The 57,671-nt window shown below is 53.0% G+C and carries 50 protein-coding genes, 4 tRNA genes, 3 rRNA genes and 1 riboswitch (2 of these 58 running past the window's edge); of the genes, 25 read left to right on the forward strand and 32 right to left on the reverse strand.

Going from position 1 to position 57,671, the window contains the following annotated elements; genetic code table 11:
• Positions 1–1,252, forward strand: the 3' portion of a protein-coding gene (locus EIP93_RS21145; protein WP_103862736.1) for a YifB family Mg chelatase-like AAA ATPase. The gene continues 275 nt to the left of window position 1, outside the view; the window shows 1,252 of its 1,527 coding nt (coding positions 276–1,527); its start codon lies off the left edge, out of view; its stop codon occupies positions 1,250–1,252.
• 70 nt (positions 1,253–1,322) lie between these two features.
• Here the strand turns inward: EIP93_RS21145 and EIP93_RS21150 are convergent, their stop codons facing one another.
• On the reverse strand, positions 1,323–2,498 hold the full coding sequence (locus tag EIP93_RS21150; RefSeq protein WP_125233232.1) for an IS4 family transposase: 1,176 nt from the start codon (positions 2,496–2,498) through the stop codon (positions 1,323–1,325).
• A 102-nt stretch (positions 2,499–2,600) separates the two neighbouring features.
• On the reverse strand, positions 2,601–2,939 hold the full coding sequence (locus EIP93_RS21155; protein ID WP_010283921.1) for a MaoP family protein: 339 nt from the start codon (positions 2,937–2,939) through the stop codon (positions 2,601–2,603).
• A 120-nt stretch (positions 2,940–3,059) separates the two neighbouring features.
• Between EIP93_RS21155 and hdfR the strand changes: the two genes are divergently transcribed.
• A complete protein-coding gene (hdfR, locus tag EIP93_RS21160) occupies positions 3,060–3,887 on the forward strand; it encodes an HTH-type transcriptional regulator HdfR (RefSeq protein ID WP_039487968.1) in 828 nt (275 codons plus the stop codon).
• Between the two features lie 21 nt (positions 3,888–3,908).
• On the opposite strand, the gene yjfF is transcribed toward hdfR, so the two are convergent.
• The 13 genes from yjfF to btuB all read right to left on the reverse strand — a co-directional run bounded on the left by yjfF (position 3,909) and on the right by btuB (position 17,466).
• Positions 3,909–4,871: a galactofuranose ABC transporter, permease protein YjfF gene (gene yjfF / locus EIP93_RS21165; RefSeq protein ID WP_095700899.1), complete on the reverse strand. Its 963-nt coding sequence runs from the start codon at positions 4,869–4,871 to the stop codon at positions 3,909–3,911.
• Positions 4,871–5,881, reverse strand: coding sequence for a galactofuranose ABC transporter, ATP-binding protein YtfT (gene ytfT / locus EIP93_RS21170; RefSeq protein ID WP_103971734.1), 1,011 nt, complete (start codon positions 5,879–5,881; stop codon positions 4,871–4,873). The genes yjfF and ytfT overlap by 1 nt, the downstream gene beginning before the upstream one ends.
• Positions 5,868–7,388, reverse strand: coding sequence for a galactofuranose ABC transporter, ATP-binding protein YtfR (gene ytfR / locus EIP93_RS21175; RefSeq protein ID WP_125233233.1), 1,521 nt, complete (start codon positions 7,386–7,388; stop codon positions 5,868–5,870). Before ytfR ends, ytfT begins: the two co-directional genes overlap by 14 nt.
• Before the next feature lie 190 nt (positions 7,389–7,578).
• Entirely contained in the window at positions 7,579–8,535 is a 957-nt protein-coding gene (ytfQ, locus tag EIP93_RS21180) for a galactofuranose ABC transporter, galactofuranose-binding protein YtfQ (protein ID WP_116586405.1), read from the reverse strand.
• A gap of 440 nt (positions 8,536–8,975) precedes the next feature.
• A tRNA-Trp gene (locus tag EIP93_RS21185) sits at positions 8,976–9,051 on the reverse strand.
• Positions 9,052–9,105: 54 nt separating this feature from the next.
• Positions 9,106–9,182: transfer RNA gene (locus EIP93_RS21190), tRNA-Asp, on the reverse strand.
• 52 nt (positions 9,183–9,234) lie between these two features.
• Positions 9,235–9,350: ribosomal RNA gene (gene rrf, locus EIP93_RS21195) — 5S ribosomal RNA — on the reverse strand.
• Positions 9,351–9,475: 125 nt separating this feature from the next.
• Positions 9,476–12,385: ribosomal RNA gene (locus EIP93_RS21200) — 23S ribosomal RNA — on the reverse strand.
• A 211-nt stretch (positions 12,386–12,596) separates the two neighbouring features.
• Positions 12,597–12,672: transfer RNA gene (locus EIP93_RS21205), tRNA-Ala, on the reverse strand.
• Positions 12,673–12,714: 42 nt separating this feature from the next.
• Positions 12,715–12,791 (reverse strand) — tRNA-Ile (locus EIP93_RS21210).
• 73 nt (positions 12,792–12,864) lie between these two features.
• A 16S ribosomal RNA gene (locus EIP93_RS21215) occupies positions 12,865–14,406 on the reverse strand.
• The 16S, 23S and 5S rRNA genes sit together here with 4 tRNA genes alongside, the layout of an rRNA operon.
• 377 nt (positions 14,407–14,783) lie before the next feature.
• A complete protein-coding gene (murI, locus tag EIP93_RS21220; protein ID WP_103862281.1) occupies positions 14,784–15,644 on the reverse strand; it encodes a glutamate racemase in 861 nt (286 codons plus the stop codon).
• Complete coding sequence (btuB, locus tag EIP93_RS21225; protein ID WP_125233234.1) at positions 15,589–17,466, reverse strand: TonB-dependent vitamin B12 receptor BtuB; 1,878 nt, start codon at positions 17,464–17,466, stop codon at positions 15,589–15,591. The genes murI and btuB overlap by 56 nt, the downstream gene beginning before the upstream one ends.
• A 66-nt stretch (positions 17,467–17,532) precedes the next feature.
• A riboswitch (cobalamin riboswitch) is annotated at positions 17,533–17,757 on the reverse strand.
• A gap of 133 nt (positions 17,758–17,890) precedes the next feature.
• On the opposite strand from btuB, the gene trmA reads away from it, so the two are divergent.
• Positions 17,891–18,994 (forward strand): tRNA (uridine(54)-C5)-methyltransferase TrmA, encoded by a 1,104-nt coding sequence (trmA, locus tag EIP93_RS21230; RefSeq protein ID WP_125233235.1) that lies wholly within the window; start codon positions 17,891–17,893, stop codon positions 18,992–18,994.
• Between the two features lie 40 nt (positions 18,995–19,034).
• Here the strand turns inward: trmA and EIP93_RS21235 are convergent, their stop codons facing one another.
• Together EIP93_RS21235 and fabR are read right to left on the reverse strand one after the other, a co-directional pair.
• On the reverse strand, positions 19,035–19,421 hold the full coding sequence (locus EIP93_RS21235) for a YijD family membrane protein (RefSeq protein ID WP_125233236.1): 387 nt from the start codon (positions 19,419–19,421) through the stop codon (positions 19,035–19,037).
• Between the two features lie 35 nt (positions 19,422–19,456).
• A complete protein-coding gene (gene fabR / locus EIP93_RS21240) occupies positions 19,457–20,086 on the reverse strand; it encodes an HTH-type transcriptional repressor FabR (RefSeq protein WP_010308157.1) in 630 nt (209 codons plus the stop codon).
• Positions 20,087–20,298: 212 nt separating this feature from the next.
• On the opposite strand from fabR, the gene sthA reads away from it, so the two are divergent.
• Positions 20,299–21,705, forward strand: coding sequence for a Si-specific NAD(P)(+) transhydrogenase (sthA, locus tag EIP93_RS21245; protein WP_103862284.1), 1,407 nt, complete (start codon positions 20,299–20,301; stop codon positions 21,703–21,705).
• Here the strand turns inward: sthA and oxyR are convergent.
• The 10 genes from oxyR to metB all read right to left on the reverse strand — a co-directional run bounded on the left by oxyR (position 21,697) and on the right by metB (position 34,411).
• Complete coding sequence (oxyR, locus tag EIP93_RS21250; RefSeq protein WP_010308165.1) at positions 21,697–22,605, reverse strand: DNA-binding transcriptional regulator OxyR; 909 nt, start codon at positions 22,603–22,605, stop codon at positions 21,697–21,699. The two genes, sthA and oxyR, sit on opposite strands and share 9 nt — an antisense overlap.
• Positions 22,606–23,360: 755 nt before the next feature.
• Entirely contained in the window at positions 23,361–24,257 is an 897-nt protein-coding gene (gene metF, locus EIP93_RS21255; protein ID WP_103943600.1) for a methylenetetrahydrofolate reductase, read from the reverse strand.
• Between the two features lie 490 nt (positions 24,258–24,747).
• Entirely contained in the window at positions 24,748–25,509 is a 762-nt protein-coding gene (locus EIP93_RS21260) for a phosphodiesterase (protein ID WP_109226203.1), read from the reverse strand.
• 47 nt (positions 25,510–25,556) lie between these two features.
• Positions 25,557–26,561 (reverse strand): LacI family DNA-binding transcriptional regulator, encoded by a 1,005-nt coding sequence (locus EIP93_RS21265; RefSeq protein ID WP_109226202.1) that lies wholly within the window; start codon positions 26,559–26,561, stop codon positions 25,557–25,559.
• The gene (locus tag EIP93_RS21270) at positions 26,558–27,364 is read right to left on the reverse strand and encodes an ABC transporter permease (protein WP_039281140.1); all 807 of its coding nucleotides are present in this window, start codon (positions 27,362–27,364) and stop codon (positions 26,558–26,560) included. Before EIP93_RS21270 ends, EIP93_RS21265 begins: the two co-directional genes overlap by 4 nt.
• On the reverse strand, positions 27,361–28,200 hold the full coding sequence (locus EIP93_RS21275) for an ABC transporter permease (protein ID WP_125233237.1): 840 nt from the start codon (positions 28,198–28,200) through the stop codon (positions 27,361–27,363). The genes EIP93_RS21270 and EIP93_RS21275 overlap by 4 nt, the downstream gene beginning before the upstream one ends.
• Before the next feature lie 71 nt (positions 28,201–28,271).
• On the reverse strand, positions 28,272–29,405 hold the full coding sequence (locus tag EIP93_RS21280) for an extracellular solute-binding protein (protein WP_109226201.1): 1,134 nt from the start codon (positions 29,403–29,405) through the stop codon (positions 28,272–28,274).
• A 22-nt stretch (positions 29,406–29,427) separates the two neighbouring features.
• Positions 29,428–30,594 carry an ABC transporter ATP-binding protein gene (locus tag EIP93_RS21285; protein WP_103971391.1) on the reverse strand — a complete coding sequence of 389 codons (1,167 nt, stop codon included), beginning with the start codon at positions 30,592–30,594 and terminating at the stop codon, positions 29,428–29,430.
• A 218-nt stretch (positions 30,595–30,812) separates the two neighbouring features.
• Complete coding sequence (locus tag EIP93_RS21290) at positions 30,813–33,248, reverse strand: bifunctional aspartate kinase/homoserine dehydrogenase II (RefSeq protein WP_125233238.1); 2,436 nt, start codon at positions 33,246–33,248, stop codon at positions 30,813–30,815.
• A 2-nt stretch (positions 33,249–33,250) separates the two neighbouring features.
• Positions 33,251–34,411 carry a cystathionine gamma-synthase gene (gene metB / locus EIP93_RS21295; RefSeq protein ID WP_010299271.1) on the reverse strand — a complete coding sequence of 387 codons (1,161 nt, stop codon included), beginning with the start codon at positions 34,409–34,411 and terminating at the stop codon, positions 33,251–33,253.
• 187 nt (positions 34,412–34,598) lie between these two features.
• Here metB and metJ point away from each other — a divergent pair, with 187 nt between their 5' ends.
• The 6 genes from metJ to EIP93_RS21325 all read left to right on the forward strand — a co-directional run bounded on the left by metJ (position 34,599) and on the right by EIP93_RS21325 (position 38,633).
• Positions 34,599–34,916 (forward strand): met regulon transcriptional regulator MetJ, encoded by a 318-nt coding sequence (metJ, locus tag EIP93_RS21300; RefSeq protein ID WP_005973355.1) that lies wholly within the window; start codon positions 34,599–34,601, stop codon positions 34,914–34,916.
• A gap of 223 nt (positions 34,917–35,139) precedes the next feature.
• Positions 35,140–35,937 carry an ABC transporter ATP-binding protein gene (locus tag EIP93_RS21305; protein ID WP_125233239.1) on the forward strand — a complete coding sequence of 266 codons (798 nt, stop codon included), beginning with the start codon at positions 35,140–35,142 and terminating at the stop codon, positions 35,935–35,937.
• 9 nt (positions 35,938–35,946) lie between these two features.
• Positions 35,947–36,909: an ABC transporter substrate-binding protein gene (locus tag EIP93_RS21310; RefSeq protein WP_103862290.1), complete on the forward strand. Its 963-nt coding sequence runs from the start codon at positions 35,947–35,949 to the stop codon at positions 36,907–36,909.
• A complete protein-coding gene (locus EIP93_RS21315; protein ID WP_107333586.1) occupies positions 36,906–37,916 on the forward strand; it encodes a FecCD family ABC transporter permease in 1,011 nt (336 codons plus the stop codon). Before EIP93_RS21310 ends, EIP93_RS21315 begins: the two co-directional genes overlap by 4 nt.
• Before the next feature lie 99 nt (positions 37,917–38,015).
• A complete protein-coding gene (locus EIP93_RS21320) occupies positions 38,016–38,195 on the forward strand; it encodes a type II toxin-antitoxin system HicA family toxin (protein ID WP_103862292.1) in 180 nt (59 codons plus the stop codon).
• A gap of 27 nt (positions 38,196–38,222) precedes the next feature.
• On the forward strand, positions 38,223–38,633 hold the full coding sequence (locus tag EIP93_RS21325; protein WP_103862293.1) for a type II toxin-antitoxin system HicB family antitoxin: 411 nt from the start codon (positions 38,223–38,225) through the stop codon (positions 38,631–38,633).
• An 82-nt stretch (positions 38,634–38,715) separates the two neighbouring features.
• Here EIP93_RS21325 and rpmE read toward each other — a convergent pair whose 3' ends face one another.
• Positions 38,716–38,931: a 50S ribosomal protein L31 gene (gene rpmE, locus EIP93_RS21330; RefSeq protein ID WP_010281510.1), complete on the reverse strand. Its 216-nt coding sequence runs from the start codon at positions 38,929–38,931 to the stop codon at positions 38,716–38,718.
• Positions 38,932–39,202: 271 nt separating this feature from the next.
• On the opposite strand from rpmE, the gene priA reads away from it, so the two are divergent.
• The 7 genes from priA (at position 39,203) to rraA (ending at position 47,340) form a co-directional block, all read left to right on the forward strand.
• Complete coding sequence (priA, locus tag EIP93_RS21335) at positions 39,203–41,401, forward strand: primosomal protein N' (protein WP_103943585.1); 2,199 nt, start codon at positions 39,203–39,205, stop codon at positions 41,399–41,401.
• Positions 41,402–41,695: 294 nt separating this feature from the next.
• Positions 41,696–42,739, forward strand: a complete 1,044-nt coding sequence (gene cytR / locus EIP93_RS21340) for a DNA-binding transcriptional regulator CytR (RefSeq protein WP_103862295.1) — start codon at positions 41,696–41,698, stop codon at positions 42,737–42,739.
• Positions 42,740–42,827: 88 nt separating this feature from the next.
• Positions 42,828–43,703, forward strand: coding sequence for a cell division protein FtsN (gene ftsN, locus EIP93_RS21345; RefSeq protein WP_103943583.1), 876 nt, complete (start codon positions 42,828–42,830; stop codon positions 43,701–43,703).
• An 83-nt stretch (positions 43,704–43,786) separates the two neighbouring features.
• A complete protein-coding gene (gene hslV, locus EIP93_RS21350) occupies positions 43,787–44,317 on the forward strand; it encodes an ATP-dependent protease subunit HslV (protein ID WP_039486803.1) in 531 nt (176 codons plus the stop codon).
• 9 nt (positions 44,318–44,326) lie between these two features.
• Entirely contained in the window at positions 44,327–45,658 is a 1,332-nt protein-coding gene (gene hslU, locus EIP93_RS21355; protein WP_039486802.1) for an HslU--HslV peptidase ATPase subunit, read from the forward strand.
• Positions 45,659–45,802: 144 nt separating this feature from the next.
• Complete coding sequence (locus tag EIP93_RS21360) at positions 45,803–46,720, forward strand: 1,4-dihydroxy-2-naphthoate polyprenyltransferase (protein ID WP_039486800.1); 918 nt, start codon at positions 45,803–45,805, stop codon at positions 46,718–46,720.
• 134 nt (positions 46,721–46,854) lie between these two features.
• A complete protein-coding gene (gene rraA, locus EIP93_RS21365; protein WP_039486799.1) occupies positions 46,855–47,340 on the forward strand; it encodes a ribonuclease E activity regulator RraA in 486 nt (161 codons plus the stop codon).
• Between the two features lie 183 nt (positions 47,341–47,523).
• Here rraA and zapB read toward each other — a convergent pair whose 3' ends face one another.
• On the reverse strand, positions 47,524–47,763 hold the full coding sequence (gene zapB, locus EIP93_RS21370) for a septal ring assembly protein ZapB (protein WP_010281529.1): 240 nt from the start codon (positions 47,761–47,763) through the stop codon (positions 47,524–47,526).
• A 788-nt stretch (positions 47,764–48,551) separates the two neighbouring features.
• Here zapB and EIP93_RS21375 point away from each other — a divergent pair.
• From EIP93_RS21375 to fpr, 4 genes are all read left to right on the forward strand, one after another.
• A complete protein-coding gene (locus tag EIP93_RS21375; RefSeq protein ID WP_103862297.1) occupies positions 48,552–49,391 on the forward strand; it encodes an MIP/aquaporin family protein in 840 nt (279 codons plus the stop codon).
• Positions 49,392–49,444: 53 nt separating this feature from the next.
• Positions 49,445–50,956, forward strand: a complete 1,512-nt coding sequence (gene glpK, locus EIP93_RS21380; protein WP_125233240.1) for a glycerol kinase GlpK — start codon at positions 49,445–49,447, stop codon at positions 50,954–50,956.
• Between the two features lie 135 nt (positions 50,957–51,091).
• Positions 51,092–52,102 carry a class II fructose-bisphosphatase gene (gene glpX, locus EIP93_RS21385; protein ID WP_040032700.1) on the forward strand — a complete coding sequence of 337 codons (1,011 nt, stop codon included), beginning with the start codon at positions 51,092–51,094 and terminating at the stop codon, positions 52,100–52,102.
• 374 nt (positions 52,103–52,476) lie between these two features.
• Complete coding sequence (gene fpr / locus EIP93_RS21390) at positions 52,477–53,223, forward strand: ferredoxin--NADP(+) reductase (protein ID WP_103862298.1); 747 nt, start codon at positions 52,477–52,479, stop codon at positions 53,221–53,223.
• Positions 53,224–53,240: 17 nt separating this feature from the next.
• On the opposite strand, the gene EIP93_RS21395 is transcribed toward fpr, so the two are convergent.
• Positions 53,241–53,663 (reverse strand): DUF805 domain-containing protein, encoded by a 423-nt coding sequence (locus tag EIP93_RS21395; protein ID WP_095700925.1) that lies wholly within the window; start codon positions 53,661–53,663, stop codon positions 53,241–53,243.
• 237 nt (positions 53,664–53,900) lie between these two features.
• Between EIP93_RS21395 and EIP93_RS21400 the strand changes: the two genes are divergently transcribed.
• The 4 genes from EIP93_RS21400 to EIP93_RS21415 all read left to right on the forward strand — a co-directional run bounded on the left by EIP93_RS21400 (position 53,901) and on the right by EIP93_RS21415 (position 56,182).
• A complete protein-coding gene (locus EIP93_RS21400; protein WP_103862299.1) occupies positions 53,901–54,500 on the forward strand; it encodes a YiiQ family protein in 600 nt (199 codons plus the stop codon).
• A 148-nt stretch (positions 54,501–54,648) separates the two neighbouring features.
• Positions 54,649–55,416 (forward strand): triose-phosphate isomerase, encoded by a 768-nt coding sequence (gene tpiA / locus EIP93_RS21405; protein WP_012822001.1) that lies wholly within the window; start codon positions 54,649–54,651, stop codon positions 55,414–55,416.
• 174 nt (positions 55,417–55,590) lie between these two features.
• Positions 55,591–55,881 carry a BrnT family toxin gene (locus tag EIP93_RS21410; protein ID WP_039474897.1) on the forward strand — a complete coding sequence of 97 codons (291 nt, stop codon included), beginning with the start codon at positions 55,591–55,593 and terminating at the stop codon, positions 55,879–55,881.
• The gene (locus EIP93_RS21415) at positions 55,868–56,182 is read left to right on the forward strand and encodes a BrnA antitoxin family protein (protein ID WP_010299332.1); all 315 of its coding nucleotides are present in this window, start codon (positions 55,868–55,870) and stop codon (positions 56,180–56,182) included. Before EIP93_RS21410 ends, EIP93_RS21415 begins: the two co-directional genes overlap by 14 nt.
• Before the next feature lie 122 nt (positions 56,183–56,304).
• On the opposite strand, the gene aguA is transcribed toward EIP93_RS21415, so the two are convergent.
• Positions 56,305–57,408 (reverse strand): agmatine deiminase, encoded by a 1,104-nt coding sequence (aguA, locus tag EIP93_RS21420; protein WP_125233241.1) that lies wholly within the window; start codon positions 57,406–57,408, stop codon positions 56,305–56,307.
• 3 nt (positions 57,409–57,411) lie between these two features.
• Positions 57,412–57,671, reverse strand: partial view of an N-carbamoylputrescine amidase gene (gene aguB / locus EIP93_RS21425; protein ID WP_039474891.1) — the final stretch only. 625 nt of this gene lie beyond the right edge of the window; only the last 260 of its 885 coding nucleotides appear in the window; its start codon lies beyond the right edge, outside the window; the stop codon is at positions 57,412–57,414.

Genomic DNA, 57,671 nt, shown 5'->3' on the forward strand with positions numbered 1-57,671 from the left:
CTCAGAACAAATCGATGGTGAAAAGCTAAGCCGCTACGAGTTTCTTGGCGAACTCGGTCTGTCTGGCACCTTACGTGGCGTCAATGGCGCGATTCCCGCCGCATTAGAAGCCATCAAGTCAGGCCGCCAGCTTATCCTGCCAGATGACAATAAACGGGAGATGACGCTGATACCGCAGGGTGAAGCGCTAATGGCCGGGCATTTGTTGGACGTGTGTGCTTTTCTCAGCGGAGAAGAGGAATTGCTCAGTTGTTCCGACATGACGCCCGTTCCACAGATAGGGGAAGATACGCTCGATCTGAAAGATATCATCGGTCAGGAGCAAGCTAAACGCGCGTTGGAAATCGCGGCGGCAGGCGGTCATAACCTGCTCTTGCTAGGGCCACCGGGAACAGGGAAAACCATGCTGGCGAGTCGATTAGGCAATCTGATGCCGCCGTTAAGCGATGAAGAAGCGCTGGAAAGCGCCGCCATCAACAGCCTAATCAACATTGATGCCACCATGACGCACTGGCGGGCTAGGCCATTCAGAGCGCCTCACCATAGTTCCTCGATGGCTGCACTCGTGGGCGGAGGGTCGCTGCCCAAACCTGGAGAAATCTCGCTCGCCCACAATGGAGTGCTGTTTCTGGATGAATTACCAGAGTTTGAGCGGCGCGTCCTGGACTCACTACGAGAGCCTCTGGAGTCCGGTGAAATTATCATTTCCCGCACGCGGGCCAAAGTATGCTACCCAGCACGCGTGCAGCTCGTTGCCGCAATGAATCCCAGTCCATCAGGACACTATCAGGGCATTCATAACCGATTGCCAGCACAACAAATACTGCGCTATCTCAGCAAACTTTCCGGTCCCTTTTTGGATCGCTTTGACCTTTCAATCGAAGTTCCTTTGCTACCACCAGGGGTTTTATCTCAGCAACATTATCAAGGCGAAAGCAGCGCGACGATTCGCGAACGCGTGCTGACCGCACGGCAAATACAGCTGAAGCGGGCAAATAAAATCAACGCACTACTCACTTCACGTGAAATAGAAAAACACTGCGGATTGGAGATGGCTGATGCGACCTATTTGGAAGAGGTGATGAACAAACTTGGCTTATCCGTACGTGCGTGGCACAGGATATTGAAAGTCGCGCGCACGATCGCTGACCTCGGCGATCGGGACAACATTGAGAGAAAACACCTTGCCGAAGCGCTGAGCTATCGCTGTATGGATCGATTGCTCATCCAGCTCCACAAAAGCCTTGAATAGCGAGAGCGCTATATGGGTTCGTCACAAAAGGAAATGGGGCTAACGCCCTGAGGGATCCCCAGAAACATCATCAATACACCATGATGATGTTTCGATAGGCTCTCACTATGTCTGCATAAACCCTGTCGGGGTTCATTCCCGACAGGAGTCCCGGCGACTGCCGGATGACATTTTCACTCAACGTCAGATACGACAATACCCTTCGTGATTTCTCACTGTTCGCCTGAAACCATCGATTTATCCCCTTACTTTCAAGGTAGTATCCCGTCAGCCACATGATGATGCTGTAGAGCGTTGCGACCAGACAAAGCACGGATAGTCGCTTTTCTCCCCGGCTTTTACTTGCCCGCAGCCCCAGGCCATAACGTTCACTTTTCTCATCTCTAAAGTTCTGCTCTATCTGCATACGGCGACTGTAAATTTTGACTATCTCACGTGGTTTATATCCCATCAGGCTGGTAAAAAGCAGCCACGGTTCGCGCGCATTTTTACGGTACATCCTGTCCGTTTTAGGGAAGCGCTGGCTGCCTTTCCTGCCCGTGGCCCGCTTATGAACCGTATAGAAATGCCCGAGGCAGTCACGGCTGGCGCTGCGCGCCAGTCGCCCAAATCCCAGATAGCATGGCTTAGCAACTGACGTGATATCCCGCGCCATCTGCCATCCTTCATCCCCGGCTATCTGAAAGTAGAGGCTACCTCTGACACGTCCGACAAAATGCCAGCCCAGAAAGCGAATATGGTGAAACCAGCTGCTACGAAAGCCTGCATCGGTCACGACAATGACCTGTTTATCTTTGCCGATGGCGGCAGCCATCTGATCGAGAAAGTCGTTCTGGACGGTAGAGTTATTCTGGTATTGAGAGGAAACGACTTTACTCATCAGCGGGATAGCTCTGCCATCGCATAATAAACTTGCCCGTAAAACGCTGAGTTCCGATGATGGATAGCCACTCCAGTCAACAGCAATAACGCATAATGAAAGATCGCGCGTGAGACGGGATACAAGTTGCTGGTAGACAGCGGGAATATCGCTGAACATCAGGTCGCTGTTGAGATGCCGGTCAACACGCTTAATCTTGTGCTTAACACGTGCCGAGCCAGGCAGGTATCTGCCAATACTGGTAAGGGAGAGCGAAGCACCACGAGTCAGGGCAACGGTCATATCGAGCAGGGCGTTTTTACGGTACTGATGAAGTGAGTTTAGGGACTGACTGAAAAATTTATGGCAAACTTGTGAAGCAGGCATAGAGGAGTGACCTTACTTTTTGGTGGAACACTAAGTAGATCACAACCTTCTATGCCTGTCTTTATTTATGGGGAGCCGTCAGGGCTAACGCCCCATTCTTAATTAATCATCGCTTTCAGTGTATTCTTCCACTGCATCCATCTGCGGCTTACCACCAGACAACGTATGGAAGCGTTTAGGACGACGAATACGATCCAGATATTTGGACCAGATTTTTTCCAGTTCCGTTTCCGCTTTACGTTCGCCGCGGCACATTGCAACAAACGATGTCTCTTCCTCAGTCACTGGTTCACGTTTACCCAAATCCAGCTCGTTAAACGCGTAACCGTGGCGCTCCAACAATTGTGCTTCTTTAATCGTAAAGTCGCCATGTCGGGAAAAACCACGCGGGTAGAACTTGTTATCAAAAAAACGATTAGTGGTAGAGAAGCTTTCTGCCATCTTACACGCTCCTAATTCTTCTATGGTCGTGTTGTTTATGGCGCGGAGTATTAGATAGGCTTGACATTGTGTAAAACAAAACATTTAAATCATTACGACAAAATTTTTTTGGAGATGGGCGTGGATACCGAATTACTAAAAACCTTTCTGGAAGTCAGCAGGACAAGACACTTTGGCCGTGCCGCCGAATCCCTGTATCTCACGCAGTCAGCGGTGAGTTTTCGGATTCGCCAGTTAGAGACGCAGCTTGGTGCCAACCTGTTCACGCGCCATCGAAACAATATACGCCTGACGCCCGCGGGCGAACGGCTTCTGCCCTATGCAGAAAGCCTTATCGGTACCTGGCAGATCGCTAAAAAAGAGGTCGCACGCTCGCAACAACACAGCCTGCTTTCGGTAGGGGCAACCGCGTCGCTCTGGGAAGCCTATCTGACTCCCTGGCTACAATCGCTGTACCAACAGCGCCCACTGCTCCAACTAGAAGCGCGCATTGCCTTACGCCACTCGCTGGTAAAACAACTCCATGAGCGTCAATTGGATCTGTTGATTACGACCGAACAGCCCAAAATGGAAGAATTGGCAAGCCAGCTGCTGGGCAATTTCTCCCTTTCGCTGTTTGCAGCAGAAGCGCACCCACCCGGACAGGAACTGCCTTATATAAAATTGGAGTGGGGCGCAGACTTTCATCAGCAGGAACACCGCCTATTAACCAGCGATCAGCTTCCTGTTTTGACAACAACGTCGGCCCAGTTAACCCGTCAATTGCTTGAAACAACCGGCGGCTGCGCGTTTTTACCCAGCCATTGGTTACAAACCTACTCCAACCTGCGGATAGTCGGCGACAGTCAGCCCGTCGTGCGCCCGTTTTACGCTGTTTGGTTACAAAACAGCGATCAACAGACGATGATTCGTCAGTTGCTGAAAACGCCTATTGTGATTAATCCATGAGCGATTTTGCTCACGACCAACTTAAGCACGTCTGGCTAACCAGAATGTGCTTAATGCTTTCTGTAACCCAATGAAAGCAAACAACAGGAAACCAATGACGATTTTTGTCCACCATGAGCTCAAGGTCCCGTCAAACGTGATATACGTTTGAATCAGGCCCTGAATCAGTACGCCAAATAGGGTTCCCAATACGGTACCAACACCGCCGGTCAGTAGTGTGCCACCAATCACGACAGCTGCGATGGCATCCAACTCCACACCACTTGCCGCCAGAGCATAACCCGCAGAGGTGTAGAGAGAGAACACAATACCTGACAGCACCGCTAACGTACTGGAAAGCATGTAGATATGAATCGTAGTTCGCCTGACAGGCACCCCCATCAGTTCCGCAGAATAGCTGCTACCACCAATCGCATAAACACGGTTACCGAAACGGGTTCGATGCGCTATCACAATCCCCAACAGCACCACAATCAACATCACTAACGCCAGAAAGGTAAACCTTCCCCCATCCGGCATGCGCCATGCTAAACCCGCCAGTTGGCTATAGACCGGATGATCGATTGGAATCGACTCCTGTGAGACGATAAAACTCATTCCTCGGACAAAGAACATACCTGCCAGCGTAATAATAAAAGCAGGCAATTTCAGCGTGTCGATAATCCATCCCATCAACCCACCAAACATTGCGCCCATCACCAGCGCTATTGCGAACGCAAAGAAAGGATCAATGCCATACGTACCGATCAATTTGGCCAGTAACACACCGGTAAATGCAATGACTGACCCAACAGAGAGATCGATCCCGCCAGACAGGATGACAAACGTCATCCCAACCGCCACGATCCCCAGAAAAGCGTTATCCGTCAGTAAATCAAAGAACACTCGCGTCGAAGCAAAACCAGGAAACTGGCTGAGACAGAATAAATAGCCAGCAATAAAGACCAGAATCGTCATCAACAGGGGGAAATGGCGTTTCAACATTATGTTTTCCTCCTGAACAAGTGATGCAGCGAAATACGCGGGGATTGCATAACCAAAACCAGCAGAACGACGAGTGCCTTCAGAACCAGGTTGAATTCCGGCCGATAGCCAGACAGCAGGATGCCAGTATTCATACTCTGAATAATCAAGGCACCGACGACAGAGAGCAGCAAATTAAAACGGCCCCCAAGTAGCGAACCGCCACCAATCACCACAGCCAGAATCGCGTCTAATTCCAGCCAGAGGCCCGCGTTGTTCGCATCCGCCCCGCGGATATCTGCCGTGACGATAACGCCCGCTACGGCCGCACACACGCCGCATATGACATAAGCTGCGACCAATACCAGCTTCGTACTCACGCCAGCGTTGCGGGCCGATCGCAAATTAATACCGATAGACTCGATAAATAGCCCAAGCGCCGTTTTACGCGTCAAAATCCACAGCGCCAACAGCATTACGCAGGCAATAATCACTGGCATGGGTAGATAGAACAGGGTTCCGCTGCCCAGCTTAGCCAACCCGGCGTTATCAAACGTGATAATTTGACCTTCGGTAATCAGCTGAGCAATGCCTCGCCCGGCAACCATCAGCATTAACGTCGCTACAATCGGCTGAATCTGTAACACCGCAACCAGAAAACCGTTCCATAGCCCACACAGCGCACCAACCAATAGAGCAATCAGTAATACAGAAGGGAGTGGATGACCAGCAGCGGTCAGTGTTGCGGCCGTCGCTCCAGCAATCGCCATAACTGCGCCCACCGATAAGTCGATACCGCCGGTGGCAATCACCAACGTCATACCTAATGCCAGCAGCGCAACGGGTGCACCGCGGTTAAGGATGTCGATAAGGCTACCGAACAAGCGCCCATCCTGAATGTGGAGGGAGAAGAAGTTGGGCGCGACCATGCTATCAATCAACAAGATGGCAACGAGCGCGAGAAGCTGTGGCACCCCTTTGGTGAACGTTAGGCGGACTTTTTTGGCAGGTTTGACGTTATTGTCTGTCATCAGCTGCTCCCGTTTGTACTGCGATTGCCTGCATCACTGCGGCAACCGAGATCTCATTATGTTCGAGATGCGCAACGTGCTGCCTGTCACGCAGCACAATGATGCGATCCGCATAACCGGTCAGTTCTTCCAATTCAGAAGAGATCACGAGTAAAGCCATCCCCTGCTCACACAGTTTTTCGATCAGGCGAATAATTTCAGCATGTGCACCGACATCGATCCCTCGTGTTGGTTCATCCAAAATCAAGAAGCGCGGTTCTGTCGCCAGCCAGCGCGATAGCAGGACTTTTTGCTGATTCCCACCCGATAGATACTGAATTTCCTGCTCTGGACTGGGCGTACGAATCCCTAACAGGCTGATAAATTTTTCAGCAATACGGGTTTGCTCACGTAGGGAAATAGGCTTCAGCCAGCCGCGCTGCGCCTGAAGCGCCAGAATGATGTTCTCTCGTACCGTTGCTGCACCGACAATGCCGTCAGTCTTACGATCCTCAGGGCAATAGCCAAAGCCGAGCTTTCCTGCTGCACGCGGTGTGCGAATACTGACTTGTTTACCATCAACGCTTGCTTCTCCAGCATCAGGCACATTAATACCAAATATCAGCTGCGCGGTTTCTGTCCGACCGGAACCCAGTAGACCAGCAAGGCCAACGATTTCTCCCGGGCGCACGGAAAGCTCGAAGTCATTAATCAAGCCACGCCGACCATAATGTTTAAACTGCACGATGGGCTCCCCTGAGACGTCACTATGTTTGCTACGCTTCAGTAACGTTTCATCAAAACTATGCCCCAGCATCATTTGGACTAATTCAATACGTGGTAATTCCGCAACAGGCAATGTTCCAACTAGCCGTCCATTGCGTAAAACGGTAATTCTGTCGCTAATGCGGTAAACCTGATCCAGAAAGTGCGTCACAAATATCATTCCGATTCCGCGATCGCGCAACTTCCGCAATATATCCAGCAGCATATCGACTTCTTTTGCATCAAGGCTTGCAGTGGGCTCATCAAGAATTAAAACTTTAGCGGAAAGATCGATAGCTCTGGCAATCGCTACAATTTGTTGAACTGCGATGGAGTAATTACCAAGCGGATGGCTAACATCGATCATCAGCCCATAATTCAATAAAAGCGCTTCGGCCTGACGCAGGATTTTATGTTGATCCACGATGCCCCAGCGAGTGGGCTCACGGCCAATAAATAGATTTGCCGCAACGGACAGGTTAGGTAATAGATTGACCTCCTGATAGACCGTACCAATACCCAATGACTGAGCATGGGCCGTATTGACAGGATTAATCGCAATACCATCGAGGATAATGTCACCAGATGAGCGATGATAAACACCAGTCAACGCCTTAATTAATGTTGATTTCCCTGCGCCATTCTCTCCTAATAGTGCCACTATTTCGCCACGATTAAGCGTGAAGTCCACTTGATCTAATGCTTTTACCCCCGGAAACTCAACGCTCATGCCCCGAATATCTAACAACCGTGTCGTTTCCATCAGCATCACCTATGCGACAACTTAACAAGGCTACGTCACACCTGAGTAATATTATGGTAAGTAGGCTGACAATATTCACTGTCCCGTCATTGAACGGTACAAAAAACATAGCAAGCCCACTTTCCCATATTCATATTTCTGCCAGGTATTTAGAAAAATTTATATCAATGATACATCCACAATATAAATATCAATAACCAAGGTCTTTCTTGGTTTCATATTCCTGTTTTGCCGTGTCAGGCAGTAATAAACGTGATTCGGTTTGAATGAATTTTTCAGGCTGTTTCCCGTCCTTCTTCATCGCTAATAAAGCATCAAAAGCAGGTCCAGCCATATTAGGTGTTAATTCAACGGTAGCATTAGCTTCGCCATTCATCATGGCTTTAAAAATATCAGGGACACCATCAATGGATACAACTTTTATTTGTGAACCAGGTTTCAGACCAGCTTCTTTAATTGCCTGAATAGCGCCTATAGCCATATCATCATTATGTGCATAAACCGCACAGATATTCTTTCCGTTCTGCTCCGCTTTAATAAAGCTTTCCATGACCTCTTTACCCTTACTTCGAGTAAAGTCTCCCGACTGTGAACGAATAATTTTTATCTGTGGGTCTGAAGCTATACCTTCAGCAAACCCTTTCTTACGGTTTATCGCAACGCTAGCCCCAACCGTTCCCTGTAATTCAACAACATTACAAGGTTTGCCAGCAGCCTCTTTCACAAGCCACTCCCCTGCTACTTTTCCTTCATAGATGCTATCAGAGGCGATAGCAGCGGTGTACAACGACGGATCGCTAACCTCAATCGTTCTATCAAGCAGGAACACTGGGATTTTTGCTTCTTTAGCTTCCTGTAAGACTGGCGCCCAACCTGTTGCGACGACTGGTGCAATAAATATGGCATCTACACCCTGAGCGATGAACGACCGCACAGCCTTAATCTGATTCTCCTGCTTCTGCTGAGCATCAGCGATTTTTAACGTTATTCCACGCTTCTCGGCTTCCTGCTTTGATACTTTAGTTTCCGCAGAACGCCATCCTGATTCTGAACCAATCTGGGAAAAACCAACAGTTAAGGGTTTTGCCTGTACGGCACCACATAACGCCGTGCTTACAGCAACAGCTACCAGTAAACGTCTGTACATACTTAAACTCCTTCTGCGTAGTCTTACAGCTACTTAGTCAGATTTCAGGTACAACATAGCGCTACAAATTTCTGCTATAGCGCTACCGATGTGATGTTGGCAGGTATCACTAACAAGTGAATGCAACCTGAAGGATCGTTCTGAAAAACGATTTACCGTTCACTCAGGCTGTAGATAGTTTTAGTTCAAATATCGAACAAGATGAATGAGCAAGTTCACAACCTGGTATTACGGTGATTTTGTGCATATTTACAGCTAAATCAGCACGATCTATCAACAACACATCAGAAGATTTTATCTATTAAATAACAACACGTTAGACTAATTAGACATCCAAAGGGGAGAAATAACGGAGAAATTGGAAAGAAGGATACAAGACAGGATCGAGCATAAAGTACAGATCAAAAAAAACCCTTCACGATAACGTGAAGGGTTTTATTTGGCAGGGGCGGAGAGACTCGAACTCGCGACACCCGGTTTTGGAGACCGGTGCTCTACCAACTGAGCTACGCCCCTAAATTACGCTTAACATTATGCCTGCTAAAGTTAGCAGGCATAATTTTAAATAAGTGGCGGAACGGACGGGGCTCGAACCCGCGACCCCCTGCGTGACAGGCAGGTATTCTAACCAACTGAACTACCGCTCCACCGAATTTCTCTACAACCACCAGATCGCTCCGGCTTACTGCTTAATTTGATGCCTGGCAGTTCCCTACTCTCACATGGGGAAGCCCCACACTACCATCGGCGCTACGGCGTTTCACTTCTGAGTTCGGCATGGGGTCAGGTGGGACCACCGCGCTATCGCCGCCAGGCAAATTCTGTTTCATTCCAACCGTCATGCTTCGCTTTCGCTCTCGCACAACCATCAGAACCAATCCTAAAACAAGCTGATTATCAAAATCTCTCTGAGTCACTCTCAAAACACCTTCGGTGTTGTAAGGTTAAGCCTCTCGGGTCATTAGTACTGGTTAGCTCAACGTATCGCTACGCTTACACACCCAGCCTATCTACGTCGTAGTCTTCAACGGCCCTTCAGGGGTATCAAGTACCCAGGGAAGACTCATCTCGAGGCAAGTTTCCCGCTTAGATGCTTTCAGCGGTTATCTCTTCCGCACTTAGCTACCGGGCAATGCAATTGGCATCACAACCCGAACACCAGTGGTGCGTTCACTCCGGTCCTCTCGTACTAGGAGCAACCCCTCTCAATCTTCCAACGCCCACGGCAGATAGGGACCGAACTGTCTCACGACGTTCTAAACCCAGCTCGCGTACCACTTTAAATGGCGAACAGCCATACCCTTGGGACCTACTTCAGCCCCAGGATGTGATGAGCCGACATCGAGGTGCCAAACACCGCCGTCGATATGAACTCTTGGGCGGTATCAGCCTGTTATCCCCGGAGTACCTTTTATCCGTTGAGCGATGGCCCTTCCATTCAGAACCACCGGATCACTAAGACCTGCTTTCGCACCTGCTCGAGCTGTCACTCTCGCAGTCAAGCTAGCTTATGCCTTTGCACTAACCTCCTGATGTCCGACCAGGATTAGCTAACCTTCGTGCTCCTCCGTTACGCTTTGGGAGGAGACCGCCCCAGTCAAACTACCCACCAGACACTGTCCGCAACCCGGATCACGGGCCCACGTTAGAACATCAAACATTAAAGGGTGGTATTTCAAGGTTGGCTCCACGCAGACTGGCGTCCACGCTTCAAAGCCTCCCACCTATCCTACACATCAAGGCTCAAGGTTCAGTGTCAAGCTATAGTAAAGGTTCACGGGGTCTTTCCGTCTTGCCGCGGGTACACTGCATCTTCACAGCGAGTTCAATTTCACTGAGTCTCGGGTGGAGACAGCCTGGCCATCATTACGCCATTCGTGCAGGTCGGAACTTACCCGACAAGGAATTTCGCTACCTTAGGACCGTTATAGTTACGGCCGCCGTTTACCGGGGCTTCGATCAAGAGCTTCGCCTTGCGGCTGACCCCATCAATTAACCTTCCGGCACCGGGCAGGCGTCACACCGTATACGTCCACTTTCGTGTTTGCACAGTGCTGTGTTTTTATTAAACAGTTGCAGCCAGCTGGTATCTTCGACTGATTTCAGCTCCATGAGCAAGTCACTTCACCTACCATCAGCGTGCCTTCTCCCGAAGTTACGGCACCATTTTGCCTAGTTCCTTCACCCGAGTTCTCTCAAGCGCCTGAGTATTCTCTACCTGACCACCTGTGTCGGTTTGGGGTACGATTTGATGTTACCTGGAGCTTAGAGGCTTTTCCTGGAAGCGTAGCATTGGTTACTTCATCACCGTAGTGACTCGTCATCACGCCTCAGTGTTAATGACGACCCGGATTTACCAAAGTCATCCACCTTCACGCTTAAACCGGGACAACCGTCGCCCGGATAACCTAGCTTTCTCCGTCCCCCCTTCGCAGTAACACCGAGTACAGGAATATTAACCTGTTTCCCATCGACTACGCTTTTCAGCCTCGCCTTAGGGGTCGACTCACCCTGCCCCGATTAACGTTGGACAGGAACCCTTGGTCTTCCGGCGTGCGGGTTTTTCACCCGCATTATCGTTACTTATGTCAGCATTCGCACTTCTGATACCTCCAGCAACCCTCACAGGCCACCTTCGACGGCTTACAGAACGCTCCCCTACCCAACAACACCTGAGTGTCGCTGCCGCAGCTTCGGTGCATGGTTTAGCCCCGTTACATCTTCCGCGCAGGCCGACTCGACCAGTGAGCTATTACGCTTTCTTTAAATGATGGCTGCTTCTAAGCCAACATCCTGGCTGTCTGTGCCTTCCCACATCGTTTCCCACTTAACCATGACTTTGGGACCTTAGCTGGCGGTCTGGGTTGTTTCCCTCTTCACGACGAACGTTAGCACCCGCCGTGTGTCTCCCGTGATAACATTCTTCGGTATTCGTAGTTTGCATCGGGTTGGTAAGTCGGGATGACCCCCTAGCCGAAACAGTGCTCTACCCCCGAAGATGAATTCACGAGGCGCTACCTAAATAGCTTTCGGGGAGAACCAGCTATCTCCCGGTTTGATTGGCCTTTCACCCCCAGCCACAAGTCATCCGCTAATTTTTCAACATTAGTCGGTTCGGTCCTCCAGTTAGTGTTACCCAACCTTCAACCTGCCCATGGCTAGATCACCGGGTTTCGGGTCTATACCCTGCAACTTAACGCCCAGTTAAGACTCGGTTTCCCTGCGGCTCCCCTATACGGTTAACCTTGCTACAGAATATAAGTCGCTGACCCATTATACAAAAGGTACGCAGTCACCCTGATTAATCAAGGCTCCCACTGCTTGTACGTACACGGTTTCAGGTTCTATTTCACTCCCCTCGCCGGGGTTCTTTTCGCCTTTCCCTCACGGTACTGGTTCACTATCGGTCAGTCAGGAGTATTTAGCCTTGGAGGATGGTCCCCCCATATTCAGACAGGATGTCACGTGTCCCGCCCTACTCATCGAACTCACAATTTGTGCATTTTTGTGTACGGGACTATCACCCTTTACTGTGCGACTTTCCAGACGCTTCCACTAACACACAAACTGATTCAGGTTCTGGGCTCCTCCCCGTTCGCTCGCCGCTACTAGGGGAATCTCGGTTGATTTCTTTTCCTCGGGGTACTGAGATGTTTCAGTTCCCCCGGTTCGCCTCATTACGCTATGTATTCACGTAATGATAGTGTGTCGAAACACACTGGGTTTCCCCATTCGGGTATCGTCGGGTATAACGCTTCATATCAGCTTACCGACGCTTATCGCAGATTAGCACGCCCTTCATCGCCTCTGACTGCCTAGGCATCCACCGTGTACGCTTAGTCGCTTAACCTCACAACCCGAAGGTGTCTTAAAGACATCATCGCGCTGCGATTATTTGAGAGACTCATTGACGCACTGATACACCATTCATACCCGCAGGTATCAATGCATGTTCAGCTGTCATGTTTCAATTTTCAGCTTGTTCCAGATTGTTAAAGAGCAAAACTTCGCAGTGTACCCAAACAGGTACACTCTGAAGTTTTCTATATAGCGAGTAGTGATGGTGGAGCTATGCGGGATCGAACCGCAGACCTCCTGCGTGCAAGGCAGGCGCTCTCCCAGCTGAGCTATAACCCCATCGTTGCTTACAGATACCTTAGATACCACTCATGGAAGAGTTGGTAGGCCTGAGTGGACTTGAACCACCGACCTCACCCTTATCAGGGGTGCGCTCTAACCACCTGAGCTACAAGCCTATTAAGGTATTTCTGCTCGTTATTTTCATCAGACAATCTGTGTGAGCACTTCACTTAACACACATCTTCTTGGTAAGGAGGTGATCCAACCGCAGGTTCCCCTACGGTTACCTTGTTACGACTTCACCCCAGTCATGAATCACAAAGTGGTAAGCGCCCTCCCGAAGGTTAAGCTACCTACTTCTTTTGCAACCCACTCCCATGGTGTGACGGGCGGTGTGTACAAGGCCCGGGAACGTATTCACCGTAGCATTCTGATCTACGATTACTAGCGATTCCGACTTCATGGAGTCGAGTTGCAGACTCCAATCCGGACTACGACGTACTTTATGAGGTCCGCTTGCTCTCGCGAGGTCGCTTCTCTTTGTATACGCCATTGTAGCACGTGTGTAGCCCTACTCGTAAGGGCCATGATGACTTGACGTCATCCCCACCTTCCTCCGGTTTATCACCGGCAGTCTCCTTTGAGTTCCCGACCGAATCGCTGGCAACAAAGGATAAGGGTTGCGCTCGTTGCGGGACTTAACCCAACATTTCACAACACGAGCTGACGACAGCCATGCAGCACCTGTCTCAGAGTTCCCGAAGGCACTCAGCTATCTCTAGCTAATTCTCTGGATGTCAAGAGTAGGTAAGGTTCTTCGCGTTGCATCGAATTAAACCACATGCTCCACCGCTTGTGCGGGCCCCCGTCAATTCATTTGAGTTTTAACCTTGCGGCCGTACTCCCCAGGCGGTCGATTTAACGCGTTAGCTCCGGAAGCCACGCCTCAAGGGCACAACCTCCAAATCGACATCGTTTACAGCGTGGACTACCAGGGTATCTAATCCTGTTTGCTCCCCACGCTTTCGCACCTGAGCGTCAGTCTTTGTCCAGGGGGCCGCCTTCGCCACCGGTATTCCTCCAGATCTCTACGCATTTCACCGCTACACCTGGAATTCTACCCCCCTCTACAAGACTCTAGCCTGTCAGTTTTGAATGCAGTTCCCAGGTTAAGCCCGGGGATTTCACATCCAACTTAACAGACCGCCTGCGTGCGCTTTACGCCCAGTCATTCCGATTAACGCTTGCACCCTCCGTATTACCGCGGCTGCTGGCACGGAGTTAGCCGGTGCTTCTTCTGCGAGTAACGTCAATCGATAAGGTTATTAACCTTACCGCCTTCCTCCTCGCTGAAAGTGCTTTACAACCCGAAGGCCTTCTTCACACACGCGGCATGGCTGCATCAGGCTTGCGCCCATTGTGCAATATTCCCCACTGCTGCCTCCCGTAGGAGTCTGGACCGTGTCTCAGTTCCAGTGTGGCTGGTCATCCTCTCAGACCAGCTAGGGATCGTCGCCTAGGTGAGCCATTACCTCACCTACTAGCTAATCCCATCTGGGCACATCTGATGGCGAGAGGCCCTAAGGTCCCCCTCTTTGCTCTTGCGAGGTTATGCGGTATTAGCTACCGTTTCCAGTAGTTATCCCCCTCCATCAGGCAGTTTCCCAGACATTACTCACCCGTCCGCCGCTCGTCACCCAGAGAGCAAGCTCTCCTGTGCTACCGCTCGACTTGCATGTGTTAGGCCTGCCGCCAGCGTTCAATCTGAGCCATGATCAAACTCTTCAATTTAAGATTTGTTTGATTTGCTGAACTCGCCAGCGATGCTCAAAGAATTAGTAACTGTTCATTCGTAATGAATTTTACTGTTGTTCACTCTTCAAGACTTTTTTATATCGTTAAGATACGGTCTTGTGAGTGCCCACACAGATTGTCTGATTAAATTGTTAAAGAGCAGTGCCACTTCATCGGTGGCGCGGGCTGCATATACTATGCTTTTCCGCTGTGAAGTCAAGTCATTACTGACTGCTTCGTTGAATCTTTTTGCTGTCACCACAACCGCGTGTCGCTGTTGCCGTGTCAGTGGATGCGCATTATAGGGACTTCTCGCACGCTGACAAGCGCTAAATGCAAAAAAGTTATCGCTTGTCTACTATTTGCCCACAAGGCTATGAAAGTGGCAGTTTTTCCAGCGAATCGAAGCCATAACGCTGCAATATTGGCCACAGCGTAGCGACTTTAGGCGTAATCGCCAGGCAATAAACCAGATTCTTATCTGTCGAAAGTGGGGGATTATCCAGATTAGCAATCAGCCATGCTGTTCTTTTAGCTATAGCAGCGCCAGAATCCACAAGACGCGTACCATCTGGCAAAGCCATTTTCAGTTCTTCTGCTAATAATGGAAAATGCGTACACCCAAGCACGACCGTATCTGGCGGTTCCGGTAAACGCAGCCAAGGGCGCAGAATTTTTTGCAATTCAGAAATAGAGATCGTCTCACCCTGCAATTTCGATTCTGCTAACTCGACCAGTTCTGACGATCCCAATGACAAAATCTGGCAATCCGTCGCAAAACGGGCAATCAGTTCGTGCGTATAGGGGCGTTGAACCGTTGCGCGAGTCGCCAATAGGCCAACAACACCGTTGCGTGTCAGCTTAGCCGCCGGTTTAACCGCTGGGACGACGCCCACGACAGGGAAAGTAAAGCGCTCACGTAGCGCAGGAAGGGAAATCGTACTCGCCGTATTGCAGGCAATCACAACTAATGCAAGCTGATGGCGTTGTTGAACTGCGTTAACAATCTCAACCACGCGCTCGATAATGAACTGCTGTGATTTCTCACCATAGGGAAACGCTTCATTATCGAATGCGTATATATAGTGAAGATCCGGCAAGAGCTGCCGGATTTCGTCATAAACAGACAGCCCGCCTACGCCGGAATCGAAGACCAGAATCGTAGGACGGGATGGCAGGTTAGAAGGTATAGCTTCCTGTGAGATAGTATTCTCGCCCTGCCGTGCGGTAGCCATATGCCGTCTCATAATCTTTATCAAACAGGTTGGCGATTCTACCACGAACTGTCAGATGAGAGGTGATCGGATATGAGGCTGCGAGATCCCACAGACTTACACCGCCTAACTTCACAGTCTGGAAAGTGTTGTAATCCGTGTCATAACGCTGGCCTAGATACTGGTAAGTCACCGACCAATCAATATTGGCTACATCCCAATCCAACTGGTACTTGACCTGCTGTTTAGCGCGACGCAATAACACTTTATTAGTCTGGCTATTACGCGGATCGAGATAATCAAAAGAAACCTTATGAGACAAAGGACCAGTATCGAAAGATGCCGTTGCTTCGGCACCTTTGATTCGTGCTTTTTGGATGTTGCTATAGCGATTTGTTGGATCAAAGTTGATGAGGTTGTCAATATCATTGCGATAGCCAGACAGCCTCCAGTTAACCGGGCCTGTCAAACCTTCGAAACCACCTTCCCACTGCTTACTTTCTTCTGGCTTAAGATTGAGGTTACCGTACTTTTCGCTGTAGACCTGATTCAGGTTCGGTGCTTTATAAGCAGTACCATAAGAGGCAAAAATACTGTACCCCTCAATAAACTCCCACGCAGCACTCGATTGCCAAGTGTTATGCCAGCCAAAAACATTATTGTCATCGCCTCTAACAGCACCTTCTAGCGTCACACTGCTTATTTTTTGTTGGGCAGTGGCGTAGATACCGACGTTACGCTGCTCATGCCCAGCAATCACGTAATTTGTACCCGGCTGTGATGTCTGTTTTTGCCAGTCCACACCCGCACTGGCACTCCCTGCGCCAACGGCAAGCGTATTACCCCATTGCAGATTATATTGCTTTACATTGTCCAACGTTGATGCGGGGCTATAACGTCCCTTAGCAGGATCAAAATTTAGATCCTTGGTATGACTATAACTGGCGACTAATTGGCTCGAATAAATATCTCGGTTAAATTGCAGGCCTGTATCCCACGTTTGACTATAAAGCTGTCGAATACTCGGTGTACCTAATACAGCCCAGGTCGTGTTATCAAGAGCGTCATAGCCATCATAATTGGTTCTATTATCAAAACCATAGCCACGTAGAAAACCGCTAAACTCATCATTGAACTGCTGTTTCACCGCACCATAAATGGATTTGCTCATGAATCCATCACGATCTGGCTGACGCGGCGCATCAGCAGCGGCGATGTCAAACCCTTTAGTGTAGGCGTAGTTACCCGCTAGCGTGACCGTTGTACCGCTATCTAAAGTCTGTTGAGTTGCCAGATCATAGGCTTGGTAACCTTTTGAACCAACACCCGCAGCCAATGTAGTACCATTTTTCTCTCTGGTGGTAATAATGTTTACCACGCCACCAATAGCATCAGAGCCATAGACCGCAGAACGTGCACCACGGATATATTCAACCTTTTGTACCAAAGAAAGAGGGATTTGGCTGAGGTCAGAAGAGCCGCTAATACCGGCTTGATTCAAACGAATGCCGTCCATCAAAATAAGAACATGCCTGCTCTCAGAGCCTCTGATACGTAATGTACTCTGTTGTCCCAATCCACCACTCTGCTCAATATCCACACCCGGCAAACGACGCATTACGTCAGCAACGCTTTTCGCCTGCCAGCGGTCGATCTCTTCTCTTGTGACTACAGTCGTGGGCGCCAGCACAGAAGAAACCGGCTGTGCGAAACGATTTGCGGTTACCACTACGTCATCGGTATTTTTTTCCGATGACGAATTTGGAGATGAACTGTTTTCCTGCGCCCAGCCAGAAAATGCCGTGACGGAAAGCGCCGTCAGCAGCGAAACTTTTTTAATCATTGTTAAAGCATCCGAGAAATAATAAGGATGCCGCAGGCTCTGTTAATAGCACGCGATATGCAGAACCAATTGCGACGTATTCCGGCAGGTCTTCGGGCTTGGATGCCATTGTTACCACAAACCGTCAACGACGGTAAGCGATACAACGAAAGCGATGACTTCCCATCTATAAAAGACAGTGTCTGCATAATAATGCTATCGCCGGGGCTTTCCTTACCGCTGCGCGTCAGCTCCAGATTTACACTGGATTCCCTTTTGACTTGTGATACAAGGCCGGACGCTCATCCTACAATCGCGAATTGTGGAAGTCTAGACTTCTATATCACTACAGGATAATAACGTAACAAAACTGGACTTCCTGGCCGGATTCCCTACAATTCCCGGCCAATAACACCCTTTTAGACGCTGTTTAGACGAGAAAACCATGACGCCAGAAATCCTGCCCATCGAACAATACGACGACCAGCTTGCAGAGAAAACCGAGCGTCTGCGTGGAATGATGGCACCTTTCAATGCACCGGAGCCTGTCGTCTTCCGTTCTCCCGTCAGCCACTATCGGATGCGTGCCGAATTCCGTATCTGGCACGAGGGTGACGAGCTTTATCACATCATGTTTGACCAGCAAACCAAACAGCGTATTCGGGTCGATCGCTTTCCGGTAGCCAGCGAACTGATCAATCGCCTGATGCCGGAACTGCTTGCCGCCATTCAGCCTGACCCCGTACTGCGCCGTAAACTGTTCCAGATAGATTATCTGTCGACCATGAGCGGCGAAGTGATTGTTTCGCTGCTGTATCACCGCGCACTGAACGAGGAGTGGCAGGAACATGCCCGCGCGCTACGCGATAGTCTGACGGCGCAGGGGTTCCGTCTACAGCTGATTGGCCGCGCGACAAAAACCAAAATCTGCCTCGATCGCGATTATGTCGATGAATGCCTGCCGGTTGCCGGGCGGGATATGATTTACCGACAGGTAGAAAACAGCTTCACGCAGCCAAATGCTGCAATCAATATTCAGATGCTGGAGTGGGCGCTGGATGCAACAGTGGGATCAACAGGGGATTTGCTGGAACTGTATTGTGGTAACGGTAATTTTTCACTCGCGCTGGCAAGAAATTTCGAACGCGTACTGGCAACCGAAATCGCCAAGCCATCCGTCGCGGCGGCACAATATAATATCGCAGCGAATCAGATAGAGAACGTGCAGATCATCCGCATGGCGGCAGAAGAGTTTACGCAGGCCATGCAGGGCGTGCGTCAGTTTAACCGTTTACAAGGTATCGATCTGACAAGCTACCAGTGCGAGACCATTTTTGTTGACCCACCGCGCAGCGGACTGGATGACGAAACGGTGAAACTGGTGCAGGCGTATCCACGCATTCTTTATATTTCCTGCAACCCAGAAACGTTGAGCAACAACCTGCAAACGCTATCGGAAACCCACGACATTCGCCGTCTGGCGCTGTTCGACCAATTCCCTTACACCCACCATATGGAGTGTGGCGTGTTGTTGGAAAAACGTCAGTAATGCACACAATCTGGCGAGTTGCCCCGCCAGCATCTACCCGCTACAGCGTCTCGCTCTCGTCTGCGGATAAGGTATCCGTCTCTTTTCTGCGGCGCAGCTTTAGGCCAATCCAGAAAACCAACACCACGCACAGGATTGAAGGAATAAAGTTCGATCCAATGGCGGGATATTCAACGCGCACGATGGCGCTGTAAATCAGTAATCCCAGCAGAAAACTGGCCGCCGCCAGCATCGGAATGCCTTCCGGCATACTGTGGTGCAAATAACGTTGATGCAGGCAGTAAATAGACAATACCAGCGCAATCAGGGGAAAAATCGAGAACGGAACAATGCTACTGAACAGGGCGGCAAATGCGCCGTTTACGGATAAACCCACAATCAACGCCAGAACCAGCGTACCTTTTTCTTGATGAGGTTTGTCTGTCATGGTTTCTCCCTTTTCATGTTGTTGGTATAGAGGATTTATGGCACGGTAAAGCTACTATCGTGTTCTTTTCTGTACCAGTAATAAGCACCTTTGGCGATCATCCGCAGTTGCAGTACTAGCCGCTCTTCCAGCTGTTTACGCTGTTCCAAGGAAACATCCAGAGCTTCGGCCCCCGCGCTGAAAACAATGGTCACCATCGCTTCCGACTGCGCTTCCGCGAAACTGCGGGGAATATGGTTTTCCACCTCAAGATAATCCGCCAGTTCAGCGATAAAATGCTGAATTTCCCGCGCGACCGCCGCACGGAACGCCGCCGACGTACCTGAGCGCTCACGCAGCAACAGCCGGAACGCATTAGGATTATTGCCGATAAATTCCATGAAGGTGGAAACCGATGTCCTGATTACGCTACCGGTTTTGGCGATACGTTGCCGAGCCTGCCGCATTAACTGGCGCAGCATCAGCCCGCTTTCGTCGACCATTGTCAGCCCCAGCTCATCTACGTCACGAAAATGACGATAGAAAGAGGTCGGCGCGATACCCGCCTCGCGGGCAACTTCACGCAGGCTCAGGCTGGCAAAGCTGCGCTCAGCGCTTAACTGGCTAAATGCAGCTTCAATAAGGGAACGACGAGTCCGTTCTTTTTGTTGTGCTCTGACACCCATTATGCTGCCCAAATGATCTACTCCCTTTTCCAGAGAGGCACTATAGCAAACTTTATTGTCCGCAGAATGAGACAAAGTTTGCCATATTAAGAATGTGAGAATCTGTTTCCATAGTAAAGGCAGGGATGATTGGGTTCTTCCGCAGTCGATGCTACAATCGCACGATGTTAAGGCCACGTTATTATTTTGTATAAAAACAGGTTTAACCTACCATGACTCTAGAACATCAATTCGATTACGATGCCATCGTTATTGGTTCCGGGCCCGGCGGTGAAGGTGCAGCAATGGGATTGGCCAAGCACGGGGCCAAAATTGCGGTGATTGAACGTCACTACAATGTCGGCGGCGGCTGTACCCACTGGGGTACGATTCCTTCCAAAGCCCTCCGCCACGCGGTCAGCCGTATTATCGAGTTCAATCAAAACCCCCTCTACAGTGACAACTCCCGCATCATTCGCTCCTCATTTTCCGACATCCTGCGCCACGCCGACAGCGTCATTGGTCAGCAAACTCGTATGCGACAAGGATTTTATGAGCGTAATCAGTGCGAGCTGTTTTCCGGTGAAGCCAGCTTTATCGATGCACACACGATTGCCGTTCACTACCCAGACAATACCCATGAGACGCTAACCGCCGCGAATATCATCATTGCGACCGGTTCACGTCCGTATCATCCGGCAGACGTCGATTTCAACCACCCACGCATTTATGACAGCGACTCGATTCTGCAACTCGACCACGAGCCTCAACACGTCATCATCTATGGTGCAGGCGTTATCGGCTGCGAATATGCCTCTATCTTTCGCGGCCTGAGCGTGAAGGTCGATTTAGTCAACACCCGCGACAGGCTGTTGGCCTTTCTCGATCAGGAAATGTCGGATGCCCTGTCCTACCATTTCTGGAACAACGGCGTGGTGATTCGTCACAACGAAGAATTCGAAAGTATTGAAGGGCTGGCTGACGGCGTTATCGTCAATCTGAAATCAGGCAAAAAGATGAAGGCAGATTGTCTGCTCTATGCCAACGGGCGCACGGGGAACACGGAAACGCTGGGGCTGGAGAATATCGGCCTGAGCACCGACAGCCGCGGGCAGCTCAAGGTCAACAGCATGTACCAGACGGCGCTGGCGCATATTTATGCCATCGGCGATGTCATTGGCTATCCAAGCCTGGCATCGGCGGCGTACGATCAGGGTAGGCTTGCCGCACAGGCGATTATCAAAGGCGATGCCAGCGCGCATCTGATCGAAGATATCCCGACCGGTATTTATACCATCCCGGAAATCAGCTCCGTGGGGAAAACCGAGCAAGAGCTCACCGCGATGAAGGTGCCTTACGAAGTCGGGCGGGCACAGTTTAAACATCTGGCACGGGCGCAGATTGTTGGGATGAATGTGGGGAGTTTAAAGATTCTGTTTCACCGCGAAACGAAACAGATTCTGGGTATTCACTGCTTTGGTGAGCGCGCCGCTGAGATTATCCACATCGGGCAGGCCATCATGGAACAGAAAGGTGAAGGTAATACTATCGAATATTTCGTTAATACCACCTTCAACTATCCAACCATGGCAGAAGCGTACCGCGTAGCGGCGCTAAACGGGCTTAACCGCTTATTTTGACAGGGTTTCCATATAGCCCTGCATATGCTCGCGGATGGTATCAGCAAGTTGCTCATAGCGTCCGCGCAGCGGTGAACCAGGGCGGTACACCAGCGCGATAGTGCGCTTGGGCTCCGGTTTATAGCACGGCAAATAGCAGACGCCATCGCGTTCGCGTTCGCGCGGAACAGACAATGCTGGCAGCAGCGTAATACCGCTTCCGGCTGCGACCATGTTGCGCAGCGTCTCCAGACTGGTCGCCCGGAAATGCGTATCTTCATCCGCCCCCGCCTGAAAACAGAAGCCCATCGCCTGATCGCGCAGACAGTGGCCGTCTTCCAGCATCAACAGTTTTTCGCCCGCCAGATCGGACATTGCCACGCGTTCGCGGTTCGCCCAAGGGTGATCCTGATAAATCGCCAGCTTCATCGGCTCATCAAACAGAGGAACTTCGATAAAGGCTTCGGACTCTTTCACCATCGCCAGAATGGCGCAGTCCAGTTTGCCGCTGTCCAACTGGGCCAGCAGTTGATGGGTTTGCGCTTCGTGCAGGTACATTTCGAGTTTGGGGAACGTGCGATGCAGCATCGGAATGATTTGCGGCAGCAGATAAGGCCCTACAGTGGGGATCAGGCCGATATGCAGTGGCCCAGACATGGTTTCGCCCTGCTGGCTCGCCATCTCTTTTAATACTTTGACCTCGCGTAATACCGTTCGTGCCTGCTCGACCAGCAGCAGCCCAGCCTGCGTAAACAAGACCTTGCGACTGGTTCGTTCCAGCAGCATCACGCCGAGTTCATCTTCCAGTTTACGAATCTGTCCACTGAGTGTTGGCTGACTCACATGGCAGGAATCTGCCGCACGCCGAAAGTGACGATGTTCTGCCAGCGCGACAAGATACTCTAAGTCCCGAATATTCATTATTATTCTCCTTATCATGATAGCTAACAGCGATAGATAGGATATCAATGAACGATAATCCCTATCAACATCCAAAATGAATAATATATCCCACCAAAGCGTATCTATTTATTTCTACAGGAATAAAACAATATTTTTACGATTTCGGTACCACGGGTATATACCCTAAATAATTCGAGCTGCAGGAAGGCGGCAAGAGAGAGAATCCCGATGAGCTTACTCAAGTAAGTGATTCGGGTGAACGAACGCAGCCAACGCACATGCAACTTGAAGTATGACGGGTATACCTACTGGGCTTCAGCCACGCTATAACAAGCAGACTAACCTCTTCAAGCGATTTGGCAGCGACAGCATTTTGTGTGTGTCGGCCAACGATACTCCCGCGCTCGACACCGGGAAATCTGACCAGCAGGCAAAGCCATTAACGGTGGGAATAGGCAGAGAGAAATAGAGGATTCGAATAGTCAGGGAAGTGGTCATAACGCCGCCGAGCGGTCATCGTACTGTTATGAGTGATAGAAACGATTATTTATAGAGACTACTAGCGATAAAAACGGGATAAGAGATAAAAACAGGCGCTGGGGATAATCATTGAATCGGTCAGTAGCAATCGGTCTAACCGCGTGAATAGGAATCTCATCCCTGAGACTCCTCCTTTTCAGAGCCGCCGTAAGTGACGTTGAAAGGCATTCCAATACCGTTACTCTTCGTCACCGCGTTGCGGCCTCTTTCTTCCTGAAATCTTGCGCGTCGCCTCAGCGTGCTACATCAGGGCGGACGCCCAGCGTATGGCAAATCGCATAGCTCAGCTCCGCGCGGTTCAGCGTATAGAAATGGAAATCTTTTACGCCTTCGCGGCTGAGAATTTTCACCATATCCATGGCGATAGACGCCCCCACCATTTTGCGGGTTTCTGGATCGTTATCCAGGCCGTCAAACATGGTCGTCATCCAGTTCGGCACACGGACGTTGGTCATCGTGGCAAATTTCTGCAACTGTTTGAAGTTCGATACTGGCAGAATGCCCGGCACAATTTCTACATCGATGCCCGTTGCCACGCAGCGGTCACGGAACCGCAAATAGCTTTCTACGTCGAAAAAGAACTGTGTGATAGCGCGATTCGCGCCGGCATCAATCTTGTGTTTCAGGTTAATCAGGTCAGCCTGCGCGCTTTTCGCTTCAGGGTGTACTTCAGGATAGGCGGCAACGGAAATATCGAAATCACCGACCTCTTTCAGCAGCGAAACCAGATCCGCCGCGTACATGTCCGGTTTGCCGCCTTCTTGAGGCAAGTCGCCGCGCAGCGCGACAATATGGCGGATACCACTCTCCCAGTAATCCTGAGCGATTTCACGTAGCTGTTCGCGTGAAGCATCGATGCAGGTCAGGTGAGGTGCCGCTTCCAGACCGGTACGCTCTTTAATCGTTTTGATAATGCTGTGAGTACGGTCACGCTCGCCAGAATTCGCCCCGTAAGTCACGGAAACAAACTTGGGCTTCAGGCTGCTCAGTCGATCGATAGAGCTCCACAGGGTTTCTTCCATATCGCTGGTACGTGGCGGGAAAAATTCAAATGACACATTAATTCGTCCCTGCAATTCCGCCAGACTTTGATTCAGCGCTTCCCGCTGGTTTGCGTGAAAAAAGCTCATACCTGCTACCCCGTTGACCGTGACTGTTATTATCATTCGATACACGTCTATACGTTTAGACGTCTATATAGAAAATGACGTAATCTGCTTAAAGAGTCAACGTTTTTCAGCATGACAAGCCGTGATGATTGCTCACGGTAAATGAAAAAAGTTCATGATGGGTTTCCAGCAAAAGTGCTGCCTCTTCGTCACATTGTTATGTAGATGCGGAGACGGTTTCGTGCGTCACAATATTGCTATTCCATGCTACTTCGTCGCACACGCCCGACACGGGGCGGCTCAGACGCCGCTCGCCCCGTGACCCCAGGCTTTCGGCGGGAATTATGCCGCTGACGCGGTGCCTTCGTCGGTATCTGGCTTTACGGACCGCTTGCGACCTGCGGCTCATCCTAATCCAGCTATCTCCTCAGCATAATTTTTTACGCCGGATAACAGCAAAACCTTCACTCAGACTGCATAAAAATATGATTAAACGATAAGGAACACGCCATCAGCCACAGGGGAAATCGTGAAAATGTACGGTATGCCCTTCTTCTGTCGTCAGAAAAATAGCGTACTGTGGGGCTTCCAGACTGGTTTCAAATCCCGGAGCGAAACGCAGGGCGGACTGATGGTTTGTGCCGCGTACCGTGCTGAATGATATTCCTCGCCAGCCGCCGCTGGCAGGCCGATGCACGTGCCCCGCAGAAATATGCCGCACATTACCGAAGCGGTGGCACACATGATATAGCGCCTCTGCCGCTTCGGGAGCCAATCGAACGTTATCCAGCGCCGGAAGCCCGATCGCCATCGGAGGGTGATGTAGGAACAGGAACACGTTCTTTCCTTCCGTAGCATGAAGCTGCTGTTCCAGCCACGCTAGCCGCACTGAACACAGCGTTCCGGCCACCTCACCAGCCTGCAACGAGTCCAGCAGAATGACGCAATCCTCCCCAACTGCTGTCACGCTCTGCACAAACCCGTTTTCATCCACCAGCGTCGGGAACTGGGCCAAAAACGTCTCCCGGTCGTCGTGATTTCCCATCGTCACACGCCAGGGAAGCTGTAGTTCAGCCAGCGCCGAGGCCAGAAACGCATAGGATTCCGCACTGCCGTCATCGGACAGATCGCCGGAGATGACCACCAGATCGGCATCGCGATGGTGTGCGTTGATATCGGCAATCGCCGCTTTCAGTTGCTGTTCGGGATCGCGACCATGCAAATTACCGCCTTGTGCGGTCAGATGGAGGTCGGAAAGTTGAATCAGTTTCATATGTATCCTCGGTTTCACTATCGGCGCGCTATCGCCTGCCAATACCGTTATGCCGACTGGCGGCGGATGAGCGGTGCAGCCACTTTCGCTCGACACGCGGGTTCTTGTACCTGAGACTGGCGTCGATCGAGCAACGCCAGTGCCTGAGCCGCCATCGTTGCGGGATCCTGACGAAACGTCGTCAACGCATAGGCATCCCACCCCGCGGCAGGAATATCATCAAACCCGATGACCATAAGATCCTGCGGAACGGCAAGCCCACACTGCTTTGCACGATCGATCACGCCGAACGCGACCAAATCGTTAACGCAGAACACCGCATCTGGTCTGACACCTTCTGGGAGCGAAAACAGCGTCTGCCCCACCGCCAACCCATCGTCATAATCTGTATCAGTGCCGCGCACTACGGCCACGGGTAGTCCTAACGCGCGAGCCTCCTCACAAAACGCCTGCTCGCGTTCAATAATATTGGGCGTTGCCGACGCCGCTCCGGCCAAAGCCAGACGCGTTCTGCCCGACGAGGCAAACAGCCGCGCGGCCATACGGGCGGCGGTGTCATTATCGATGTGTACGCTGTCACACGCAGGTTCGTGCCGCCCAATAACAATCAGCGGCTGGCCATTTAGCTGCGCCAGTTCGACAAATTCTTTTGGCGGCGAGCCGGAAAGCACAATCGTCGCTTCCGCACGGTGACCAAACAGGATGGAGCGCGCAGCGGCCATCGCTTCCCGCACATGGCCGGTATTGATGAGCACGGGAATCGAACCGCGTTGAATTAACGCCTGCGACAGCTCTGCGACCAAATTGGCGCGAAACCCGACCTCGGGGTGCGTCACCACCAGCCCAACCAGACGACTGCTGTTCGCCAGCAGGCCGCGCGCCAGATCGTTAACCTGATACCCCAGCTCTTGCGCTGCCGTCATCACTTTGGCATAGGTAGCAGCCGACACGCTGGCGCCGGGAGTAAAACTGCGGGACACCGCCGAGCGCGATACACCAGCCCGACGCGCAACATCCTGTGCGCTGACGTAACCCGGTTTACCCACCGTCATTTCCCTATCCTTGCCATTACGTCGGCCTTCAAGAAACGCTCCACCACCAGCATGAACAGCACGGAAGGAATCAGCAGCACCAGCGCAGTAATGGAAGCGATCTGATAGTTACCGCCCGCCCCTGCGGTATAGAGCAGCAGCGGCATCATCTGCACATCCGGAGCCCCCACAAAGTAGCTGCCAGTAAACTCATCCAGCGATTCGAGGAAGACGAAGATGGCCGATGCCATCAGCCCCGGCATAGCCAGCGGCAAGGTGATATCGACAAAAGCACGCCACGGCCCGGCACCAATTGAACGCGCCGCCTGCTCCATTTCACGCCCTACCGCCGAGAACGCCGCTGAGGCAATCCAGACCGCAAACACCAGCCCGTGAACCGTGTGAACCAGCACGACACCCAGCAACGTGCCGTTCAGCCCCCACTGATAGAACAGGCGGGCAATGTTGACGTACACCGTCAAATTCGGGAACGCCTGCGGGATCAGGAATACCAGCAGTATCAATCCACGAGCAGGCAGCGGCAGACGCGCCAGTGCATATCCCGCCGGAATCGCCAGAGACAACGAGGCCAGCACGGTGAACACCGCCACCAGCACGCTATTTCCTAACGCTTCCCAAGCCACACCGCGCGGCGAAAACACCCGCTTCCAGAAGGCGAAGCCCCAATCATTGGGCAGCAGGTGAGGATAGAACCATTTCTCCGCTACCGACCACAGCAGGAGGTTAGCCAATGGCCCAAAGATCAAGAAGATCAGCGTCCCCAGAATCAGCATTCTCGGGATCCACCACAGTACGTTCTTCATGCTTTCTCCCTCATGTTCAAGCGGAGATAAATCACGGCAAACAGGCCGGTCATCAGCAGGGAAATCACCCCCAACGCATTCGCGACGCCGTAATCGCCGTAGGCGTTAATGCGGAAGGCAATGTTGGCGGTGAGCATCGTCGGCGACTGGGCATTGATCATCATCGGTACGGACAGCACCGACATCATGGTGACGAAAGAGAGAATGAGTCCGGTGAGCAGCGTTTGCCCAACCTGAGGCACCACAATTTCACACAGGATACGCAGGCGAGATGCGCCTAAATTACGGGCGGACTCTATCATCGTGCGATCCAGCGACGCCATCGCGCCTGCAACCAGCAATGCCACAAACGGCGTCTGTTTCCAGACGAAAGCGAACACGATGCCGCGCCAGTCTAGCCAGTTGCTGGCGCTGGCGAGATCGACAATGCCAAGCGTATCCAGCGCGCCATTCAGCCAGCCGTTCTTGGCCAGAAACGTGCGTAAAATTTGCCCGGTCACGATAAACGGGATAAACAGCGGCCAGCGATAGACCCAGCGCAGCAGCGCCACCATGCGCGGGCTTTCCCCCAGCGTCAGGTAGCCGCCGATCATGACGGACAGCAGTCCGATCAGTAGCGTCGCGAGGCTCACAATCAGTAAGGTAAACAGGATATCGGACAGATACAGCGTCAATGCCGTGACAAAATTATCAATGCCCACGCCATTCTGACTGACAAAAGCGCCCCCAACAGACAGCCCCAGCGGCGTGATAAAACAGACAGCCACCACCGCCAGCGCGGGTAGCACAAGCGCGATACCCGCCAGTCGGGAAGAGAATTGGGATACTTGCAACATGAATGTCTCCGCGCTCTGGCTTCATCCCACCAGAGCGCATGTGATGCTAAGGGGTATCTAAGCCAGCGGCACTATTTTGCCATCGCCTGCTCGTAGGCGTTTAAAATCGCGGTGTGATAAGGCGCGATAGGGAATGTCTTCCCTTTGCTCGCCAGTTCATCAGGCGTCACATCCGTGAACAGGCGTTGCCAGACGGCGGGCTTCAGCTCAGCCTGAACGTACTTGGCATCGATCCCCGGATACCAGTTAAAGCGTTCCACGATCCCTTCGGCCTGCACTTTGGCGCTGGTTGCCAATTCGACAAACTGTTTAGCCAGTTCGCGGTTCGGTGCCTGCGCGGGGATGACATAGTGCATCGGCTGCCCCGGCATACCGGGCGCAGGAAGCAGCAACTTGAAATTGTCCGGCAGCTGTCCACTCGCTTTCCAGGAATAGAACATATCGACCCACACCGGCCCCATAGCGATTTCACCGCGGCTCAGCATGTCGAGCGTGCCAGCGTTGCCGGGCGTCAGCGTCACGTTCTTGTTAAAGGCTTTCAGGCGTTCAAACGCGGGTTGCCATTTCTTCGCTTCCGCCTCATCAAACGGTCCGTTCATCAGTTTCTGGGCATCGCCGCCGTAAGCGTAAATCCAGCCCATGACGAAGCTCACGCCCGATGCGCCGCCCTTAATGCCGTTGTAGCCGAACATCTTCGGATTCGCGGCTGCCCACTGTTGGATTTCGTCATAGCTTTTAGGTGGATTCGCTACCATGCTGGGGTTATAGGCCAGCGCCGTCTGGCTACTGAACATCGGCATGACATAGCCTTTCACGTCTGTACCCATGGCTTTATCCGCAGCAGCCATGCTGACCAGCTTGCCGCTGGCGATATCATCGCGATATTTCAGCAGGTCGCCCTTTTGCACCATCGGACCGACAAACTTCTCATGCACAACCGCCACATCGGTGTCCCAGACTTTGGCACCGGCGGCCTGTTGTGCATTAAAACGCTCAAGAATCTTCTGCGACCCCGCATCACCAGGCCCAGTACCGACGGCGCGTACTTTTACGCCGGGATGCTGCTTTTCAAACAGCGGCCCTAAGTATTCATTCACATAGTCGACCATGTTCTGGTCACCCGCCGTCAACACCGTTAATTCCTGTGCCTGTACCGCTGCCAGCGGCGTACTCATCATCAGCGTTGCAGCAAAAATGCTTTTCATATCAGTTGTCTCCAATTCAGGATCAGGCCGTCAGGCCGGGAAGCGAGGAATAACGTGAAGTGGTATCCGGTACCGCCGTCAAAGGCATAGCCTCTTCTGCCAGCGGGAAAAGAAACAGCGCCTCGGCAGGGATCTGCACGGCAACCCGCTGCCCGATGGCATAGGGATGCGACGCATGAACCTGTATCCGCCAAGTGCCGCTGGAAATCGTATGCTGCCAGTATCCGCCGGGGTAGCTCTGTGCCTGTACCGTGCCGTAGCGCATCAGCATGCCGGGCTGGATGAGCGGAACCTCTGCCGGATCGTAAAGACGAGCGGCTTCCGCACGAAAGCGCGCTTCTATCGGGCCGGGCGGTAGCGACGTATTCTCAGGTACCAGTGAATGGCTCTCGGCATCACCGGGAATCATCAGCGTATCGCCGTCATAACGAGCTTCCAGCACAAGCCGATTTTCCGCGCCCATAAACGCTGCGACAAACGCGCTGGCCGGATGGTGGTACACCTCTTGCGGGCTACCCGCCTGCATGATGCGACCCTGATTCAAAATCACGATACGATCCGCCATCACCATCGCTTCTTCCCGATCGTGCGTCACGTGGATCGCCGTCAGCCCCAGCCGCTGTTGCAGCGCACGGATCTCATCACGTAGCTGTAGGCGAATACGGGTATCCAGATTGGAGAGCGGTTCGTCCAGCAGCAGAATATCGGGCCGTACCGCCAGCGCACGACCCAAGGCGACGCGCTGCCGCTGTCCACCGGACAGTTCCGCTGGCTTACGAGCACTCAGGCCCGTTAAACCGAGCATGGTTTCCAGTTCAGCTACACGGCTGGCAATTTCCGCACGTGGGACGCGGCGCAAACGCAGTCCGTAAGCAATATGCTGCGCCACCGTCATGTGCGGCCACAGCGCATAGCTCTGAAACACCAGCGCCATTCCGCGTTTCTCTGGCGGCGCTTGCGTCATGTCCTGTCCGTTAACGCGAATCGCCCCCGCACGCGGTGACGAGAAGCCAGCAACCGTACGCAGTAACGTCGTCTTGCCGCACCCTGACGAACCGAGCAACGCCACGAATTCGCCCTGTGCAATCTCCAGATGGATATCGTTCAAGACGGCTGTCGTGCCGTATCCAACATGTAGATGGTCGATGACAATGTGCGGGGCTGCCGCAGAGGAAGTTGTTTTTTGCACAGCTGTGCATTCCACGATAATCAAACAATGCGCTGATTGTGCGGTGACATCGTGTCAGTGGCGTGTTGCCACCGTGACATTTCAATGACACGACTGACGGGAAGATAGCGGTGGGGATTTTTTAGCGAGAAGGGAAACGAGGGAATGGGTCTCTTGAGTATTGGCCATCTCCTAATGCACGGAGACGGCCAACAATAATGTCGCGACTACAGCAGGTTCTACAACAACTGTGCCAGACGGTTTAGGTCAGATTGAAGCGCACCCGCCGTGACATCGCGCCCCGCACCTGGCCCACGGATAACCAGCGGGTTATCCCGATACCAGCGGCTTTCGATCGCAAACACGTTATCACCCGGCAGCAGCGAGGCCAGCGGATGATCGGGGCGAACCGCTTCAACGCCCACGCGCGCTTTACCGTTGCTGTCAAAGCGCGCGACGTGACGCAGAACCAAGCCCATTTCCTGTGCGGCTTCCAGACGTTGCAGCATCTGTTCGTTCAGCGAATCGCCGTTTTCAAAGAAGTAATCGACTGATCCCTGTTCACAGCCCGGCGGCACCAGCGACTCAACCCGAACCTGACTCGGTTCGATATCATAGCCAGCCTCACGCGCCAGAATCACCAGCTTGCGCATAACGTCCTGACCTGAGAGGTCAACACGCGGATCCGGCTCGGTCAGTCCCTGTTGGCAAGCCTGATCGACCAGTTCAGTGAACGGCACGGTGCCGTCAAACTGCAAGAACAGCCAGGAAAGCGTACCGGAGAAAATCCCGCTAATCGCCAGAATACTGTCGCCACTTTCCCGCAGATCGCGTACCGCAAAGTTGACTGGCAACCCTGCGCCGACGGTCGCGTTATACAACCAGTGACGATCCGTTTTCGCGAACGCGTCGCGGATCTGGCGATAGTTATTGCCGCCTGATGCACCCGCCAATTTATTGGCGCTGATGACATGGAAACCATAGCTGGCGAAGTCCAGATACAGATCGGCGACCGACTCACTGGCGGTGACGTCCAGCACCACCAAATCATCGAAGGGATGCGAACGCATCCACAGGAACAGATCTTCGCCATCCCGCTCTTGCGCTTCACTTTCGAAGAACGCCAACGCACGGCTGGCATCCAGTCCGTCATAGTTCAACAGGCTGCGCGTACTGTCCACCACACCGGCCAGTACAAACTCAAAACCGGTACGTGCAGACAGATTGCTCTGCTCACGCGCAAACAGCTCCAGCCAGCGTGAACCAATATTCCCTTTGCCAAACAGCACTAACCCAATACGTTTTTCTGCCCGGAACAGTGAATGGTGCAACCCACGAATCAAATGCTCCGTCGGACCAACGCGCAGTACAGCAACCAGACTGATGCCATCATCGGCCTGGCGGACAAATTCAATCGGCTGATCTTTCAACTGCTGATAGAAACGGTGACTGTGCAGCGGATTTTTACCCACGCCTGCACCGACCATCGCGACCATCGCCAATCCGTCACGCTGATTGAGCTCAACGGGTAACGCAGCCTGTGCCAGCAGTTGCAGCGCGCTATCCACCACCTCGGAGGTGTAGCACAGTTGCAGCAGGTTACGATCCTGATGAACGCCGATCGCCAGCGGTTTCAACTGTGCACGGTTCAGAAGCTGTTCGACTTCTTTTTGCAGCAGCGCGAAATCGTGTTCGGAAGGAACCTGAACTTCAATCAGGCAGACATCGTCGTGGCTGGTGACAATTTTGGCACCCGTACCCGAGGCCAACACGCGTTCAATACGCGTCGACCCCTGCTCAGGCTGATAGCTGCAACGCAGTTGCAAATCGATATCGCTACCGGAAACAGGCTGTAAGGTACGCGTATGTAATACCGGTGCGGCCAGACGTGCCAGTTCGCTGGCTTCATCCAGACGCAGCAGCGGCAGCAGGCAGGCATCTTTCACTTTGCGCGGGTCAGCGCTATACACTCCGGCGACGTCGCTCCAGATGGTCACGCGCTCAACGCCCGCCAACGCACCAATTTGTGTGGCGGAATAGTCACTCCCGTTGCGCCCCAGCAGCACCGTTTCACCCGCGTCATTGCGGCTGATAAAACCGGTTACCACTAAGCGCTGCCCTGTGTGTTGCGTCAGATATTGCTGCAACAGCGGCCAGGAACGGCCTTCATCAACCTGCGGCTGCGCGGCACGCTCCGCACAGAGAAAATCACGCGCATCCAGCCACACTGCATTCATATCCCGGTGATTAAGCACAGCGGACATCAGGCGAGCCGACCAGATTTCACCGTGCCCGACCACTTCGGCGTAGACGGCATCCGTCATCTTGCCATCCAGCAGCGCAGCCAAACGCTCCAGATCGCGAATAAACTGAGCGGTCAGCGCTTCTGCCTCTTGCGCAGGCAGAAGCCCGGCAATCAGTTCACTGTGGTAGCGGCGTAATGCCTGCTGAACCTGATGTGCCGACAGACGATCGCTTTGGCTCAGTTTCAACCAGCTAATCAGCTGGTTTGTGGTACTGCCAGCGGCAGACACCACCATCAAATCACCGGGGTGGCTATACTCAGCCATAATACCGGCTACGCGCAGGTAACACTTCACATCGGCCAGACTGCTACCGCCAAACTTATGCAGCTGTCGGCCCGTTACCGATGGCGCTACTCCTAATGCACTCATTCTTACCTCTTGGCAGCGGCTTGAAACGCACGATCCAGATCGGCAACCAGATCATCGCCGTCTTCAATGCCGGTGGAAATACGCAGTAATGTTTCAGAGATACCCGCTGCGGCACGCGCTTCTGGCGCCATACCGGCATGCGTCATCGTTGCCGCATGAGAGATGAGGCTTTCAACGCCGCCCAGCGATTCTGCCAGCGTGAACAATTCCAGCGACGCCAGAAAACGCCGCAAGGTGTCTTCATCCCCATCCAGCTCAAAACTTAGCATAGCGCCAAAGCCGGATTGTTGACGGCGGGCAATATCATGACCGGGATTGTTCGGCAGTGAAGGATGGTACAGCGCCTTCACCAACGGCTGCGTCTGTAAGAACTCAACCACTTGTTGCGCATTACGCTGCGCGGCTGCCATACGTGGCGATAAGGTACGCAGGCCACGTAGCAACAGATAGCTGTCAAACGCCGCGCCCGTAACGCCGATGTTGTTCGCCCACCAGGCCAGTTCAGTGATGGTATCGGCATCTTTGGCGATCACCGCACCCGCCACCACGTCAGAGTGACCATTCAGGTACTTGGTACACGAATGCACCACCAGATCGGCCCCCAGTTCCAGTGGCTTCTGCAGCGCCGGGCTCAGGAAGGTGTTATCCACTACGCTGACCGCGCCAGCTTCCCGCGCAGCCTGACAAATCGCGGCAATATCCACAACGCGCAGCAGCGGATTGCTCGGGCTTTCCACCAGCACCAGCTTCGGCTTTTCTGCCAGCGCCGCGTTGAGCGCATCGGTATCACTTTGATCGACAAATTTGACGCGAAACGCGCCACGCTTGCTCAGACTGTCAAACAGACGATAACTGCCGCCGTAGCAATCATGCGGTGCCACCAGCAGATCGCCGGGACGCAGGAATACCGTGCAAACCAGCATAATCGCCGACATTCCGCTGCTCGTCATTACCGCACCCGCACCGCCTTCCAGTTCGGCAAGCGCACGCTGCACGACATCACGCGTGGGGTTACCGCGACGCGAATAGTCGTGTACGCGTGGCTGGTTGAATCCGGTAAAGTTATACGTGCTGGAAAGGTGAATGGGGGGGACGACGCAGCCATACTGCTCATCATCATTTAACCCACTGCGGACTGCGATCGTTGCCTGTTTACGCGTCATCGGCTCATTTCCTGGCTGGAGGCTGAAAAGATAGGAACTTAAGAGTAAACGCAGTTTTAATGGACGTCAACACATCTAGACATCTAAACTTCTTTGCGTATAGATTGAGCATAAGCATAATAACCGCTAGAATTGTGGCATTTCATGACAGATGCTGTCTTCATTAGATTAATTTTTAAGGTATCCCATGGCTGAGTGGAACGGCGAGTATGTCAGCCCTTACGCTGAACACGGTAAAAAAAGCGAGCAAGTCAAGAAGATAACAGTATCTATCCCACTGAAAGTATTAAAGATACTGACTGACGAACGCACGCGTCGTCAGGTGAACAACCTGCGCCATGCCACCAACAGCGAGCTGCTGTGCGAGGCGTTTCTGCACGCGTTCACGGGACAACCGTTGCCGAATGACGAAGACCTGCGTAAAGAACGCAGCGATGAAATTCCTGAAGCCGCGAAAATCATCATGCGTGAAATGGGTATCGACCCAGATACGTGGGAATACTGATCGCGTTTGCACTATCGATTTTCTTGCTAACCCCGCCTCCTCTGGCGGGGTTTTGCTATGCAGAGAATCCCGCTCAACACATCACTCCTCATTAACCTGAACCTCAACCTCGCTGCTCGCGCTTCTTCCTCTCTTTTCCGCTCACGTTGTGAATCGGGATTGCATTTAATTTGTTATGTTATAACATATCATTTTTGACGTATAACGGTGATATGCCCGCATCATGACAGAGCTTCTCTCCACGAAACCCGTGCTGCTACAGCTTCACCATGTTTCCGTTGCCGATGCCAATCGCACGCCTAGGCTCAGTGATATTTCGCTGTCCATGCAGGCTGGAGAGCGTTTGGCGCTGGTTGGGCCCAACGGCAGTGGCAAGTCCACGCTGTTACGCGTGTTAACCAGCGAACTCGGCGCGACAACGGGGTACATCCAGTTGAACGGTCAGCCATTGAACACACTCAGCCGCCATGAACGAGCAAAGCGCATCGCAATTCTGGCGCAGAACGATGCACCGGATCTGCGCTTGCGGGTCGCGGAATACGTCGCCTTAGGACGAATTCCACACCACGGGTTCAGCACACCTGCGCAGGATCGCCAGCTCATTGAGGAAGCGTTGGACGATACTGGCTTATTACCACTGCGCCACCACCTGCTGGGCACACTCTCCGGCGGGGAACGTCAACGCGCGGCACTGGCGCGTGCTTTTGCACAAACGCCGCAGCTCCTGCTGCTGGATGAACCGACTAACCATCTCGATCCGTTAGCGCGTGCGCAGTTGTTGTCTCTCGTGCGGAAACGCGGTATTTCAACGCTGGCGGTGCTGCACGATCTGCCACTGATCACCCCCTTTGCCGACCGCGTCGCCGTTTTGCAACAGGGAACGCTACTCCGCTGGGGAACGCCCGCACACGCACTGAGCGCCGACTGTGTGAAATCCGTATTTGGGATGGAAAGCTTTACGGTGCCGCATCCGCTAAACGGCTCGCCCATTCGCATCTTTGAAGCCCCTGAACTGCACTAAGGAACCATGATGAAAATAACGCTTCTGTCTGGACTGCTGGCATTGACGTCGTGCTGGGCACACGCTTCTGGTTTTCCGATCACGGTCGACAGCTGTGGGCAACCGCTAACCTTCACCCAGCCGCCGCAGCGAGCCGTTATTCATGACCTGAACATGACGGAAATGGCGTTTGCGCTTGGGCTGCAAAAAAATATCGTCGGGCTGACCGGGATCACCGGCTGGTATAAGGCGCCCCCAGACTTTATCAAGCAACAGGGCACGATCCCTGAACTGGCAGCAAAATACCCGACGTTAGAAAACCTGCTGGCCGTACACCCGGATTTCTTCTTTGCTGGGTGGAACTACGGCATGAAAGTGGGCGGCGAAGTCACCCCACAATCGCTGAAAAAATACGGCATTCAGACGCTGGTACTCAGTGAAAGCTGTGTGTTCACCGATCAACAGCAACAGCGTCCACGTGCCAGCATGGATCTGCTCTACGGCGACATGCTGAAACTGGGGAAAATTTTTGGTAAGCAGGAACAGGCTCAGGAACAGATTGACGGCTGGAAACAGCAGATTGCCGAACTGCAAACCCATATTGGCAATCAGCCAAAGCAGAAAGTTTTTCTGTATGACTCTGGCGACGATAAGCCCTTTACCAGCGGGAAATTCGCCATGCCAACCGCCGTCATTGAGGCTGCGGGCGGCAAGAACGTGATGGACAATATGGAAACGAGCTGGGCTTCCACCTCGTGGGAAAGCGTGGCGGCCCGCGAGCCCGACTTTATTATTTTGCTGGATTACCAGACGGGCAACGGGGCGGATGCGTTAAGGCGCTTTCTGGAATCACATCCGCTAATGAAATTTACCCCAGCCGTACAGCAGCATCGCTATCTGAAACTGCAATATGCAGAACTTACGCCGGGACCCGCGAATATCGCCGCTATTGATAAACTGGCACGTGCACTCTACCCGGATGCCTTTAAGTGAACCCAACGTCTTCACGTTATGCCGCTACCGTCGTTATCGCGCTGCTGATATTGGTTGGGCTGATGCTGTTAAATATTGCGACAGGCAGCACGACGATTCCCCTTACGCAGGTCGCCAGCGTATTGGGGCTATCGTCGGCAGACGTTTCGCCGATGACGTCACGCATCATTCTGGAGCTGCGCATTCCCCGCAGCCTGCTGGCAGCGTTGTGCGGTGCGGGTTTAGCGATGGTCGGTGCCTTTTTGCAAACGGCAACCCGCAACGATCTGGCCGACCCTTTTCTATTCGGCCTGTCTGCGGGTGCCTCGGCAGGTGCGGTCGCCGTCATCACCCGCTTTGGCGAGCAACTCGGTGACTGGGCGCTGCCGATGGCGGCCTTCTGTGGCGGCATTTTATCGGCCGTCGCCGTGACGGTGTTGTTCCTGCTGCAACAGTCGCGGGGTGCAGAGCGACTGATCATCTGCGGATTGGCGATCTCGTTTCTGTTCGGTGCCCTGACGAACTATCTGGTATTTTCCGGCGATCAGCGGGCCGCCAGCTCGATTCTTTTCTGGTCACTGGGCGGGCTGGGTCTTGCCCGTTGGGATACGTTACCGTTCGCGGTGTTCAGCGTCCTGCTGCTATTCGGCCTCACCGCTCTGCGCTGGCGGGCGCTCGACGCTCTGCTGGCGGGCGGACAAACGGCGGCCTCAATGGGCGTTAATCTGTCCCGCGTACGGGTGGAAATTTTTATCTGCTGCGCGTTCGCCACGTCGCTGTTAGTCGCGCTGACCGGCGTGATCGGTTTTATCGGCCTGATGATTCCCCATCTGGCTCGCCCGTTGAGCGGCGTACTGCACAAGAAGCTGCTGCCGCTGACCGCCATACTGGGCGCGATACTGCTGTGCGGCGGCGATTGGCTCAGCCGACAGTTGCTGGCACCCCAGGAATTACCCATCGGGATTATTACAGCGGGATTGGGCGGCATCTTCGTTCTGGGGATGCTGGTAAAACGCCAGCAGGGATGAAAAATGCAGGTTTAAAAATAACTCCAATAACCCCAAAATATTGCCAGATGGAGTTATTGGGGTTATCGTTATCGTAGTAAAGGGCTACGGGGTGCAGGGATGGATAGCAGGACGTTAATAGCAGAAATCAAGGCCGATGGGTGGGAACTGATAAGAGTGAACGGAAGCCACCACCATTTTATGCACCCCAGCAAACCGGGGTTAGTCACAATCCCCCACCCGAAGAAGGATTTACCGATAGGCACGGTAAAAAGCATCAGGAAACAGGCAGGAGTATGATCATCGCTGACTCGAAGAGGCTTAATTATGTTTTATCCTATTGCAATTGAAGCAGGCGACGAGACCCACGCATACGGTGTAACCGTGCCAGATCTACCGGGTTGTTTTTCTGCAGGCGATACGCTAGACGATGCCATCGCGAATGCTAAAGAGGCGATTACCGGACATATCGGACTGTTGGTCGAAATGGGCCAGGATATTCCCACCGTGTCGTCAGTAGGCCAACTAGCAAAAAACGCAGAATACGCTGGGTACACGTGGGCGGTTGTTGATATTGATGTGACGCGTTTAATGGGCGGTTCAGAAAAAATTAACGTCACGCTGCCTAAGTCGCTGATTGACCGCATTGATCGTTGCGTGGCGAGTAACCCAGAATTTAAAAGTCGTTCGGGTTTTCTCGCACAGGCGGCATTAGAACGAATCTCGTCTTCCCGATGAACAATGCTGAGCCGCCAGAAACAACAAAGGCACCTGTCGGTGCCTTTGCAGAAAGTTACTGTGCCAATGAGGCCAGTAAAACTTATTTTTTAGCGCCTGGTACGGAGAAACGCTTGTTGAAGCGGTCAACACGGCCACCGGTTGCAACATCACGTTGTTTGCCGGTGTAGAACGGGTGGCATTCGCCACAAACGTCCAGGTTCAGGTCACGACCCACAGTAGAATGGGTTTTGATCACGTTACCGCAAGAGCAAGTTACAGTAACTGCAGAATAATTCGGGTGAATACCTTTTTTCATGGGGAAACCTCTGTTAAGGCCGTGTCGCTATCCAGCCCTGTTCCGCCAGACACCACACGAAAGTTGTATGAGTAAGTTCATTATGCAAATGGCACAATGGCGGCGGATCATACAGAATCCGCTACCCTGATGCAATCGCATCCACACATTATCCCTCGCAGCATGTACACTAGCGCCTTGCCTTATTTTCACCCTGCGTCGCACATGATACAAACCGCTCGGTTATGTCATTGATCGCCACGCAAATCACGTCGACTATCACGGAGAGGTTATGTCTGTCGCTCAGGTCGCTTTGCCCGTGCCGCTGGCACGTACATTCGATTATTTGCTACCCGCAGGAGGCGTGACTCCGCAGGTCGGCGCGCGCGTCAGCGTCTCCTTTGGTCACCGTAAAGCGATCGGCATTATTACGGCTCTGAGCAACACCAGCGAACTTCCGCTTGAGCAATTAAAACCTGTGCATGACGTGCTGGACGAGCAGCCACTGTTCCCGCCCAGCCTGTGGCGTATTTTGCTGTGGGCAGTCGAGTACTATCACTACCCGATTGGCGAAGTGCTGTTCCACGCGCTGCCGATACTACTGCGTCAGGGGAAACCCGCACACCGCGCGCCGCTCTGGCAGTGGTTTGCTACCGAACAGGGCCGAGCGACACCGCTCAGCACGCTCAAACGGGCCGCGAAACAGCAGCAGGCGCTGGCGGCCTTACTCCAGTCGCCGCTTTATCGCCATCAGGTAAGCGAAATCGGGCTGACGGAGACAGCATTGCAGGCGCTGCGTAGCAAAGGGCTATGCGAATTGCAGGCCGCAGAGCAAACGCTTCACGACTGGCGTCAAAGCTTTAGCATGGCAACCGACCGCCTGCGCCTGAATACGGAACAGGCCACTGCTGTCGGCGCGATCCGCAGCGAAGATAACCACTTTGCCGCTTGGCTGCTCGCAGGCATCACCGGTTCGGGCAAAACCGAAGTCTATCTCAGCGTGCTGGAAAACGTGCTGGCACAGGGCAAACAGGCGCTGGTATTAGTGCCGGAAATTGGCCTGACGCCGCAAACGATCGCCCGCTTTCGCGAACGATTTAACGCTCCGGTGGATGTGCTGCACTCGGCACTCAACGACAGCGAACGCCTCGCCGTCTGGCTACGCGCCCGCAGCGGTGAAGCGGCTATCGTCATCGGAACGCGGTCAGCGTTATTTACTCCCTTTGCCCGTTTGGGGCTGATTGTGATCGATGAAGAACACGACAGTTCCTACAAACAGCAGGAAGGCTGGCGCTATCACGCCCGTGATTTGGCGGTTTTCCGCGCCAGAGAAGAAGACATTCCCATCGTCATGGGAACAGCGACACCCGCGCTGGAAACACTGTATAACGTCCAGATCGGCAAGTATCGACGTTTGAATCTGACCAAAAGGGCGGGCAATGCCGCACTAGCTAAACAGCACGTCATCGATCTGAAAGGGCTGCCGCTGACGGCCGGGTTATCCCAGCCGTTGATTACCCGTATCCGCCACCATCTGACGAACGATAATCAGGTTATTTTGTTCCTCAATCGGCGCGGGTTCGCCCCCGTGGTGATGTGCCACGAGTGCGGTTGGATTGCAGAGTGTCAGCGCTGCGATCACTACTATACCTACCACCAGCATCAGAAGATGTTGCGCTGCCACCACTGCGACAGTCAGCGTCCGGTTCCACAACAGTGCCCCGGCTGCGGTTCGACCAATATGGTGCCGGTCGGTCTGGGTACCGAGCAGTTGGAACAAAGCCTTGCGCCGATCTTTCCAGATGTCCCGATCACCCGCATCGACCGTGATACCACCAGCCGTAAAGGTGCGCTTGAGCAGCAGCTCTCGCAGGTCAGGCAGGGAGGTGCTCGCCTTCTCATCGGCACACAGATGTTGGCGAAAGGGCATCACTTCCCTGACGTGACGTTGGTGGCTTTGCTGGACGTTGACGGTTCGCTGTTCTCTGCCGACTTCCGCGCAGCCGAACGTTTTGCCCAGCTCTATACTCAGGTGGCGGGTCGCGCAGGACGTGCGGGCAAGGCGGGCGAAGTGGCACTGCAAACTCACCACCCAGAACATCCGCTATTACAAACGCTGCTGCAACAGGGCTACGATGCCTTTGCCAGTCAGGCGCTTACCGAACGGAAAAGCGTCTTTCTGCCGCCGTTTACCAGCCATATTCTCTTCCGCGCTGACGATCACGATAACCAGCAGGCCGCGTTATTCCTCCAGCAGTTGCGTAATTTGCTGGAGGCGAGCCCGCTGCGGGATGAATCACTCTGGCTGCTGGGCCCAGTGCCCGCCTTACAGCCCAAACGCGCGGGACGCTTCCGCTGGCAGCTCTTGCTACAGCACCCTTCCAGAGCGCTATTGCAGAAACTGGTCAGAACGTCGCTGACGCTGATCGGCACGCTACCGCAGGCGCGTAAAGTGAAATGGATGCTGGATGTCGACCCCACGGACGGTTAGCGTTTCCTGTTAGATCATTTCGGTTTCTTGCCACTCATTTTTTGCGATCGGCGTCGAAAACACGATATTCATCACACTTTCTGTGCAAATTAAGCAACAAAACCTGCGTTCAATCTGTTATCACTGTCTGCGCAGGCCATATGCTGGGGCCTAGCCATGTCGTGCACTCAGATAGAGTGCCATTCAGTTGGCTGACTGCACCGAAAAGCGGTACCTATAATCATAGAAAGTCAGCAGACAGGAGCGTTCTGCTGACAGTCAGCGCCAGTTAACGCTGACGCAAGGAGAAAAGCGTTGAAGCAGAAGAAAGGCGTAACCACGGCGACGATGAAAGACGTGGCGGATGAAGCGGGTGTTTCCACCGCGACCGTATCCCGAACGTTAATGAACCCAGAGAAAGTCTCTGCGACCACCCGTAGGAAGGTCGAGCAGGCTGTCATCGCCGTTGGCTATTCGCCTCACGTACTCAACAGGAATCTCAAGCGTAACGAATCGCGCACGATCCTGACGATCGTCCCAGATATCTGCGATCCTTATTTCTCCGAAATATTTCGCGGGATCGAAGAAGCCGCCGCCGAACACGGCTATCTGGTGTTGATTGGTGATTGCGCTCACCAGCATCAAAAAGAAAAAACCTTCGTCGACCTGATTATTACCAAGCAGATCGACGGCATGGTGTTACTCGGCTCCAATCTGCCGTTTGACGCAGGCCAGGAAGAGCAGCGTAATCTGCCACCGATGGTGATGGCGAATGAGTTCTCGCCGGATCTGGCGCTGCCAACCGTGCATATCGATAACCTGACCGCCGCCTTTGAAGCTGTACATTATCTCTATCAGGCGGGTCATCAGCGCATCGCCTGCATTGCCGGCCCAGAGCACATGCATCTGAGCCAATATCGCCTGCAGGGATACATTCAGGCCCTGCGCCGCAACGGAATGCTTATCGATAACCAGTATATCTTTCGGGGCGATTTCACCTATGAAACCGGGATTAACGGCCTAATTGCGCTGATGCAACATCCTCAGCCACCCAGCGCGGTCTTCTGTCACAGCGACCTCATGGCACTGGGCGTGCTGGCGCAGGCCAGAAAGATGGGGCTGGACATCCCGCGCGATCTCTCCGTTATCGGTTTCGATGATATCGAACAGGCGCAGTACAGCTGGCCGCCTCTGACTTCTGTCGCTCAGCCTCGTTATCAGATCGGACGCGAGGCAATGCTGCTACTCTTAGAGCAGTTGCAAGGTAACACGGTACAAAGCGGTTCCCGTCTGTTGTCCAGTGAGCTGGTCATACGCGACAGCGTCGCCGCACCGAATTACGCCCGTAACAGGCTTTAAGACTTCAGGCGCTGGTCAAATATTTGAGGGTTCAGTAACATGACCCCCTAATTATATTATTTACCTATCAATTCACAGCGAAACGACAGTGGCACAAAAAGACTACGTGAGCCGGGGACGTTCATCAGGAACGCGTCGGAAAACGACAAATAGCCGGAAAAAAAGCAACGCTTCAGGCGCATCCAAAACGATGGTCGCACTCGCTGTTGCCGTTTTGGTCACCTTCGCAGGCGGTCTGTATTTTATCGCCCATAATAAACCCGACGATTCACCCGTCCTGCCGCATCAGAATGCGGGCAAAGGTAACGGGCTGCCACCCAAGCCGGAAGAACGCTGGCGTTACATCAAAGAACTGGAAAACCGTCAGTTGGGCGTCACGACACCAACGGAGCCTTCCGCAGGTGGCGAGATTCAGTCACCAGTGCAGTTGACGGACGAACAGCGCCAGCTGCTGGAGCAGATGCAATCTGATATGCGCCGTCAGCCAACGCAGCTTTCCGAAGTGCCGTATAACGACCAGACACAGGTTCCGCGCTCTCAGGTGACGATTAAGCCACCGACCCAATCGATGCAGCAGCCGCCTGTCGTAACGACGCAGCCCACCACGCGGGCGCCTGTAGTCACGCAAACGGCGCCTGTGGTACCAAGACAAGACATTCCAAGACAAGAAGCACCAAAACAGGAAGCGCCGAAGCAGCAGCCGGTTAAACAGCCTGAAGCGCCAAAAGCCGAGAAAGTCCAACGCTGGGCGATTCAGTGTGGCTCCTTCAAAACCATGGACCCTGCCGAATCAGTGAGAGCACAGCTGGCGTTTGCCGGTATCGAAAGCCGCATCACCTCTAACGGCGGCTGGAACCGTATTATGCTCGGGCCTTATAACAACCGTGCTGCCGCAGATAGCATGCTCCAACGTCTTAAAGGCGCGGGCGCATCAAACTGTATTCCTCTTGCCAGCGGGGGTTGAAAAACCCCACGCTTTCCCCCATCTATAAAATCAATGTGCCCCGGATCATACGGGGATCTTTTTCTTCAAACGGGGACTGACTCGTGACAACAATTGTAAGCGTACGCCGCAACGGCCGGGTGGTCATTGGCGGTGATGGACAAGCCACACTGGGCAATACCGTGATGAAAGGCAACGTGCGTAAAGTGCGTCGCCTCTACCATGACCGCGTCATCGCCGGTTTCGCAGGCGGCACGGCGGATGCCTTCACCCTTTTTGAGCTTTTTGAGCGCAAGTTGGAATTGCACCAGGGTCATCTGGTGAAAGCGGCCGTCGAGCTGGCGAAAGACTGGCGTACCGACCGTATGCTACGCAAACTGGAAGCCCTGTTAGCCGTTGCTGACGAAAATGCTTCGCTGATTATTACCGGTAATGGTGATGTCGTGCAGCCTGAAAACGATCTGATCGCGATTGGTTCTGGCGGTCCTTATGCACAGGCTGCCGCGCGTGCTTTACTGGAAAACACCGAGCTGGGTGCGCGTGATATCGTCGAGAAATCTCTGGGGATTGCTGGCGACATCTGTATCTACACCAATCAGTTCCACACGATAGAAGAATTAGCCTCCAAGGCGTAAGGATCAACTATGTCTGAAATGACCCCGCGCGAGATAGTCAGCGAGCTCGACAGCTACATCATCGGCCAGCATAAAGCGAAACGTGCCGTTTCCATCGCGCTGCGTAACCGCTGGCGCCGCATGCAGTTGGACGAAGCACTTCGTCATGAAGTAACGCCTAAAAATATTCTCATGATCGGCCCAACTGGCGTCGGTAAAACCGAAATCGCTCGTCGTCTGGCGAAGCTCGCCAATGCGCCGTTCATCAAAGTGGAAGCGACCAAATTCACCGAAGTCGGTTATGTCGGTAAAGAAGTTGACTCCATCATCCGCGATCTGACAGATTCTGCGATCAAAATGGTGCGCCATCAGTCGATTGAAAAAAATCGCTTCCGTGCGGAAGAGATGGCAGAAGACCGTATTCTGGACGTGTTGATTCCCCCCGCGAAAAACAACTGGGGACAGGCCGAAAGCACGCAGGAGCCATCGGCGACGCGTCAGGCATTCCGCAAGAAACTGCGTGAAGGCCAGTTGGACGACAAAGAGATCGAGATCGATCTGGCTGCCTCCCCTGTTGGCGTAGAGATCATGGCTCCTCCAGGCATGGAAGAGATGACCAACCAGCTCCAGTCCATGTTCCAGAATCTGGCAGGACAGAAGCAGAAAGCCCGTAAGGTCAAAATCAAAGACGCCTTCAAGCTGCTGATAGAAGAAGAAGCCGCCAAGCTGGTGAACCCGGAAGAGCTGAAACAGCAGGCGATTGAAGCTGTTGAACAGCACGGTATCGTGTTCATCGATGAGATCGACAAAATCTGTAAGCGTGGTGAAAGCTCCGGCCCGGATGTTTCCCGTGAAGGCGTTCAGCGCGACCTGCTGCCGCTGGTCGAAGGCTGCACCGTGTCCACCAAGCACGGCATGGTCAAAACCGACCACATCCTGTTTATCGCGTCCGGTGCGTTCCAGGTTGCCAGCCCATCCGATCTGATTCCAGAATTGCAGGGGCGTCTGCCGATTCGCGTAGAGTTGCAGGCGCTGACCACAGAAGATTTCGAGCGCATTCTGACGGAACCTAGCGCCTCGCTGACCGAGCAGTACAAAGCGCTAATGGCGACGGAAGGCGTGAATATTTCGTTCACCGCTGATGGTATCCGCCGTATTGCCGAAGCCGCCTGGCAGGTCAACGAAAGCACCGAGAATATCGGCGCGCGCCGTTTGCATACCGTGATGGAGCGTCTGATCGAAGACGTCTCTTACGACGCCAGCGAAATGAACGGTCAAAGCGTTACCATTGACGCAGATTACGTACGTAATCATCTGGATGAATTAGTAGCAGATGAAGATCTGAGTCGATTTATCTTATAATCCGTTTTCGCGGATCGCACGATTAACGATAAAGTGGGAGGCGTTGGCCTCCCACTTTTGTTTCTGACGCCGCCATCACTGACTTTTCTTGTTTATAAACGGATGATTCATACAAGTGAATCGTCAATAAAATTGAAGCACACCATGACCTTATCGACCCATAGCAGCAAAACCAAAGCCTGGCTGGATAGCCTGCGTCCAAAGACGTTGCCATTAGCTTTTGCGTCCATCGTCACTGGCTCGGCGATCGCGAGCTGGCATAGCAGCTTTAAACCGGGCGTAGCATTACTGGCGTTGTTAACCGCCGGACTGCTGCAAATCCTTTCCAATCTGGCGAACGACTATGGGGATGCGATAAAAGGCAGCGATACCGAGGAACGCATCGGGCCGTTGCGCGGCATCCAGACCGGGGCGATTACGCTGACGCAGTTGCGCAATGCGCTGATGGTGACCGTAGCGCTCACGATCATTTCCGGCGTGAGTCTGGTGATTCTGGCGTGTGAAAAGCCAGCGGATATCTTTGGTTTCCTGATTCTGGGGTTGCTGGCGATTTTCGCCGCGATCACCTATACCGTCGGTAATAAACCCTATGGCTACATCGGGCTCGGCGATATCTCGGTGCTGATCTTTTTCGGCTGGCTCAGCGTCGCAGGGTCGTATTACCTGCAAACCGGCCATTTCGACAGCGTCGTGATGCTGCCAGCGACAGCCTGCGGTCTATTGGCGACGGCGGTGCTCAACATCAACAACCTGCGTGATATCGATAACGATCGCATCAGCGGAAAGAACACGTTGGCGGTGCGTCTTGGTGCGGAAAAAGCGCGCTTCTACCACACGATGCTGCTGTTGCTGGCACCGGTTTGCCTCGGTCTGTTTGCGACGTTTTATCTGCACAGCCTAGCGGGCTGGCTCTTTATTCTGGCGCTTCCGTTGCTGATTCAGCAGGCACGCTATGTGCTGCGTGAAACCAGCGCATTCAGTATGCGTCCGATGCTGGAAAAAACGGTGAAAGGCGCGCTGCTGACCAACATTCTGTTCGCCGTTGGCGTGATATTGAGTTAGTGCGGGTAAAGTGAGCGCAGGCGAAAAGCGGTGCGTATTTACTGATACGCATCAAGTTAACATTTGATGATTTTGCCAACAGCCGCCAGAAAGGGATATACTCATGATTCCGGCGGCAAACAGACGTTAATCCTATGAAATACGATACTTCCGAACTGTGCGATATCTACCACGAAGAGGTGAATGTTGTTGAGCCTCTGTTCTCTAATTTTGGCGGGCGTACTTCATTTGGTGGCAAAATCACCACGGTGAAATGTTTTGAAGATAACGGCCTGCTGTTCGATCTCCTTGAAGAGAACGGCCTCGGGCGCGTGCTTCTGATCGATGGCGGGGGCTCCGTGCGCCGCGCGTTGATCAACGCGGAAATCGCCCGGTTGGCGACGCAAAACGAGTGGGAAGGCATTGTCGTTTATGGCGCGGTGCGTCAGGTTGACGATTTGGCTGAGCTGGATATCGGTATTCAGGCGATGGCAGCGATTCCTGTCGGTGCAGGTAGCGAAGGCATCGGCGAGAGCGATATTCGCGTCAACTTCGGTGGCGTCACCTTCTTCTCCGGTGACCATCTGTATGCCGATAATACTGGTATTATTTTGGCGGAAGACCCGCTGGATATTGAATAATATCGTTGAATTGTCGGGGATTGATGGCGTCGAGCGATGATAATGGGTAGATCGTAAAGACGCGGTAAATACATCCCTGTACGCTCGAGCCGCGCCATCTCTGGCGCGGACGCTTTACTCTTCTATCCCATTATCACCGTTCTACTTCAGTGAAACGGGCTTCTCAGGCTGTCAAAAGTTCTATTAGACTTCTTCCATTTTGCCTAACAGCGCGCGCAGGCGCTCTTGCCATACCACTTGCTCTTCTTTCAATTGCTCGTTCTCGCGCACCAGCGCTTCACGTGAACCCGCTGCCGCCTGAACATCCTGCGACAGCGCGTTGTTCTGCTCTTTCAGCTCTTCAATTTCCATTTGCAACAGCGTGATGGTATCAATCGCCTGCTGAACTTTCGCTTCCAGCTTTTCAAACACTTCAAATGACATTCTTCAAACCCCTTTTAATCGCAACAAGGCAAAGATCGGTTAACGCTGGTTTTCGAACTCTGTAACCAACACCCAACGGTGTCGCCATCCGCCCGTAAGCATAATCCTGACCGCGGGACGGCTGACAAGACAGACCATAGCGAAATTGTATGTAGCCAACCGCCACCTGTCTAGCGCACATCCCCCACTACGCGAGTGTGGCAGCTTTTCTTATGTAACACTATCAGTACAAACTGAAAAACAGGCAGTACAAACTGAAAAACGGACAGTACAAACTGAAAAACGGACAGCCGAAACGGAAAAATGAGCGGCGTAAACTGAAAACGACTCCTGTTCGCTTCCCCATTACTCCTATAGACCCCAAATAATTCAAGTTGTAGGAAGGCGGCAATCGCACGACAAATCGGTTCCAGACCGATTTGAACAGCGCTAGCGCTGGCCCGAAGGGTGGGCCTCATTTATGAGGCTCATTAATCCCCAGGAGCTTACACCAGTAAGTGACTGGGGTGAGTAAGGGAAGCCAACGCATCTACAGCTTGAAGTATGACGGGAAGTGTTAATAAATTTAACCTGAGCGTTACTATCAACCATGGGCAAAAAACCACCGCGAGTCATTTTATAAGCGAATACGCTCATTTTCTTGACGCACAACACACATTTTAATTTCGATATTTCTCGTTTTCGAGCATTAACGATAAATTCACATCATAAATACATTTAAAACAGAGGATGCCCCCAACGGTATCCTTAGACCTACCACTCTGTACGTTACCCAGCAGGAAAAAAATATGAGCCAAGCAGAACGTTCAACGCTAAAAGGCCAGTGCATCGCCGAGTTTCTCGGCACTGGCCTGCTGATTTTCTTCGGTGTCGGCTGCGTCGCCGCCTTGAAACTGGCGGGAGCCAGCTTCGGACAGTGGGAAATCAGCATCATTTGGGGTTTAGGGGTTGCGATGGCAATCTACCTGACCGCCGCTATTTCCGGCGCTCACCTCAATCCGGCCGTCACTATCGCCCTGTGGCTGTTTGCCTGCTTCGATGGACGTAAGGTCGTGCCTTACATTCTGGCGCAGATTGCAGGGGCCTTTTGTGCCGCCGCACTGGTCTATGGTCTGTATCACAATCTGTTCGTGGATTTTGAACAAACCAACAATATGGTGCGCGGCAGCACGGAAAGCCTGAGTTTAGCGGGTATTTTCTCAACCTATCCGAATCCGCACATTTCTGTCATGCAGGCACTGCTGGTTGAGACCGTCATCACCGCCATCCTGATGTGTCTGATTCTGGCGCTGACCGATGATGGTAACGGCATCCCACGCGGGCCACTTGCTCCCCTGCTGATCGGTATTTTGATTGCCGTTATTGGTGCGTCCATGGGGCCGTTGACCGGCTTCGCCCTTAACCCGGCGCGTGACTTTGGTCCTAAGCTGTTCGCTTTCCTGGCGGGCTGGGGCAACGTAGCCTTCACCGGTGCACGCGACATTCCTTACTTCCTGGTTCCCATCTTCGGCCCCATTATCGGTGCCTGTCTGGGTGCCTTCGGCTATCGCGCACTGATTGGCCGCAATCTGCCATGCGATGTGTGTGAACCCGAGGCAGAAACTACCCCCCGTCGTGAAAGCCGTTAAACTTAACGTCACGACCATCCTATTTCACGGTTAATCATTACAGGATTGGATTTATGAACCCGGAAAAAAAATACATTGTCGCAATCGACCAGGGCACAACCAGCTCCCGCGCCGTCGTACTGGATCACGATGCCAATATCGTTAGCGTCTCGCAGCGTGAATTCACCCAAATCTATCCAAAAGCAGGTTGGGTAGAACACGACCCAATGGAGATTTGGGCATCACAAAGCTCAACGCTGGTCGAAGTACTGGCTAAAGCTGATATCAACGCGGATGAAGTCGCGGGCATTGGTATCACCAACCAGCGTGAAACCACCGTCGTATGGGAAAAAGAGAGCGGTAAGCCGATTTATAACGCCATTGTCTGGCAGTGTCGTCGTACCGCTGAAATCTGCGAAAAGCTGAAGAAAGACGGTCTGGAAGAGTATGTTCGCAACACCACCGGGCTGGTGGTCGATCCCTACTTCTCCGGCACCAAGGTGAAATGGATTTTGGATCACGTTGAAGGCTCCCGTGAACGCGCCAAACGCGGCGAACTGCTGTTTGGTACCATCGATACCTGGCTGATTTGGAAAATGACGCAAGGGCGTGTTCACGTAACGGATTACACCAACGCCTCCCGCACCATGCTGTTTAACATTCATACGCTGGAATGGGATACCCGCATGCTGGAAGCGCTGGATATCCCGCGCGAAATGCTGCCGGAAGTGCGCGCGTCTTCAGAAATCTACGGCCAAACCAACATTGGCGGTAAAGGCGGCACGCGTATTCCTATCGCCGGTATCGCGGGTGACCAGCAGGCAGCGCTGTACGGCCAGCTCTGCGTTCATCCGGGTATGGCGAAAAACACCTACGGCACGGGCTGCTTCCTGCTGATGAATACGGGTAAAGAAGCGGTACTGTCCAAACACGGACTGCTGACCACCATCGCCTGTGGCCCACGCGGCGAAGTTAACTACGCACTGGAAGGCTCGGTGTTCGTCGGTGGCGCATCCATCCAATGGCTGCGTGACGAGCTGAAGCTGATCGGCGACTCAATGGACTCCGAATACTTCGCGACGAAAGTGAAGGATTCTAACGGCGTCTATGTCGTCCCTGCCTTCACCGGTTTGGGTGCCCCTTACTGGGACCCGTATGCCCGTGGCGCGATCTTCGGTCTGACCCGTGGCGTGAATGCTAATCACATCATCCGCGCAACGCTGGAATCGATTGCCTTCCAGACCCGCGACGTACTGGATGCCATGCAGGCGGACGCCAATACACGCCTGAAAGCGCTGCGTGTCGACGGTGGCGCGGTTGCCAACAACTTCCTGATGCAGTTCCAGTCCGATATTCTCGGTACGCGCGTGGAACGTCCAGAAGTGCGTGAATCCACGGCGCTGGGTGCTGCGTTCCTGGCTGGCCTTGCTACTGGCTTCTGGAACGATCTGGATGAAGTGAAAAGCAAAGCGACTATCGAGCGGGAATTCCGCCCCAGCATCGAAACGGTAGAACGCAACGTTCGCTACAGCGGCTGGCAGAAAGCCGTGGCCCGTGCCCGTAGCTGGGAAGATCACGACGCCTAATCCATTCACTAATCCATCAACAACGGGCGCGCTTGTCGCGCCCGTTTTTTCATCTCGCTCAACCGCCCCTCCCCCGTTGTGATAAAATCCTCGCCCACATCTCTTCTTTTCCCGATCGACAACAGACAGGTATTTATGAAACGTGAATTAGCCATTGAGTTCTCACGCGTCACCGAAGCAGCCGCGCTGGCAGGCTACAAGTGGTTAGGCCGTGGCGACAAGAATGCCGCCGACAATGCTGCCGTACAGGCGATGCGCATCATGCTGAATCAGGTCAATATCAACGGTCAAATTGTCATCGGCGAAGGGGAAATCGACGAAGCGCCTATGCTGTTCATCGGCGAGCAGGTCGGCACTGGTCAAGGCGATGCCGTAGACATCGCCGTCGATCCGATTGAAGGCACGCGGATGACGGCAATGGGTCAGGCGAATGCGCTGGCCGTGCTGGCCGTAGGCGAAAAAGGCACGTTTTTGCACGCGCCAGACATGTACATGGAAAAGCTGATTGTCGGCCCCGAGGCAAAAGGCGCGATTGACCTCAACCTGTCGCTGGCGGACAACCTGCGCAATGTCGCACTGAAGCTGGGTAAACCGCTGAGCCAGTTAACGGTGACTATACTCGCTAAACCGCGCCACGATGCCTGCATCGCAGAAATGCAGCAGTTGGGCGTGAAGGTGTTCGCGATTCCAGACGGCGACGTCGCCGCATCCATCCTCACCTGCATGCCAGACAGTGAAGTTGACGTGCTGTACGGCATCGGCGGTGCGCCAGAAGGCGTGATTTCAGCGGCCGTTATCCGTGCGCTGGATGGCGATATGCAGGGACGTTTGCTGGCACGTCATCAGGTCAAAGGCGATAGCGCTGAAAACCGCCGCATCGGTGAAGATGAGCTGGCACGCTGCCGACAAATGGGCATTGAAGCCGGTGGCGTCCTCAAGCTTGATGACATGGCGCGCAATGACAACGTGATTTTCTCCGCGACTGGCATCACCAAAGGTGATTTGCTGGACGGGATCGCGCGTAAAGGCAACATGGCTACCACGGAAACGCTGCTGATCCGCGGCAAATCCCGCACGATCCGCCGGATTAAATCAACGCACTACCTGGATCGTAAGGATCGCGCGCTGCACGAATTCCTGCTGTAGCAGGCCACTATCCGACTGACTGATTGTTTCACAGTTGTTAATAAATGGCGTATCGTAGATGCACGACTTACATGCACGAATAGTGGCGTAACTACCCTAAATAATTCGAGTTGCAGGACAAAACGTTATCGTTTTGAACAACGTAAGACGTTGGCCCGCAGGGCGAGGACCATTTATGGGCCTCGTAACGCGGCAATCGCGCGAGTCCCCAGGAGCTTACTCAAGTAAGTGACTGGGGCGAGTAAGGACAAATTGGCTGAGCCAATTTGAACGCCGCTTGCGGCGGCCCCTCAGGGCGAGGCTCAGAGATGAGCCGAGTATTGCCAACGCACATGCAGCTTGAAGTATGACGGGTACAACAGGAGCAGAAAAATATGGCTGAATGGGTGACAGGCAAGGTGGTTCAGGTGGAAAACTGGACAGAAAGTCTGTTTAGCATTCGGGTTCACGCGCCCGCTGATGCATTCACTGCTGGGCAGTATGGCAAACTGGCGTTGGAGATTGATGGCGAGAAAGTGCAGCGCGCTTATTCCTACGTGAATGCGCCTAGCGATCCCACGCTTGAGTTCTATCTGGTGACGGTACCAGAAGGCAAGCTCAGCCCGCATCTGCATGCGCTGCAGCCCGGCTCAGACGTCATGATCGTCAAAGAGGCTGCCGGCTTTTTCGTGCTGGAAGAAGTGCCTGATTGTGAAACGCTGTGGATGCTGGCAACAGGCACGGGCATTGGCCCTTACCTGTCGATTCTTCAGGAAGGCAAGGATCTGGAGCGTTTTAAGAACATCGTACTGGTTCACGCCGCCCGATTCTCACGCGATCTGAGCTACCTGCCGCTGATGCAGCAATTACAGCAGCGCTACCACGGTCAACTGCGTATTCAAACGGTCGTCAGCCGGGAAGAAGAAACGGGCTCGCTGACGGGCCGCATTCCCCAGCTTATCAGCAGCGGTACGCTGGAAGCCGCCGTGGGCTTGCCGATGGATGCAGCAACCAGCCACGTCATGCTGTGCGGTAACCCGCAGATGGTACGCGACACTCAGCTGTTGCTGAAAGAAGAGCGTCAAATGACCAAGCACCTGCGCCGCAGGCCCGGTCATATGACCGCCGAAAACTATTGGTAAACCGCGTTTTATACCAACTAGCGGCGGAAACGAAACGGCTCCGCCGCTGCGCCAAAACGATTTTCCCCTTTTGTCCCCAGAAAAACGCCGCAGTCGAGCAGCGTCATCACGACAATCAGGATCGGCAAAAAGCGGCCAATGCCCCACTGCCAGATGGACGAGAACATCGTCCAATTCCCCGAGACCAGCATCCACGCCACCACTAACAACAGCGCCCACCAGCCGCTCTTATTACGGTCGTGCAGCCGTTTCACCATAATCGCCGCCGTCGGCCACAGCAATACCACCAAACCAAACGCCGTCGATTGCGTATCCAGCCAGCTTTGGCCGGATAGCGTAAACAGCACCGCCATCAGCGCGACCCAAATCGCCATCCAAAGCCAGAAATCACGACGACCGACTCGGCCTTTAAACGAGAAGCACCACTGCTGTAATGTCATTAACGATAACGCCCTGAATTGTCAGCCTGTCTGGCCGAATTAATCTGTATTTTATTGTGGCTGATTTTACCTCAACCCGAGTATTTGCCTGCAATCTTTACGCGATTTTTGTCAGCCACGTTCAATTTCTCACAACGACGTACTATTTTTGACAACGACGTACAAATGCCGCTTTAATCGAATGTATTCTGCCGTTATCGGCCTGGACACCTTCTGAAGTGACTGACCCGAATCCCTATGACACGAAAACGCATCGCTTCACTTTTAGTTTTATCATCGCTGGTGCTGTACCAGACTCACGCGGGAGCCGATCCGACGTTTCCGCCCAAAACCTCAGCCAATGCGCAGTATCTGCTGGCTGGTGCCCCCACCTTCGATCAAACCATCACGCAGTTCCGTTCTCGCTACAATCTGAGCAACCCTACGCTGCCGATCGGTGAATTTAGGGTTGTCGATACCAGTAATATCACCAGCATGTTGACCCGCGCAGCCAGCCGGATCAACGACCATCTCTATGCCTCAACCGCGCTGGAGAAAGGCACCGGGAAAATCAAAACGCTGCAAATTACCTGGTTGCCGCAGCCGCAGAGCGAACAGGAAACCGCAGTGCGTCGTAAGCAGGCCATCGACTATATGGCTGCGCTGGCACGCACGTTCGCACCATCACTGACGGAAGAACAGAGTGTGAAAAAAGTCACCGAACTGCTGGGAAAAGGCAAAGGACGGCGCTTTTACCAGCAGACGGAAGGAGCCTTGCGTTATGTTGTTGCAGATGATGGTGAAAAAGGGCTAACTTTTGCTGTTGAACCGATTAAGCTAACGCTATCTGAACCGTGATCAACACGGTAATTAATGACGAAAAACAGAGCCACGGTCACATTTCGTCTCTATACTGTGGGCAGGTTATATTGCCTGACGGCAGTACTTTAATGCATTGATTCATTAACATATTGATTCATTCGCGATTCCGGCTGGAGGAAAAAAGATGCGACATCCATTAGTTATGGGTAACTGGAAGCTGAACGGCAGCACTCACATGGTCAACGAACTGATTGCGGGCCTGCGTAAAGAGCTCAGCACCGTTGACGGCTGTGGTGTAGCGATTGCACCACCTGCTATCTATCTCGATCAGGCTAATCACCAACTGGCTGGCAGCCGCATTGCTCTGGGCGCGCAGAACGTTGACGTGAATCTTTCTGGCGCTTTCACTGGCGAAACGTCTGCCGAGATGCTGAAAGACATCGGCGCGAAATACATCATCATCGGCCACTCTGAGCGCCGCACCTACCACAAAGAAAGCGATGAATTCATTGCGAAGAAATTTGGCGTGCTGAAAGACGCGGGCCTGATTCCGGTGCTGTGCATTGGCGAAACCGAAGCAGAAAACGAAGCGGGCCAGACGGAAGCCGTCTGTGCGCGTCAACTGGACGCTGTGCTGAATACACTGGGCGCGAAAGCGTTTGAAAACACCGTTGTCGCCTACGAACCTGTATGGGCTATCGGTACCGGCAAATCTGCAACTCCAGCACAGGCTCAGGCTGTTCACAAATTCATCCGTGACCATATCGCCAAGCAAGATGCTGCCGTTGCTGAACAAGTGATCATCCAGTACGGCGGTTCTGTGAATGCGGCGAACGCGGCCGAGCTGTTCACCCAGCCGGACATCGATGGCGCGCTGGTTGGCGGTGCATCACTGAAAGCTGACGCCTTTGCTGTCATCGTGAAAGCCGCAGCCGACGCTAAACGCGGCTAAGCTTTTATCGAAAACAGACGGACGAAGGTTCGTCTGATAAAAAGCCGGTTCACGCTATCGCGCCAACCGGCTTTTTTGATCTCATTCAACTGTCAGTACCACTAGATTCACAGTCAGCTTATCTGCCTGTTCCCACACGTTTGACTTCATATTTATTGTAGCTACAATAAATAAATGAAAATCATATTCGACCCGATTAAGAATGAGAGCAATAAGCAAAAACACGGCGTTTACTTGGCCGACGCTAAATATCTTGATTGGGACCGAATGGTTGCCGCATCTGACTCTCTTGGTAACTACAGCGAAGACCGTTACATCGGTATCACTTACGGCCTTGCTTATCTCAACAACCGAATTTATGTCGTAGTATTTACTTACAGCGATGGAGACGACGACGAAATTTACCGCATCATCAGTTTGCGGAAAGCCACTAAAGCGGAGGTGGAAAAATATGCCAAAACTTAAGCAGGGTACTATCCTCCCTACGGATGAGGAAGACCGTAAAATTCAGGAAGCTATTGCACAAGATCCTGATACACGCTCGCTTGAAGGTGAGAACGTGCAGCTTATGCCTTTCAGTAAATTGAAAGCAATGCGCAAACAGGGACGCCCCGTTAAACCTGCACCAAAAGTACAAGTCAGTATTCGATACTCACCAGAAGTTATCGCAGCATTCAAAGCGACTGGTCGCGGTTGGCAAACTCGCATGGATGCCGCGATGGCGGATTGGCTTAAAAACCATTCCCCAAACGACATCAAAATTTGATGCAACGTCTAAAGCCAGCCTTTTAAGCTAATCCTGATGAGATGATCCCCCTGTGAGCAGCATGCTAACAGGGGGAATCATCATGGCTAGCGTGATCGCCAGCCGTCAGAGAATAGGAAACGTTACTTCGCCGCAGGGATTTGCTGCGTAATGCAGTGAATATTTCCCCCGCCCAGCAGGATTTCCCGCGCAGGCACGCCGCTAATCAGGTAGCCAGGGAACATCTGTTGCAGCAGATCGCGTGCAACGTCATCCGTCTTCTCATCCAGCAGCGGGAAAACGACCTGCTGATTGCTGATCAGGAAATTCACATAAGAACCCGCCAGACGGGAACCGGCAAGACGCTCAACGGCATCGCCGCTGTCAACGCCCTGCGCTTCCTCTTTGGTTGCGTACAGTGGGCCGGGTGCAGGCAGCTTCCAGATTTTTAACTCACGCCCTTGCGCATCCCGCGCTGCCGACAGCACCTCATAGGCTGCGACAGAACGTGCATACTGCGGATCGTTTTCATCATCCGTCCAGTGCAGCGCCACTTCACCAGGGCGCACGAAACAGCACATATTATCGATATGCCCGTCGGTTTCGTCGTTATACACGCCTTCTTCCAGCCAGATAACCGTCGAAATATCGAGGTAATCACGCATCAGCTGTTCGATTTCCGCCTTGCTCAAATGCGGGTTACGGTTCGGATTGAGCAAGCATTCCGCCGTGGTCAGCAAGGTGCCTTCACCATCGACATGGATCGACCCACCTTCCAGAATCAGCGGCGCGGCATAGCGTGCGGCCTGATGATAGTCCAGCACCTGTGCCGCCACTTTCTCATCCTGACGCCAGTCTTCATACAGACCGCCCAGTTCGCCGCCCCAGGCGTTGAACTGCCAGTCGATACCCCGACGCTCACCGGCCTGATTCAGCACGATGGTTGGACCGGTATCACGCATCCAGGCGTCGTCACTTTCCATTTCCACCAGCGTGACGTTCACCGGCATCACTTTTTGCGCATCTGCCATGTAGCGTGCAGGCACGCCCATGATCACCGGCGTGTTCTGGGCGATGGCTTCCGCCACGCGCGCGAACGTTTTCTGCGCCGGAACACCCTGCTCGCGCCAGTTGTCGGTACGATACGGCCAAATCATCCACACGGCATCATGCGGTGCCCATTCGGCAGGCATCGCAAAGCCATCCTGCTGCGGCGTAGTGAGATGAGGAGTAGCTAACTGTGACATCACTTATCTCCGGGTCTTGCCGTCAGAGGTGGCAATCGTGCCGTACATTTCCGGGCGACGGTCACGGAACAGGCCCCATGACGCACGCTGTGCCGCAATGGCTTCTAAATCAAATTCATGCACCAGAATCGCTTCATCCGTCTTATTGGCCTGAGCCAACAGCGCACCCGTTTGGTCGGCAATGAAGGACGAGCCGTAGAACGTCATTTCCAGACCATCGATGTATTTGCTGGCTTCTGTACCAATACGGTTGGATGCGATTA

The organism is Pectobacterium versatile (genome assembly GCF_003932035.1).
Lineage (GTDB): Bacteria > Pseudomonadota > Gammaproteobacteria > Enterobacterales > Enterobacteriaceae > Pectobacterium > Pectobacterium versatile.

Bases quoted from the DNA above. Each gene is read 5' to 3' on its own strand.
- ytfT (WP_103971734.1), bottom strand. From the start codon at position 5,881: ATGACAGACAATAACGTCAAACCTGCCAAAAAAGTCCGCCTAACGTTC.
- murI (WP_103862281.1), bottom strand. From the start codon at position 15,644: ATGGCTACCGCACGGCAGGGCGAGAATACTATCTCACAGGAAGCTATA.
- EIP93_RS21270 (WP_039281140.1), bottom strand. From the start codon at position 27,364: ATGAAGAACGTACTGTGGTGGATCCCGAGAATGCTGATTCTGGGGACG.
- fpr (WP_103862298.1), top strand. From the start codon at position 52,477: ATGGCTGAATGGGTGACAGGCAAGGTGGTTCAGGTGGAAAACTGGACA.
- EIP93_RS21400 (WP_103862299.1), top strand. From the start codon at position 53,901: ATGACACGAAAACGCATCGCTTCACTTTTAGTTTTATCATCGCTGGTG.
- sthA (WP_103862284.1), top strand. From the start codon at position 20,299: ATGACTCTAGAACATCAATTCGATTACGATGCCATCGTTATTGGTTCC.
- EIP93_RS21290 (WP_125233238.1), bottom strand. From the start codon at position 33,248: ATGAGTGCATTAGGAGTAGCGCCATCGGTAACGGGCCGACAGCTGCAT.
- trmA (WP_125233235.1), top strand. From the start codon at position 17,891: ATGACGCCAGAAATCCTGCCCATCGAACAATACGACGACCAGCTTGCA.
- glpK (WP_125233240.1), top strand. From the start codon at position 49,445: ATGAACCCGGAAAAAAAATACATTGTCGCAATCGACCAGGGCACAACC.
- EIP93_RS21395 (WP_095700925.1), bottom strand. From the start codon at position 53,663: ATGACATTACAGCAGTGGTGCTTCTCGTTTAAAGGCCGAGTCGGTCGT.
- EIP93_RS21260 (WP_109226203.1), bottom strand. From the start codon at position 25,509: ATGAAACTGATTCAACTTTCCGACCTCCATCTGACCGCACAAGGCGGT.
- fabR (WP_010308157.1), bottom strand. From the start codon at position 20,086: ATGGGTGTCAGAGCACAACAAAAAGAACGGACTCGTCGTTCCCTTATT.
- metB (WP_010299271.1), bottom strand. From the start codon at position 34,411: ATGACGCGTAAACAGGCAACGATCGCAGTCCGCAGTGGGTTAAATGAT.
- EIP93_RS21360 (WP_039486800.1), top strand. From the start codon at position 45,803: ATGACCTTATCGACCCATAGCAGCAAAACCAAAGCCTGGCTGGATAGC.
- yjfF (WP_095700899.1), bottom strand. From the start codon at position 4,871: ATGTTGAAACGCCATTTCCCCCTGTTGATGACGATTCTGGTCTTTATT.
- EIP93_RS21415 (WP_010299332.1), top strand. From the start codon at position 55,868: ATGCCAAAACTTAAGCAGGGTACTATCCTCCCTACGGATGAGGAAGAC.
- EIP93_RS21235 (WP_125233236.1), bottom strand. From the start codon at position 19,421: ATGACAGACAAACCTCATCAAGAAAAAGGTACGCTGGTTCTGGCGTTG.
- hslU (WP_039486802.1), top strand. From the start codon at position 44,327: ATGTCTGAAATGACCCCGCGCGAGATAGTCAGCGAGCTCGACAGCTAC.
- ytfR (WP_125233233.1), bottom strand. From the start codon at position 7,388: ATGGAAACGACACGGTTGTTAGATATTCGGGGCATGAGCGTTGAGTTT.
- zapB (WP_010281529.1), bottom strand. From the start codon at position 47,763: ATGTCATTTGAAGTGTTTGAAAAGCTGGAAGCGAAAGTTCAGCAGGCG.
- EIP93_RS21265 (WP_109226202.1), bottom strand. From the start codon at position 26,561: ATGACGGTGGGTAAACCGGGTTACGTCAGCGCACAGGATGTTGCGCGT.
- EIP93_RS21155 (WP_010283921.1), bottom strand. From the start codon at position 2,939: ATGGCAGAAAGCTTCTCTACCACTAATCGTTTTTTTGATAACAAGTTC.
- rpmE (WP_010281510.1), bottom strand. From the start codon at position 38,931: ATGAAAAAAGGTATTCACCCGAATTATTCTGCAGTTACTGTAACTTGC.
- EIP93_RS21280 (WP_109226201.1), bottom strand. From the start codon at position 29,405: ATGAAAAGCATTTTTGCTGCAACGCTGATGATGAGTACGCCGCTGGCA.
- EIP93_RS21305 (WP_125233239.1), top strand. From the start codon at position 35,140: ATGACAGAGCTTCTCTCCACGAAACCCGTGCTGCTACAGCTTCACCAT.
- priA (WP_103943585.1), top strand. From the start codon at position 39,203: ATGTCTGTCGCTCAGGTCGCTTTGCCCGTGCCGCTGGCACGTACATTC.
- tpiA (WP_012822001.1), top strand. From the start codon at position 54,649: ATGCGACATCCATTAGTTATGGGTAACTGGAAGCTGAACGGCAGCACT.
- metF (WP_103943600.1), bottom strand. From the start codon at position 24,257: ATGAGCTTTTTTCACGCAAACCAGCGGGAAGCGCTGAATCAAAGTCTG.
- ytfQ (WP_116586405.1), bottom strand. From the start codon at position 8,535: ATGTACAGACGTTTACTGGTAGCTGTTGCTGTAAGCACGGCGTTATGT.
- EIP93_RS21325 (WP_103862293.1), top strand. From the start codon at position 38,223: ATGTTTTATCCTATTGCAATTGAAGCAGGCGACGAGACCCACGCATAC.
- EIP93_RS21375 (WP_103862297.1), top strand. From the start codon at position 48,552: ATGAGCCAAGCAGAACGTTCAACGCTAAAAGGCCAGTGCATCGCCGAG.
- EIP93_RS21320 (WP_103862292.1), top strand. From the start codon at position 38,016: ATGGATAGCAGGACGTTAATAGCAGAAATCAAGGCCGATGGGTGGGAA.
- glpX (WP_040032700.1), top strand. From the start codon at position 51,092: ATGAAACGTGAATTAGCCATTGAGTTCTCACGCGTCACCGAAGCAGCC.
- metJ (WP_005973355.1), top strand. From the start codon at position 34,599: ATGGCTGAGTGGAACGGCGAGTATGTCAGCCCTTACGCTGAACACGGT.
- rraA (WP_039486799.1), top strand. From the start codon at position 46,855: ATGAAATACGATACTTCCGAACTGTGCGATATCTACCACGAAGAGGTG.
- oxyR (WP_010308165.1), bottom strand. From the start codon at position 22,605: ATGAATATTCGGGACTTAGAGTATCTTGTCGCGCTGGCAGAACATCGT.
- EIP93_RS21150 (WP_125233232.1), bottom strand. From the start codon at position 2,498: ATGCCTGCTTCACAAGTTTGCCATAAATTTTTCAGTCAGTCCCTAAAC.
- aguA (WP_125233241.1), bottom strand. From the start codon at position 57,408: ATGTCACAGTTAGCTACTCCTCATCTCACTACGCCGCAGCAGGATGGC.
- btuB (WP_125233234.1), bottom strand. From the start codon at position 17,466: ATGATTAAAAAAGTTTCGCTGCTGACGGCGCTTTCCGTCACGGCATTT.
- EIP93_RS21310 (WP_103862290.1), top strand. From the start codon at position 35,947: ATGAAAATAACGCTTCTGTCTGGACTGCTGGCATTGACGTCGTGCTGG.
- EIP93_RS21410 (WP_039474897.1), top strand. From the start codon at position 55,591: ATGAAAATCATATTCGACCCGATTAAGAATGAGAGCAATAAGCAAAAA.
- EIP93_RS21275 (WP_125233237.1), bottom strand. From the start codon at position 28,200: ATGTTGCAAGTATCCCAATTCTCTTCCCGACTGGCGGGTATCGCGCTT.